The sequence below is a fragment of the Microcystis flos-aquae FACHB-1344 genome, assembly GCF_014698375.1.
Classification (GTDB): domain Bacteria; phylum Cyanobacteriota; class Cyanobacteriia; order Cyanobacteriales; family Microcystaceae; genus Microcystis; species Microcystis aeruginosa.
Window position 1 is genome coordinate 1 of the sequence record NZ_JACJSW010000150.1, and the last position, 45,169, is coordinate 45,169.

General features: G+C 41.8%; 52 protein-coding genes and 2 pseudogenes. 27 read left to right on the top strand and 27 right to left on the bottom strand.

Annotation, left to right across the window (positions count from 1 at the left end; all coding sequences use genetic code 11):
- Positions 1–82: 82 nt before the first annotated feature.
- The 7 genes from H6G48_RS13485 to H6G48_RS13515 all read right to left on the bottom strand — a co-directional run bounded on the left by H6G48_RS13485 (position 83) and on the right by H6G48_RS13515 (position 4,843).
- Positions 83–295, bottom strand: coding sequence for a DUF5615 family PIN-like protein (locus H6G48_RS13485; RefSeq protein ID WP_242034637.1), 213 nt, complete (start codon positions 293–295; stop codon positions 83–85).
- Between the two features lie 3 nt (positions 296–298).
- Positions 299–529 (bottom strand): DUF433 domain-containing protein, encoded by a 231-nt coding sequence (locus H6G48_RS13490; RefSeq protein ID WP_045356105.1) that lies wholly within the window; start codon positions 527–529, stop codon positions 299–301.
- Positions 530–1,058: 529 nt separating this feature from the next.
- A complete protein-coding gene (locus H6G48_RS13495) occupies positions 1,059–1,367 on the bottom strand; it encodes a DUF2442 domain-containing protein (protein ID WP_002752921.1) in 309 nt (102 codons plus the stop codon).
- The gene (locus H6G48_RS13500) at positions 1,348–1,584 is read right to left on the bottom strand and encodes a DUF4160 domain-containing protein (RefSeq protein ID WP_002763445.1); all 237 of its coding nucleotides are present in this window, start codon (positions 1,582–1,584) and stop codon (positions 1,348–1,350) included. The genes H6G48_RS13495 and H6G48_RS13500 overlap by 20 nt, the downstream gene beginning before the upstream one ends.
- A 142-nt stretch (positions 1,585–1,726) precedes the next feature.
- Positions 1,727–1,777, bottom strand: a complete 51-nt coding sequence (locus tag H6G48_RS26340; RefSeq protein ID WP_242034642.1) for a hypothetical protein — start codon at positions 1,775–1,777, stop codon at positions 1,727–1,729.
- A 185-nt stretch (positions 1,778–1,962) separates the two neighbouring features.
- Positions 1,963–2,427, bottom strand: coding sequence for a hypothetical protein (locus H6G48_RS13510; protein WP_190722176.1), 465 nt, complete (start codon positions 2,425–2,427; stop codon positions 1,963–1,965).
- A gap of 964 nt (positions 2,428–3,391) precedes the next feature.
- A complete protein-coding gene (locus tag H6G48_RS13515; protein WP_190722177.1) occupies positions 3,392–4,843 on the bottom strand; it encodes a RecQ family ATP-dependent DNA helicase in 1,452 nt (483 codons plus the stop codon).
- Positions 4,844–5,116: 273 nt separating this feature from the next.
- Between H6G48_RS13515 and H6G48_RS13520 the strand changes: the two genes are divergently transcribed.
- From H6G48_RS13520 to H6G48_RS13535, 4 genes are all read left to right on the top strand, one after another.
- A complete protein-coding gene (locus H6G48_RS13520; protein WP_002752941.1) occupies positions 5,117–5,302 on the top strand; it encodes a DUF3285 domain-containing protein in 186 nt (61 codons plus the stop codon).
- An 11-nt stretch (positions 5,303–5,313) separates the two neighbouring features.
- Entirely contained in the window at positions 5,314–5,826 is a 513-nt protein-coding gene (gene ybeY, locus H6G48_RS13525; RefSeq protein ID WP_190722178.1) for an rRNA maturation RNase YbeY, read from the top strand.
- A 28-nt stretch (positions 5,827–5,854) separates the two neighbouring features.
- Positions 5,855–6,343 carry a diacylglycerol kinase family protein gene (locus tag H6G48_RS13530; protein ID WP_190722179.1) on the top strand — a complete coding sequence of 163 codons (489 nt, stop codon included), beginning with the start codon at positions 5,855–5,857 and terminating at the stop codon, positions 6,341–6,343.
- Positions 6,344–6,943: 600 nt separating this feature from the next.
- Entirely contained in the window at positions 6,944–7,183 is a 240-nt protein-coding gene (locus tag H6G48_RS13535; RefSeq protein ID WP_002738935.1) for a DUF4327 family protein, read from the top strand.
- Positions 7,184–7,411: 228 nt separating this feature from the next.
- Here the strand turns inward: H6G48_RS13535 and H6G48_RS13540 are convergent, their stop codons facing one another.
- A complete protein-coding gene (locus H6G48_RS13540; protein ID WP_190722180.1) occupies positions 7,412–8,602 on the bottom strand; it encodes a class I SAM-dependent methyltransferase in 1,191 nt (396 codons plus the stop codon).
- 286 nt (positions 8,603–8,888) lie between these two features.
- On the opposite strand from H6G48_RS13540, the gene H6G48_RS13545 reads away from it, so the two are divergent.
- Together H6G48_RS13545 and H6G48_RS13550 are read left to right on the top strand one after the other, a co-directional pair.
- Positions 8,889–10,169: an AAA family ATPase gene (locus H6G48_RS13545; RefSeq protein WP_190722181.1), complete on the top strand. Its 1,281-nt coding sequence runs from the start codon at positions 8,889–8,891 to the stop codon at positions 10,167–10,169.
- Positions 10,166–10,507, top strand: coding sequence for a retron system putative HNH endonuclease (locus H6G48_RS13550; RefSeq protein WP_242034638.1), 342 nt, complete (start codon positions 10,166–10,168; stop codon positions 10,505–10,507). The genes H6G48_RS13545 and H6G48_RS13550 overlap by 4 nt, the downstream gene beginning before the upstream one ends.
- A gap of 725 nt (positions 10,508–11,232) precedes the next feature.
- On the opposite strand, the gene H6G48_RS13555 is transcribed toward H6G48_RS13550, so the two are convergent.
- Positions 11,233–12,933: a hypothetical protein gene (locus H6G48_RS13555; RefSeq protein ID WP_190722201.1), complete on the bottom strand. Its 1,701-nt coding sequence runs from the start codon at positions 12,931–12,933 to the stop codon at positions 11,233–11,235.
- Positions 12,934–12,961: 28 nt separating this feature from the next.
- Between H6G48_RS13555 and H6G48_RS13560 the strand changes: the two genes are divergently transcribed.
- On the top strand, positions 12,962–13,177 hold the full coding sequence (locus tag H6G48_RS13560; RefSeq protein WP_242034639.1) for a hypothetical protein: 216 nt from the start codon (positions 12,962–12,964) through the stop codon (positions 13,175–13,177).
- Positions 13,178–13,378: 201 nt separating this feature from the next.
- Positions 13,379–13,528 (top strand): hypothetical protein, encoded by a 150-nt coding sequence (locus tag H6G48_RS13565; RefSeq protein ID WP_002752187.1) that lies wholly within the window; start codon positions 13,379–13,381, stop codon positions 13,526–13,528.
- Positions 13,529–13,607: 79 nt separating this feature from the next.
- Here H6G48_RS13565 and H6G48_RS13570 read toward each other — a convergent pair whose 3' ends face one another.
- Entirely contained in the window at positions 13,608–13,988 is a 381-nt protein-coding gene (locus H6G48_RS13570) for a hypothetical protein (RefSeq protein WP_012266703.1), read from the bottom strand.
- A gap of 59 nt (positions 13,989–14,047) precedes the next feature.
- Positions 14,048–14,413 (bottom strand): phasin family protein, encoded by a 366-nt coding sequence (locus tag H6G48_RS13575; protein ID WP_190722183.1) that lies wholly within the window; start codon positions 14,411–14,413, stop codon positions 14,048–14,050.
- 438 nt (positions 14,414–14,851) lie between these two features.
- Between H6G48_RS13575 and hemB the strand changes: the two genes are divergently transcribed.
- Positions 14,852–15,838 carry a porphobilinogen synthase gene (hemB, locus tag H6G48_RS13580; protein ID WP_190722184.1) on the top strand — a complete coding sequence of 329 codons (987 nt, stop codon included), beginning with the start codon at positions 14,852–14,854 and terminating at the stop codon, positions 15,836–15,838.
- 117 nt (positions 15,839–15,955) lie between these two features.
- Here the strand turns inward: hemB and H6G48_RS13585 are convergent, their stop codons facing one another.
- The 8 genes from H6G48_RS13585 to lepA all read right to left on the bottom strand — a co-directional run bounded on the left by H6G48_RS13585 (position 15,956) and on the right by lepA (position 25,663).
- On the bottom strand, positions 15,956–18,601 hold the full coding sequence (locus H6G48_RS13585) for a cation-translocating P-type ATPase (protein ID WP_190722185.1): 2,646 nt from the start codon (positions 18,599–18,601) through the stop codon (positions 15,956–15,958).
- Positions 18,602–19,083: 482 nt separating this feature from the next.
- Positions 19,084–19,431 carry a DUF4164 family protein gene (locus H6G48_RS13590; protein WP_190722186.1) on the bottom strand — a complete coding sequence of 116 codons (348 nt, stop codon included), beginning with the start codon at positions 19,429–19,431 and terminating at the stop codon, positions 19,084–19,086.
- A 143-nt stretch (positions 19,432–19,574) separates the two neighbouring features.
- Complete coding sequence (locus H6G48_RS13595; RefSeq protein ID WP_052278447.1) at positions 19,575–19,862, bottom strand: DUF4164 family protein; 288 nt, start codon at positions 19,860–19,862, stop codon at positions 19,575–19,577.
- 141 nt (positions 19,863–20,003) lie between these two features.
- On the bottom strand, positions 20,004–20,357 hold the full coding sequence (locus tag H6G48_RS13600) for a DUF4164 family protein (RefSeq protein WP_012266708.1): 354 nt from the start codon (positions 20,355–20,357) through the stop codon (positions 20,004–20,006).
- Positions 20,358–20,414: 57 nt separating this feature from the next.
- Positions 20,415–22,229: an ABC transporter ATP-binding protein gene (locus H6G48_RS13605; RefSeq protein WP_190722187.1), complete on the bottom strand. Its 1,815-nt coding sequence runs from the start codon at positions 22,227–22,229 to the stop codon at positions 20,415–20,417.
- 386 nt (positions 22,230–22,615) lie between these two features.
- Positions 22,616–22,936 carry an AAA family ATPase gene (locus H6G48_RS27640; protein ID WP_479724317.1) on the bottom strand — a complete coding sequence of 107 codons (321 nt, stop codon included), beginning with the start codon at positions 22,934–22,936 and terminating at the stop codon, positions 22,616–22,618.
- A 239-nt stretch (positions 22,937–23,175) separates the two neighbouring features.
- A complete protein-coding gene (locus H6G48_RS26350) occupies positions 23,176–23,796 on the bottom strand; it encodes a hypothetical protein (protein WP_242034640.1) in 621 nt (206 codons plus the stop codon).
- Positions 23,797–23,851: 55 nt separating this feature from the next.
- Positions 23,852–25,663 (bottom strand): translation elongation factor 4, encoded by a 1,812-nt coding sequence (lepA, locus tag H6G48_RS13615; RefSeq protein ID WP_002762209.1) that lies wholly within the window; start codon positions 25,661–25,663, stop codon positions 23,852–23,854.
- Between the two features lie 333 nt (positions 25,664–25,996).
- Between lepA and H6G48_RS13620 the strand changes: the two genes are divergently transcribed.
- The 4 genes and pseudogenes from H6G48_RS13620 to H6G48_RS27190 all read left to right on the top strand — a co-directional run.
- Positions 25,997–26,227 (top strand): type II toxin-antitoxin system CcdA family antitoxin, encoded by a 231-nt coding sequence (locus H6G48_RS13620; RefSeq protein ID WP_002762207.1) that lies wholly within the window; start codon positions 25,997–25,999, stop codon positions 26,225–26,227.
- 212 nt (positions 26,228–26,439) lie between these two features.
- A complete protein-coding gene (locus H6G48_RS13625) occupies positions 26,440–28,206 on the top strand; it encodes an N-6 DNA methylase (RefSeq protein ID WP_002762205.1) in 1,767 nt (588 codons plus the stop codon).
- A complete protein-coding gene (locus tag H6G48_RS13630) occupies positions 28,203–28,925 on the top strand; it encodes a restriction endonuclease subunit S (protein WP_002762203.1) in 723 nt (240 codons plus the stop codon). Before H6G48_RS13625 ends, H6G48_RS13630 begins: the two co-directional genes overlap by 4 nt.
- A 228-nt stretch (positions 28,926–29,153) precedes the next feature.
- Positions 29,154–29,441: pseudogene (locus H6G48_RS27190) on the top strand (hypothetical protein); the annotation flags it as partial.
- Here the strand turns inward: H6G48_RS27190 and H6G48_RS13640 are convergent.
- The 7 genes from H6G48_RS13640 to H6G48_RS13670 all read right to left on the bottom strand — a co-directional run bounded on the left by H6G48_RS13640 (position 29,428) and on the right by H6G48_RS13670 (position 33,274).
- Positions 29,428–29,568: a type II toxin-antitoxin system RelE/ParE family toxin gene (locus H6G48_RS13640; RefSeq protein ID WP_190722188.1), complete on the bottom strand. Its 141-nt coding sequence runs from the start codon at positions 29,566–29,568 to the stop codon at positions 29,428–29,430. The pseudogene H6G48_RS27190 and the gene H6G48_RS13640 sit on opposite strands and share 14 nt — an antisense overlap.
- Positions 29,565–29,753: a hypothetical protein gene (locus H6G48_RS13645; RefSeq protein ID WP_190722189.1), complete on the bottom strand. Its 189-nt coding sequence runs from the start codon at positions 29,751–29,753 to the stop codon at positions 29,565–29,567. The genes H6G48_RS13640 and H6G48_RS13645 overlap by 4 nt, the downstream gene beginning before the upstream one ends.
- Positions 29,754–29,858: 105 nt before the next feature.
- A complete protein-coding gene (locus H6G48_RS13650) occupies positions 29,859–30,440 on the bottom strand; it encodes a DUF3782 domain-containing protein (protein ID WP_190722190.1) in 582 nt (193 codons plus the stop codon).
- Between the two features lie 180 nt (positions 30,441–30,620).
- Positions 30,621–31,202, bottom strand: a complete 582-nt coding sequence (locus H6G48_RS13655; protein WP_002794521.1) for a DUF3782 domain-containing protein — start codon at positions 31,200–31,202, stop codon at positions 30,621–30,623.
- Positions 31,203–31,729: 527 nt separating this feature from the next.
- A complete protein-coding gene (locus H6G48_RS13660) occupies positions 31,730–32,107 on the bottom strand; it encodes a hypothetical protein (RefSeq protein WP_242034641.1) in 378 nt (125 codons plus the stop codon).
- Between the two features lie 179 nt (positions 32,108–32,286).
- Complete coding sequence (locus H6G48_RS13665; protein ID WP_061433420.1) at positions 32,287–32,979, bottom strand: helix-turn-helix domain-containing protein; 693 nt, start codon at positions 32,977–32,979, stop codon at positions 32,287–32,289.
- 13 nt (positions 32,980–32,992) lie between these two features.
- Positions 32,993–33,274 carry a ParB N-terminal domain-containing protein gene (locus tag H6G48_RS13670; protein WP_190722191.1) on the bottom strand — a complete coding sequence of 94 codons (282 nt, stop codon included), beginning with the start codon at positions 33,272–33,274 and terminating at the stop codon, positions 32,993–32,995.
- 115 nt (positions 33,275–33,389) lie between these two features.
- Between H6G48_RS13670 and H6G48_RS13675 the strand changes: the two genes are divergently transcribed.
- The 14 genes and pseudogenes from H6G48_RS13675 (at position 33,390) to H6G48_RS13740 (ending at position 43,974) form a co-directional block, all read left to right on the top strand.
- Positions 33,390–35,153, top strand: a complete 1,764-nt coding sequence (locus H6G48_RS13675; RefSeq protein WP_190722192.1) for an SWIM zinc finger family protein — start codon at positions 33,390–33,392, stop codon at positions 35,151–35,153.
- Between the two features lie 172 nt (positions 35,154–35,325).
- Positions 35,326–37,437, top strand: coding sequence for a bifunctional arginine dihydrolase/ornithine cyclodeaminase (gene argZ / locus H6G48_RS13680; protein WP_190722193.1), 2,112 nt, complete (start codon positions 35,326–35,328; stop codon positions 37,435–37,437).
- Between the two features lie 400 nt (positions 37,438–37,837).
- Complete coding sequence (locus H6G48_RS13685) at positions 37,838–39,262, top strand: GUN4 domain-containing protein (protein WP_190722194.1); 1,425 nt, start codon at positions 37,838–37,840, stop codon at positions 39,260–39,262.
- Between the two features lie 51 nt (positions 39,263–39,313).
- Positions 39,314–39,526 (top strand): hypothetical protein, encoded by a 213-nt coding sequence (locus tag H6G48_RS13690; RefSeq protein ID WP_002743287.1) that lies wholly within the window; start codon positions 39,314–39,316, stop codon positions 39,524–39,526.
- A 34-nt stretch (positions 39,527–39,560) separates the two neighbouring features.
- On the top strand, positions 39,561–39,785 hold the full coding sequence (locus tag H6G48_RS13695) for a type II toxin-antitoxin system RelE family toxin (RefSeq protein ID WP_190722195.1): 225 nt from the start codon (positions 39,561–39,563) through the stop codon (positions 39,783–39,785).
- An 81-nt stretch (positions 39,786–39,866) separates the two neighbouring features.
- Positions 39,867–40,076: a DUF6887 family protein gene (locus H6G48_RS13700; protein ID WP_149988658.1), complete on the top strand. Its 210-nt coding sequence runs from the start codon at positions 39,867–39,869 to the stop codon at positions 40,074–40,076.
- Between the two features lie 5 nt (positions 40,077–40,081).
- Positions 40,082–40,288, top strand: coding sequence for a type II toxin-antitoxin system HicB family antitoxin (locus H6G48_RS13705; protein ID WP_012267433.1), 207 nt, complete (start codon positions 40,082–40,084; stop codon positions 40,286–40,288).
- Positions 40,289–40,695: 407 nt separating this feature from the next.
- Positions 40,696–41,112, top strand: a complete 417-nt coding sequence (locus H6G48_RS13710; RefSeq protein ID WP_190722196.1) for a retropepsin-like domain-containing protein — start codon at positions 40,696–40,698, stop codon at positions 41,110–41,112.
- Positions 41,113–41,275: 163 nt separating this feature from the next.
- Entirely contained in the window at positions 41,276–41,509 is a 234-nt protein-coding gene (locus H6G48_RS13715) for a DUF433 domain-containing protein (RefSeq protein ID WP_008198375.1), read from the top strand.
- 192 nt (positions 41,510–41,701) lie between these two features.
- Positions 41,702–41,953, top strand: a pseudogene (locus tag H6G48_RS27195) (hypothetical protein).
- A 53-nt stretch (positions 41,954–42,006) separates the two neighbouring features.
- Positions 42,007–42,201: a hypothetical protein gene (locus tag H6G48_RS13725; protein ID WP_190722198.1), complete on the top strand. Its 195-nt coding sequence runs from the start codon at positions 42,007–42,009 to the stop codon at positions 42,199–42,201.
- Between the two features lie 49 nt (positions 42,202–42,250).
- The gene (locus tag H6G48_RS13730; protein ID WP_002734685.1) at positions 42,251–42,571 is read left to right on the top strand and encodes a DUF6883 domain-containing protein; all 321 of its coding nucleotides are present in this window, start codon (positions 42,251–42,253) and stop codon (positions 42,569–42,571) included.
- 12 nt (positions 42,572–42,583) lie between these two features.
- A complete protein-coding gene (locus H6G48_RS13735; RefSeq protein WP_002731660.1) occupies positions 42,584–42,820 on the top strand; it encodes a DUF4926 domain-containing protein in 237 nt (78 codons plus the stop codon).
- Between the two features lie 158 nt (positions 42,821–42,978).
- Positions 42,979–43,974 (top strand): DNA cytosine methyltransferase, encoded by a 996-nt coding sequence (locus H6G48_RS13740; protein WP_190722199.1) that lies wholly within the window; start codon positions 42,979–42,981, stop codon positions 43,972–43,974.
- Positions 43,975–44,083: 109 nt separating this feature from the next.
- On the opposite strand, the gene H6G48_RS13745 is transcribed toward H6G48_RS13740, so the two are convergent.
- Positions 44,084–44,734, bottom strand: a complete 651-nt coding sequence (locus H6G48_RS13745; RefSeq protein ID WP_190722200.1) for a restriction endonuclease subunit R — start codon at positions 44,732–44,734, stop codon at positions 44,084–44,086.
- Between the last annotated feature and the right edge of the window lie 435 nt (positions 44,735–45,169).

Consider the following 45,169-nt stretch of genomic DNA (forward strand, 5'->3'; position numbering starts at 1 on the left):
TGTCAACATATCAGCTATGTACACTGGTTTAGGAAAATTGTCTATTCAATCTGAAAAATGGCGTTCTGGGGTTGTCATGTTCTTAAATGTAAAGTTTTGTTACGAGATTCAACATTTCTGCTCCAAAATCTTTATCAAATGTCAAGAGAATACGATTTTCTGCTTGGGCGCGACTTAAAACTTCACGGTCCGAGATTCCGGGGGATTCCACCCTAATCCACAGTACATCATGGCCATTTTGTCGTAGGGCTTCAACCGCATCAAGGGGGAAATTTTCGTTCGCTAGAAAACGCATCAGTTAAGCAGGAATAGCATAGACTTTCTCAGATTTGAGCATTACACTAGCATAGCTAAGACAAGCTTGAATATCTTCTACTGTAATACCTGGGTAGTTTCGCAGAATTTCATCAATACCCCAACCTTGGGCGAGAAGATCGATGATAAATTCAACCGCAATCCTTGTTCCTTTAATGATAGGTTTTCCCACCAAAATATCGGGATTTAGTGTAATTCGAGTTTCCCAGTCCATAGCTACATTATTGAAAGTGTTTTCAAAAAGGTAAAGGCTGCATGGGACGCACCCTATATCTCGTTTTATTATAACAGGATTTGGTATCACAACTTCAATCAATGTGCATGGTGCGTTCCCCAAAAATCGATCGGTGGAGCAGTAGGAGCCACATTAGGGAACGCACCCTACAAGATCGGCGATCGCACTAAGAATTATGAAGTGTCACACTCTAGTCAGCGATCGCCAGCTTAATAAGAGTTTATCTCAATAATTTGGTATCGGAGCTATCAGATTTTTAGGGCTAATTGTGCATCTGCTGGGCTAACAAATTAGCCTGTAATTCAGAGCCGGCAATCGTTTTGACGATTTAGATAAAATTTTCAATGTGACACTTTCGGGTGCGGAATGTGGGCCACAATGTAGGGGCGAACTGCGTTCGCCCAAAAGGTACATTATCAAAGCGCAAGTCCCTTTAAGTAAATTTTGATATAAATTACAGGGCAAGAATGGAGGAGTTTGGGTGGCACAACAGAAACATTGTCCCCATTTACTCGGTTACAGTTTGTCTGCGAGTTGTTAACCATCGATTCAGGGAGCGTGAACTCTCGCTACTGCGCCGACCAGCTAATAGTCCTTCGATACCAATATGCTCATCTAGATCGAGCCATTCGATAGCACATCCATCCGCTAAGAGTTGCCAATTTTGACGCTCGGCGGGGGAGGCGTGCAGTAAACGAGGGTACCATGTTAGCGGAACGGTGATGCTGCGACCGTCGGCTAGGTCGATTATTAATTTATCGTCGGTTAGGGTCACTTGATGGGCAATTGGCTCGGTTTCAAGGGTCAAAGTAATCATGCCATGCGGTTAGGATTGCGGGTTGATGTTCTGTTATTAGTTTAGCAATCTGGTTTAATTCATGTTCTTTGAATCCTCGGTTTTTCTCTAAGGTAATGGGATCAAGCCAATATTTAGCGAGTTTGCGATCGCGTTTGACATGGATATGGGCTGGCTCTCGTTGATCTGAACTGAAAAATATAAAACTGTAAGGCCCAACTTGAAGGACGGTAGGCATGAGAAAAGCTATTTTAAAGGTATATTTAGCTCTATGCTCTTATTATATGTCAATTTCTCTAATTCACAATTACCCACAAAAAAAGAGACCCTTGCAGATATCCTGTTGTAATACCTTCAATTAAAGCTGAGTTTTTGTCTGCCTAGGCGCGGCGGCGCTTGAAGCCAACTCCCAGAGCTACGACAGCCCCCAGTCCGACGAGGGCAGAGGGTTCTGGGGTGGTGGCGGGAGGAGCAGCATCGCACTTAAACCCACAGCTTCAATCAATGTGCATGGTGCGTTCCCCAAAAATCGATCGGTGGAGCAGTAGGAGTCACATTAGGGAACGCACCCTACAAGATCGGCGATCGCACTGCAAGATCGGCGATCGCACTTGTATTAGCGTAAAGTTGCATTTACAAAATGAACCGCCCCACTTGCAGCACAGTTTGCTCCTTGAAATGCAAGAAAAAAACTTCTCTTGCCAGCAATATTTAATCGGGTTGTTTTTAAAATTCCTGAGTTTAGCTCAAAGTTTCCTACATTTTTTCCATCTAAGTATAGTGAAACGAACTGGGAAAAACGACAACGCTCACCATCAGATATTCCAAAAGCCAGATCAAGCTGGGAGAATCTTTGGCCAGAAGAAGTTAAATCACATGTTATTGTTGCCGTATCATAAATCATGTACATAATAGACTTGAATAGCTGCCTTGCTATTGAGACATTACTCTCTTCAAAAAAGACCCTTCCTGATTTAACACAAGTCATCTTGAACAACTTGGTCTGTGCAATCGCAGGAGAACTCAACATATTAGTCAATATTAAAATAGAAGACGCTAGAATTAAATTTGTAACTTTCACCAATTTCCTCCTATGTTTTTGTACAATATCTAAATTAAGTTATGATAGCGCACATCACGGATAAATATCAACTCCTTCCTACTCCCCATCTGAATCTACTTTTCTTAATTAAGTCTTAATCAAATTTAGTTTAAAAAAGCGCTGTAGGGTGGGTTAGCGACAGCGTAACCCACCGAATTGATGATAAAAATGGTCTATTACACTTCGTTAATGCAGCCCACAAGAAGTGCGATCACACTTTCAGTTCCCACATCTTCACAGGAATTATAACTGGAGCATCCCACTTTTGCAATAAGCAATTATACTTAGGCGCAAAATACTTATATGGCAAGCCTTTTCGGGAGTTCATAGATTTTCAACGGTTCTCTAAATTGTGTGATTGGAACCAGAATCGTTACTACAAAAGCCTTCTTACCCTTCTGAGCATTTATACTCATTACATGACTGGGATGCTCCCAATTATAACCTAGTCACATCATGGGTTATTGGTTGGGTTTCGTTCCTCAACCAAACCTACAAGAGTATCGTCGTCATAACTGCACAATATACGGAAACTTTCCATATCTCGCGCCAAATACACATTTTTTTAAAAATCTTTCGGCATATAACCCCATTTAGGCGCAATCGCCAGAACTTTCCCCTATATCACGCCCAAAAGCGTGTTAGCCAGATTAGCTTACTGCAAACAATCTCCTTTAAGGAAACTTATCATAGAAGCCTTCTAGAAATCTAGCAAAGATTCTTATATCTGGCTGCACTTTGTCACAAAATTTCACTATTATTTCGGGTAAGGTATGGTAAATCCCTTGATAGATTCAATCGGGACTAACTTCTGTGAAAACCGCTATAGATCTCCTGCAAAAATCAAAAATCTGACCTTAAGTGAGGAGAATCCCAGACAGGAGGAGAAAAAAGACATAAAAAATTTAGTACAAATGCTCTGTTCTCCCGGCTCTGGCGCTCCCTAGCTTACCAGAGGTCGATTGCGACGACAATTATCGCAATGACCACAGCGAAAATTATCGGCATTTTCCTGAAACCCAAAGGCATTTAAGAGAAAGTGCCAACGACAGCGACGGGTATAGAGGTAGGGAAACATCTCATTTTTGGGTTTAAAAGTCATCTTGGCGGAATTATGGCGATAAATAAGCCGATAATGAAAAGGATCGAGCCATTCTAGGCGATCGAGACTGTGTAAAAGGGAGAGAATGAGCGCACCATCGGGAAATTCGGCACTAATCGCCTCTACTTTGCCCTCTAGGGGAATTTGGGCTAAAATTTGCCAAGCTTGTCGGTATTGGCGTTCCTGTTGGGAGTTAAAGAATTTTTGCTGGTTTTTATCGCTATTATCTAACCATCCCGTCGGTTCACTAATTAAGGTGAGAGCCTGCATTTTGCCGCCATCGCGACCACCGCGGCCGATTTCCTGTAGGTATTCCGATAGTAAAGCTGGGGGTTGGTAGTGGACAACCCAACGCACATCGGGTTTATTGATACCCATGCCAAAAGCTGAGGTACAGACAACAAAAGTTAAATCCCCCCGCAGCCAATTTTGTTCTATTTCCCGACGCTGAAAGGGCGATAAACCCGCATGGTAGGCACTGGTGCGATAATGGAGAGATTGCAACCATGTCGCTAAATTTTCACTATGGCGACGGGAACGAGTATAGATCAGGCCGGATTGTCGAGGTTGACCGGTGAGGAAGTTTAATAGTTGATGACGACGACAACCGGGGCTAATACATATTTTGGTGCTTAAGTCAAGGTTTTGACGGTAAGGATTTATTAAGAAAAGCTGTGGTTTTTCTAGTTGTAAGACGCGGGTGAGAGTCTCACGGGTGGCGGGGTTAGCGGTGGCGGTAAAAGCAGCGATCGCTATTTGGCTGCCGGCCGGTTTTGATTGCAGAAGAGCGGGACGGACAGCCCCAAGACGACGGTAGGCAGGACGAAAATTATCGCCCCACTGGGTTAAACAATGGGCTTCGTCGAGGATGAGAGCGTTAATTTTAACGTGGGGAAGGGTTAATTTTGACCAGAGGGGCGGACTTAAGAGGGTTTCTGGGGAAAGATAGAGAAGTCGCAGGGTTTGATCTGCGATCGATGCTAAGGTTTTCTTTCTCTGTTGTCGGGGGATTTCGTGATGAATCAGGGCGACGGGTAGTTTTTTGGCTAATAATTCCTCCACCTGATTTTCCATCAGGGCAACCAGGGGAGAAATCACTAGGGTTAAGCCGGTTTTTAATAAAGCGGGCAATTGAAAACAGATAGATTTACCGAATCCCGTGGGCATAACAATCAGGGCATCTTTTGCCGCTAGAATTGTCTCGATAATCTCCTGTTGGGGAAAGCGAAAGCTATCATAGCCCCAAATTTTTTGAAAAATAGTCTGGATGCTTTCGGTATCGTGGGAAGACATGGTTAGACTGCTGGGGAAGTGGGGTTTAGGGTGTGGGGTGTGGGGTGTGGGGTGTAGGGTGTGGGGTGTGGGGAAGTGGGGAAGTGGGGAAGTGGGGAAATTGAACTAAAACCCTAAAACCCTAACACCCCAAAACCCCCCGCAACGCGCACGCAGTGACCACTTTGACTATCCCGGACGGGGAACAGTTTTTCCTCAAACTTTAATTTTTTTTGCACTTTTTTAATAATCTGTTACACTTATAGCGATCAATCCTTGTCTGGGGAATTACTGATGACTGAACCTGTTAGCACCACTGACCCCGCAGTAGAAACCGCCACCGAAGCGCAACCCAGTTACGTCAAGCTGGCGATGCGGAATATGGTCAAGAAAAAAGGCGTCTCGTTAAAACACTTTTTTTTGACTACAGCAGCCCTATTAGGCTTTTTTGTCGGTATTTCCTATCTGACGCGTCCCTAGGATGAAATCTGGTGAGTGAGACTTTGCCCCTAGGGGTGGATTTATGCCTACAGGATAATTATTTTGATCCCGGAAATAGTCCTGTGGATGGGGAAACTTGGCACTATTGGTTGGAGACATGGTTAGGCTATCTATCGGATTATCTCCCTGTTGCCGCCGGTTATGAACTAAGTTTGCGCTTAACAGACGATCGAGAAATTCAGACCTATAATTGCCAATATCGCCACAAAGATCAACCGACGGATGTTCTCGCTTTTGCCACTCTGGAAGTGGATTTCCCAGTCGATGAGCGCATTTTAGAGACAGAACCTTTATATTTGGGGGATATTATCATCTCTGTGGAGACAGCACAACAACAGGCTTTAAGACAAAATCATCCTTTGGCGCGAGAATTGGCCTGGTTAACTGCCCACGCTTGTTTACATCTTTTGGGTTGGGACCATCCCGATGAAACAAGTCTGTTAGAAATGCTATCTTTACAGGAAACTTTGTTAAAAACCGTCGAAATGCCGATACATAGTTAGTTATTTTTGTCAAGCATTATTGAGGAATATGAAGACAAATTATCATCAAGCCAACCAATCTGCCAGCATACCTAATCCCTATCTCAACAATAATTTTATCCCTCGATCGGGACAGGTGAGTGAGGGCAACAATTCGACTCAAAGAGAATACGCTTGGCAAGTCGCCTCGAATCTATTAGTCAGTTTTCGCTACGCTTGGGCGGGAGTCTGTTATGCTTTTGTCAGTCAAAGAAATTTTCGCATTCACACCCTGATTACCCTAGTAGCGGTTAGTTGGGGCTTATTTTTGCGGGTTAATGCCCTGGAAATGGCGATTGTCTCCCTTACCTGCGCTCTGGTGATGGTCTTAGAATTAATTAACACTGCTCTAGAATCAGTGGTGGACCTGACGGTGGGGCAATCCTACCATGATTTAGCCAAAATAGCGAAAGATTGTGCCGCTGGTGCCGTTTTAATCGCCTCGATCGCCGCTTTACTCGTAGCGGCTTTTATTTTTATTCCCCATTTATTAGTTTAAGTGGGAAGCTTTTTTCAGTGATCAGCTGTACTGAATTTAAACTGCGTAGGAAAAAATTAAGTACAAGCGATCTCACTTATCCTCCCTGCTGCCAACTCCGGCACTCCGGTGCAGTCCTAACCAGTAATTTAGATAGGGTTTGCGGCAAAAAGTACGGGCGAAGCATTCGGATAGAAAATCTCCGGTTTCACCGATAGGTTATTGCCCGAATGCTTCGCCCCTACAGGACGCGGGCCGATGAAGATGCAAGGTTTTGAACCACGATTCTCTCAAAATCTTGCACCTGTTTCGCAAGAAAATCCCCAAAACCCTTACCTTGCATACATTTCACATTTATTCAGCCAACTCTAGATAGTCAACAGCTTAACTGATAACTGATCACCGATGACTGATCACTGATTCGGTATAAGGGGACTCGACAGCTTTTAGCCGATCAATTTAACTTTTCTTAACCTAAGCCTAAACTGGCGCGGGGAGAGGGTTTCGCTATATATAAAAAATTGTAATCGTCGATACAGCAAAAAATCTCTTTTGTCCCCCTATAGGTTAGACTATAGTTAGTGATAAGACTTCTTTTGTAGATCTTGCAGGAAATCTCCCATGAGTGCCATAACTTTCTCCACCGCTCCCACCGCTTACTCTATCAGGATGATTAAGGACGAAGTCCGTCAGATGGTAGAACAGGGGGTAGTGAGCAGACACCAACCGATCTACACTCTCTGTCAGTTCATTCCCCCCCGGGAGTGGGTTTGTGTTGAATGTGAACTAGAACGATGTGACTACCTTCTCAGAGATCAAATTGGTGACTTAATCGCCTCGGAATCTTGGGATAATGATTAAATTCTCCCGTTTGCCGATGGGCAAAAATCGGACTGATCAGAAATTTAGCAGCCTTGTCCACTTTCTTAAACTATTATAATTCAGCCCCGGTTAATTCTGGGGCTGAAACTATGGGGATAGGAGGGGGATAATTGTTGAGAAAAAAGAAGTTTTTGTAAGATTTAGCCAAGTTAGTTCACAAGTTACCCATTGCCAAGGGACGCTATCTCTAACATCCCCAAATTTTCCCTAACTTAAAATCAGTAGTTGGCGCTGTTGTAAAGAACGCACAGCAGTTAATCCTAAAGCAACTTGAGCGTCGATTTCTCCCACGGTTAAACGACCATCACAAGCTTGTAAAAAAGCAAATTCTGTCTCCGAGAGATTAACCGGCCGATAATCGTAATCTAGAACACTTGCACTAGGCCAACCGTAAAGACAGGGATGAACTTCGGCCACTGCATTCTCGAGGACTTGATCCCCGGACCAATCGGCAGTCAAAATCGGTGGTTTAGCGAGGAAAAATTCATAGTGGGTGATTTCCGGGTCTAATAATTCCGTCAAGCGATAACGTTCCCTTTCCCCTAAATTTTGCGCTCTAGCCATCAATTCGGGGGATTTACCCAATAAACGGTCTAATTGCCAGTAGGAAGGGTTAGAAAAGCCAATAAAGGCTAATCCTGACGCATCAATCAGTTGAAAGAGGGTATCGATATTGTAGTCCACTTCCCGGGGGTGAACGTACATATCAGCGAAGGACTCATCGCGATGATTTTCCATTGACCAACGCTCTTTTTCCCGTTTCAAAATGCGATTATTTTCTGGTAGAGAGGCAAAAATCTCTCGGCCGACAGCGACCCCATCTTTATAATCCCCGCGTCGGTCTCCCTGCAAAAGTGCGATCGCAGATTGCATTAACTGGATTTCCCAGCGTCCCAATTGTGCATAGACGAAAATGTGCAGCAGACCACCGGGGGCCAGTTTTTGCGCGAGGGATTGAATCCCTTTAATCGGGTCCGGGAGATGGTGCAGCACCCCGACGCAGTTAATTAAATCAAATTCTCCGGGGAGATTAGTGGCCGATTCAAGGGGTAAATGGTGAAAATCCAGAGAACCTCGGTGCTTTGTCGCAACTCCCGAACGATTACAGCGTTCTTTGGCAATTTCTAGGGCTTTTTCACTGATATCTATAGCGACTATATTAGCAAAAGGGTTGAGCGCAAGCAGATATTCAGTTCCCGCACCAGTACCACAACCTGCATCGAGAATGCGGATATCCTCTCGTTCGGGTTTACGATGACAACAAAAGTTATAGGCAGCAATCCAATTCCAGCGCCAATTGTAACCCGGAGGAGGTTCGTCTAGGAGCGGTTCGGGGGGGAAAGGATAGGTATTGTAGAGACGTTGTACAGCAGTGCGAATAGTAGCGTCGTCGGACATGAAAATTGCCAGAGTTTAGGATAACACTCGATCGATTGTCTCACAGACGGCAGCGATCGGGAAAGTCAGCCGGGGTTTTTTTGAGTTAGTCGAGGGTAAATGATAAATAATCATTATGACTATCCGGTTCTGTGCCAAAACTAGATATTATTTCTTTGGTCGATATTTTTTTCTATTCCTTGTCCTACTGTCTCTTAACCCTATCTAAGTTTTACTGGCAATTATTCGAGAGTCATTCTCTAACAATTATCTCAAATATAAGCAGCTCTTGCCGATACAAAAAACCATGAGAATTAAGTCTATAAAGCTTATTAATTATCGAGGTGCAGTCAGTTTAAACATCGACTTTCATCGGCAATTAAACGTATTTATAGGAGTTAATGGTGCTGGAAAATCCACCATTTTAGACAGTTTGGCTATTATGCTTTCATGGTTAGTTAATCGCCTAAAAAATACTAATGCCAGTGGACAACAGATTAGCAAAACCGAGATTAATAATGGTCAGGGGACGGCTATAATTGAAATCACTGGGGTGACGGAAGATAGTCAAGAGATTACTTGGAAAATAGTAAAAACTAGGACTGGATATATCCACGCTGGAGAACGGAGTAATTTTAGCCAATTAAATGAATACACTCAACAAATACAACGACAAATTACTGATCATCAAGGACAAATTAACTTACCTTTATTTGTTTATTATTCTGTTAATCGAGCAGTGCTGGATATACCCTTAAAAATTAAAACAAAACATCAATTTGATTCTCTAAGTGCCTACGAAAATGCTTTAACCAGTGGAGCAGATTTTCGCACTTTTTTTGAATGGTTTCGCGAGCGCGAAGATTTAGAAAATGAAAATAGAAAATATCAGGATTATCTAATTAAACCAGAAGGTTTTTGTTTTCCCGATCCCCAATTGGAAGCGGTTCGGGAAACGATCGAACGTTTTCTACCCGATTTTACTAATCTTAGCGTCCGTCGTAATCCCTTGAGAATGGAAGTAACAAAAAAGAATGAAATAGTTACTGTTAATCAACTTTCTGATGGAGAAAAATGTCTGATTGCTATGCTGGGAGATTTAGCTCGAAGAATGGCGATTGCTAATCCTCAAAATCCTGATCCCTTAACGGGTAATGGTGTTATTATCATTGACGAAATTGATTTACATTTACATCCTCAATGGCAAAGATTTGTAGTACCTAAATTACTAGAAGTTTTTTCTAACTGTCAATTTTTTATTTCCACCCATTCTCCTAATATTATCACTCATGTTCAACCAGAAAGTTTACACTTCATGGAACAAACAGAAATGGGAATAAAAGTTCATCCCGTGCAAGAGTCCTACGGCAAAAATGTTGATCGAATTTTGGAAGATTTGATGGGATTAGAGACAACCCGTCCCAAGGAAATCGCTGAAGCTTTGAAAGATATCTATGAACAAATTTCTCAAAATCAATTAGAGGCAGCTAAAAAGAAAATCAATGATCTCAGAGCTAAAATTCAAAATGATCCAGAATTAATTAAAGCTGAAGTTATTATTCGACGCAAGGAAATTATCGGAAAATGAAGTATATTAGAAAAAGACAAGAACCACCGGAGTTTAAGAATTGGAAAGAGCAAGCTAACTCAGATTGGCAGCCCGACTTTAGAAATTTAGCGGGAAAACCAAAAGAAATACTAATTAAAGCGTTGATGACAGAACAGGGGGAAATATGTTGTTATTGTGAAAATCGATTGATTGATGGTAAATGCCATATAGAACATTTTAAACCTCAAAGTGATCCCACTGTTGATCCCCTAGATTATGCCAATTTGCTATGTTCCTGTCAGGCAAATCTTAAGTCTGGTGAACCTCGGCACTGTGGTAATCTAAAAAATAAAAGCCATCGAACCTTTTTTGGATGAGGAGATAGATAATGCTCAATTAAAAGTTCTTGTCAATGGATATTTATGCTTAGATGATCAACAAAAATACTATCCTTTCTGGACAACAATCAAATATTTGTTCAGCGATTTAATTGAATAATTTTTCCTTGACAAAAATACAAGAATTATTATAAAAGTTTAGATAAACCAGAAAAAATATAAAGTCTTATGAAGATTATTCAAGAATTATCTCAAAAGTCAACAATTGATGAGATTCTGTCCAGATAATTGGGGTGGTAGATCAACCTTATCCGAAGTTGAACAGAGATTATTGTCGAGAGTCCGAGATAAAAGCAATGAATATCAAGGATACGTTACAGAATGTTGTCCAGTACCTAACAGACAGGGTAAGGGTATCTTAAAAATCCTTGACAAAATGAACTTTATGTGAGTTGCTTACCCAGATGACGATTCAGGCATATTTGAGGAGAATTTGCCATCTCAATTGTTAAACAAAAATCGACCAAATGGGTCGAGTTCGTAACTATTCTGATTGACTGGTATCACTTGAAATGCCCACACAATTAACCCATTGTCAATAGGGTATGATACTAAATCCGTTTTTAATAGTACGATTAACTCCCAAGAATGATAAGGAGTAGCAAAATAAAAATGGTTTTTCGGTCACTCGATTGATTTCACTTGCAGTTCTATTGATTGCTAATCCTGCTTGCAAAAAATTGATCGCCCGCCAAGGGAAATCGTTATTCCAGGGATTCTCGAAGATCACCGCCTCCCGATACGGTTTTCCAACCGATCACCAGAAAAATGATTAAAGCAACTATCGCCATAAATAAGCCGATCGGAGTACCGATCAGATCCCGGGCGAATTGTAAACTATAGTTAGTTTTTAGATCGGCATTTCCATCCCAAACTACCGTTTTTTCCGCACCGAGAAATAACAAGTGAATCCCCCGAGAAAGAACGAACTCTCCCACGATAGTGAAGAGAATTAACTGTTTCAGTCTCACGGGTAACATGGCCAGATATTCGGTAACGATCAAGAGCAACAGAACCACAATAGGAGTCATACTCTCGCCGATAATTCCCCCGCGATGAAATCCGGGTTGCAGGAAACAACCTCCCAAAAAACCGATCACAAGTACCGATACTAAAAATGATCTGGGAAACAAAGGTTTACCCTTAACTTTTCCCAAAACTCGTTTCCCGAAAACCGTCAGAAGGACGGCGCTCAGGGTTATCGTTATAGAGCCGGCTAAAACACTAAAATACAAGCGAAACCATGAATTCCACAGCCGATAGCGTAAGATGTAAAGCTCGCTCCCCTCTCCGGGGCCTTTCTGGATTCGATCTTGAACGGCGTCGGAAAGTTCTAGGGGATAAACGGTAGACCACGCATTGTTGAAAGCATCGGAAATTCTAACGCTCGCGGTCGCCCCCCCCGTCGTTCCCATTGCCGTCTGGAAGATAGAAGCGAGACCGAAGTGAGAGATTCCCCATAAATACCAGGGAAGACACACGGCGATCATTAGGATTAATGGAAAAAATAACTGACGGACTACAAGAGCTAAATTTTTACGATTTACCCAGAGATTATCGATGATCGGGGCGATAACATAGAGTATAGCGGAAGGATGACTGAGAAAAGCTAATCCCCAACTAACTCCACAACCAATCCCAGAAAGCGAATAGACTCTTGTGCGGGGACTGTTTCTCAAGTCGAGATAGAAATAGATGCCGGTTAAGATATAGACCGTGGCCAATACCTTCGGCCAAGGGTAGGTGATTATATTACTCAAATAGGGACTGAAAGCCACGAGGAAAAAGGCTAACGGAATTAACGACGGACGCAGAAAGAGAGGGATTAGGAGGGTCAGGAATACTCCTGGTAAAATTGCGGTAATTTGATAAACCGCAAATGAATTTTCTAAAAGTGCCAGATAATAACTAGAAAATAGATTAAATAAAGGAGTTCTAGAAGTAACATTATAAGTTCCAAAGTAAACCGTATCGGTTTTCTGAAGTCCCAAAAAAATTTGAGCGATATCGAAGTGCATCCACCAATCCCCGTAGTAAAATCCCCCACTGTAAAGCACGACGAAGAATTGCATCCCTAGCAGGACGAGCCAGAACAAGATCGCTAGGTATAGCCATCTACAGTTTTCTCTTTCTTCCGCTTGCCACAATTGTCGCGTCAGTAACCATAGAGAGATAATAAATAAACCAGCCGTCGCTAACAGGAAAAAAGTTCTTCCAGAAAAGCCACAAAGAAAATTAACGAAAGCGATCGCCGATTGTAAAGCCATTCCCCAAGCACCAGCAAGGGCTATACATTCCTTGACGGTAAAGCGCGAGATCGCTCTCAGGCTAACATAGCCGAGGGTGAAAGTTAGGGTTAGCGAGATCGCCCCGAAAAAAAACAACTGTAAAAAGCTTATATTCACGATTAACTATTTACCTGAATCTATTTTAGTGACCCCATCTTTTAATACTATCGAAAAGTTGGGATTAAACCTCAACAAAATTCAAGAACTTCGTAAGGCAGCCATCGAGCCTTTTTTGGATGAGGAGATAGATAACGCTCAATTAAAAGTTTTTGTCAATCGATATTTATGCTTAGATGATCAACAAAAATACTATCCTTTCTGGACAACAATCAAATATTTGTTCAGCGATTTAATTGAATAATCTTTCCTTTACAAAAATACAAGAATTATTATAAAAGTTTAGATCAACAAGAAAAAATATAAAGTCTTATGAAGATTATTCAAGAATTATTTCAAAAGTCAACAATTGATGAGATTCTGGCCAGATAATTGGGGTGGAGGGGTGAATCAACCTGATCCGAAGTTGAACAGAGATTATTGTCGAGAGTCGGAGAGAAAAGCCATGAATATCAAGGATACGTTACACAATTTTGTCCAGTACCTAACGGAGGCTTTTGCTCGCATTTTTAGCCCCAACAATGATGAGTATCCCGATGTGGGGATGCAGCCTTTTGATTCTGAACCTTACCATGCTCCCAAGGGTAATTCTTAACTAAAAATGACGGATGATTGCTTTGAGATAAAAGTTATGGGTAGGGATAATAACCCTACCTGATTTTATAGAAAAATAATTAATCTTCTGCTTGCCAATCGGGACAACTATCACTATCCCAACCGTAGGGATGGAAACCGCAGACGAGAAGATTACCTCCGTAGATATAACCGTGATAATTACGGCAACCGATACAAGCAGGATGGGTGTTAGGATCGGGGTTAACCTTAGGAGTGAGGGTAAAATCCGAGGGTTCATCTAATTCCGAAAATAGGGACTCATCGAGGTTAAAAAATTCTTCCAATTCTTGGGGTAAAACCTCTTGAATAAACTGTTCCAGATCGATGATAATTTCCTCATTGATTTCTTCGATAGTTTGGGTCACTTCTTGGAAAAAAGTTTCAATTCCCAGTGCGACAGTTTCGATCACTTCCCAAAAATCTTTCGGCCAATCGTTCATGTTTATACTTGCATCCCTTGTCTGGTAATAATTAATTATTTGTCGCTAAAATCTAGGTTTTAATCCCGTTGCAGTTTCCGTAATTCCTCCTGAAGACGTTCCACCTGTTGCCGCAATTCATCTACTTTGGGATCGGCTGCTTTGGTGTCTTCCTCATCTTCAATAATTTCTATCCGTCGGGGTTCATGGGGAATATTAGATTCGTTAGCTGCCACCGTTTGCTGTTGTGCCTGTTTCACCAACTCATCAACGTATTTGCGCGCTTCTTCTGTCGTCATTTCGCCGCGAGAAATCATTTCATCGGCTAATTTTTGGGCTTGATTTCTTAATTCTTGTAAATTTACTTCAGCTTTTTCGGCGGCATAAGTAGCAATGCCTACGCCCAAATAAACTGCTTTTTTGACTAAATCACCTAAGTTGGCCATAGCAAAAATCCTGAATCGATCGCTCTTACTTCCTAGAATAAACGATCCTTCTCGCAAATGGAGATGGATTTTGGGAGTCAGTGAACAGTGAACAGTAAACAGTAATCAGTGAACGCTTGCACCTCTATCCAAGAGAGCCATCAGTGAACTGAAAACTGATGAGGTAAAGTTTTGTAAAGAGATGCGGTGGTGGCGACAGCAAAATTGATCGCTATAAAGATTAAATTTTAGTCAAATTGCTGGTTTTTCGCCCTCAAAACGACGATAGAGCCTCATCATGTCATTTTTGACCTAAATAGTTTGATTAAGCTCAAAATAACTAAATATTGCGGATAGCTGCCGGCAGCCAGCTGCCGGCTGAATCGATTTGTGTTCATCCTCAGCAAAGATTTAAACTAAAGAATCGAGACAAGATTCCCGATTTAATCACAAAAAACTATGTTTCCTATTCATCGCCCCCGTCGTCTGCGTCAAACCCCTCAAATGCGCCGTCTGGTGAGTGAAACCGTCTTGACAGCCAATGACTTTATCTATCCCCTTTTCGCCACGGCGGGGGAAGGTATTGCCCGAGAAGTCAAATCGATGCCGGGGGTGTACCAATTATCAATCGATAAAATTGTTGACGAAGCCAAGGAAGTGCGGGATTTAGGAATCCCAGCGATTATTTTATTCGGGCTGCCGGAAAGTAAAGACACAGAGGCGACGGGAGCATGGCACGATCATGGTATTGTCCAAAAAGCGGCCACAGCAATTAAAGAGGCAGTTCCCGATCTACTCATTGTCGCTGATACTTGTTTGTGTGAATACACCAACCACGGTCATTGTGGTTATCTGCAAACGGGAGATTTAACCGGCAGGGTGTTAAACGATCCCACTCTGGGATTATTGCAAAAAACCGCCGTTTCCCAGGTAAAAGCGGGAGTGGATATCATTGCACCGTCGGGAATGATGGATGGTTTTGTGCAGGCAATTCGTCAAGGATTGGATGAGGCGGGTTATAGTGATACACCGATTCTTTCCTATACGGCTAAATACGCTTCTGCCTATTATGGGCCGTTTCGGGATGCGGCTGATTCTACCCCCCAATTCGGCGATCGCAGAACCTACCAAATGGATCCAGGTAATGCCAGGGAAGCCTTAAAAGAGGTGGAATTAGACGTATTAGAGGGAGCAGATATGTTAATGGTGAAACCTGCCCTGTCTTACATGGATATTATCTGGAGAATCAAGGAAATGACTAATTTACCCGTGGCTGCCTACAATGTGTCGGGGGAATATTCGATGATTAAAGCGGCGGCGTTAAATGGCTGGATTGACGAAAAACGGGTGACTTTAGAGACTTTAACCAGCTTTAAACGGGCGGGTGCCGATATTATCTTAACCTACCACGCTAAGGATGCCGTGCGCTGGTTAGCAGAGGGTTAAACTTGATGATTTAACCCACCATGCTGATTATTAAGTAGGTAGGCACAATTCATTCAAGCAACTACATAGCGCACTGCTGCAACAATTTGTAACCGATCGTGGAATCTATGATGCTTTTTATTTTTGGATGTTCAAGTGCCGACGGTTCCACAGTTTTAGTCCTTCAAACCAGAAAATACTGACAACTCCAGAAACTAAGCTGACCAGCAAATCATCAGTATGTAGAAATGAAAAGCTGAACAGGTGTCGTAGCAGGGGAACATAGAGAACTAATCCCAAAAACAGGAGTCCACCGCCGATCACCCACCACAAAGCCTGATTAGGAGCTTGGAGCATTTCTGGAATCGTTCGGGACCAGGAACGATTGGTTAAGATCATAGCGAGGTTGGAGATAATCAATGTCGTAAATGCTAAGGCACGAGCATCAAATTCACTATTGCCGTTGCTATAGGCGATCGCGAATACAATAAGCAGTACCACTAAAACGCTGATCCCCTGAAGCAAAGCCAATCGCAACGTCCGACGACTGAACAAGGGTTCTTTGGGATTACGGGGGGGGCGACGCATAATATCGCTCTCTGCCGGTTCAGCTTCAAACACAACCGTGCAGGCTGGATCGATAATTAAGTGCAGAAAGGCAATGTGGATGGGGAGCAGCACTAAGGGCCAGCCAAACATGACTGGAATCAAGGACATACCGGCGATCGGAACGTGAACGGCCAAGGTATAGGCCATCCCCTTTTTCAGGTTGTCAAAGATACGTCTTCCCAGTTTGACCGATTCGACGATGGACGAAAAATCATCTTTCAACAGGACCAGATCGGCAGACTCTCGCGCTACATCGGTACCCCGTTCACCCATGGCAATGCCGATATGGGCAGACTTGAGGGCCGGGGCATCGTTGACACCATCACCGGTCATGGCCACAATTTCCCCGGAGCGTTTCAGTGCATTGACAATCAATAGTTTTTGTTCGGGGACGACACGGGCAAAGATGTTGGTGCTTTGAATGCGATCGCGCAGTTCCGACTCACCCATTTGCTCCAGTTCCCTGCCAGTGATCACCTTGTCTAAAGGCCTGAGTCCAATCTGACGGGCAATGTTCTGGGCTGTTACCGGATAATCACCCGTAATCATCACAACGCGAATTCCCGCACCATAGCATTCGGAGATCGCAGGTGCAACAGTAGGGCGCACCGGGTCTTCCAGTCCGATCAGTCCCACAAATTCAAACTCAAAGTCGTGTTGTTGCACAGGTAAGCGATCGTCAGATTCTAAGTAGGCTGGAGGCCCGGATGACTCAAGAGAGTGGGTTTTGGGTAATGTTCCCATTTTGCGTCCTTGGGCGACTCCCAGAACTCGCAAACCTTCTCTGGCCATGGACTGGATCTGTTCGGCAAGCTCCTGTTGTTGAATCGGGCTGAAATGGCAGAGATCGGCGATCGCTTCTGGGGCCCCTTTTGCCGCAACGGTAAGCTCCCCCGTCAGGGATTCCCAGACACAGGACATGGCCAAGAGATCGGTGGACAGGGGATATTCGCGCAGTAGTTGCCAATCGCTATGCAGGTGTTCAGTCTTGGCCAGGTAATCCCAACCAATTTGCTGCAACGCTTTCTCCATCGGGTCAAAGGGATCTTTGCGACTCGCTAGAATGCCAAACTCGATCAGGGGATGAAGGACTTCGGGCAAGGGTTCGCGCTCGTGGAGCGTCACATCGTACAGATAAGCATTGGAGCCGCTGTAAACCAACAATTGTTTGACGGCCATTTGGTTCAATGTCAGGGTTCCAGTCTTATCGACACAAAGAACGGTGACAGAACCCAGGGTTTCAACCACTGGAATGCGACGAGTTAGTACCTGTTTTTGCGAGAATCGCCACGCTCCCAGAGCTAGAAAGATGGCCAGCACCACCGGAATTTCATTGGGCAAAATTGCCATCGCCAGGGCTAATCCTGCCAAAAAGCCATGCAACCAATCGTCCCGGGTTAGTCCATAAATCACGACCACCGCCGCGCAAATGGCAAGCGCAATCATCGTCAATTTACCGACAATGCGACGGGTTTCTTTCTGTAAGACAGTGTCTTCCGGTTCAACCGTTTGCAGAGCTTTGCCAATTTTTCCCATTTCAGTATGTATGCCCGTTGCTTGCACCTGGGCAATGCCCTGCCCTTGTACCGCAAGAGTACCAGAATAGACAGTGGGTAAGTCGTCTCCACCCGGTCTCAAGGTTGCTGAAAGGTGCTTCGGGTCTTCTTCCAGCTGGATGGTGCGTTTCCTGACCGGAACAGACTCTCCGGTTAACAGCGATTCATCAATCGTCAAGTGAGTCGACCACAGCAAAATCGCATCCGCAGGAACGCGATCGCCCTCCTCCACCACGATCAAATCGCCCTGTACCACTTCTCGCCCCGCAATCCGCTGCCGCTCCCCATCTCGAATCACCAAGGCCCGAGGACTGGATAAGTCCCGCAGTGCTTCTAGAGAACGTTCCGTTTTTTGCTCCTGGTAAAGATTGATGCCAATAATAAAAAAGACAAACCCCAACAAAATCAGAGCTTCCTGAGCATCACCCAAAAAGAGGTAGATGACACCACAGGCAATCAGGAGCAAGAAAATCGGCTCTTGGATAATGTCTAGGGCGATCCTTAAAAAAGTACGATGCTGGGTTGAGGGCAGTTCGTTGTAGCCATGCTGTTTCAAGCGATCGCCAGCTTCTTGGCTAGACAACCCGTTAAACTGCCTATTTTGTATATGTGCAACCATAACACTTACCTAGGTTTTTCACACAGGCTATTCTCGCATATAAAGAGTTGGTAATTGCCTCCGGCTTACCGAAAAATTGGGTTGAAAGCCTCGCCCTTTGAGGGCGACTTTATAGGATATATAATATTAAAAATAGGGGGCCGGGTAAGCCACCGCTGAAAAAACCCAGTCATCAACCGATGAACGCACCTTGAAAACTAGAGTTATGGGGTTCTCTAGGGGAATGCTCCTATAGGTAAAAGCTCTCAGCACCAAGTACCAAAGAAACCAATTATTTTAGAGGTTTGGAACTGTATCGTCGGGCCCCCGAAAACAGGCTTCTGTAAGGTCGCGAAAGTCTGAGGAGAGAACCACCTCAGGGTGGGATTTCGCCAGGAATCTAATTAAAGTGGACTCGTTGAGCCATAAATTCACAGCAGTGATGCTAGAAAAATCCACGTCCGTTTACGGCGTGGGGTGTGTCAATTCTGTCTGAGATTAGATCAAATCTTTGAGAAGGTTGTCAGGAAAGCAACGGCGATCGCACTTGCCAAAAGAATAATTAATGTCCAAACCTGATTTTTTTGGGTTCCTTCCACTGATTTTAGGCGATTATCGATGCCCTCAACCTTTTCGGTTAACTTTGCCTGTCCTACCTCTAGCTTATTTAACCTTTCATCGATTTTATCAAATTTCTGGTTAACATCTTTTTGGAAAGTGTCAAATTTTTGATTAACATCTTTTTGGAGGGTGTCAAATTTTTGGTCAACATCTTTTTGGAAACTGTCAATTTTCCCCTCAATCCTCGTCAAAACAGCTTCTAGGGAATAGGTAACGGTTTCGTTAGACATGGTGATCAACTCCCATTAGATCATATTTTCTCGGTCCGCTATCGGGGACTATTTTAAGACTAAACCAGTTCGAGGTTGTTCGAGAAGATCGTTTTTCTGGGATGACAAAACTTGAAACTGTGACTAATAGCCACAGGTTAATTCTAGGGATTACCTGAAAAAAATACTTTCCAACCGGCTGTAGCGATCGCACTTGCCAAAAGAATAATTAATGTCCAAACCTGATTTTTTTGGGTTCCTTCCACTGATTTTAGGCGATTATCGATGCCCTCAACCTTTTCGGTTAACTTTGCCTGTCCTACCTCTAGCTTATTTAACCGTTCGTCGATTTTGTCAAATTTTTGATTAACATCTTTTTGGAGATTGTCAATTTTCCCCTCAATCCTCGTCAAAACAGCTTCTAGGGAATAGGTAACGGTTTCGTTAGACATGGTATCAACTTCCATTAGATATATTTTCTCGGTCCGCTATTGGGGACTATTTTAAGACTAAACCGGTTCGAGGTTGTTCGAGAAGATCGTTTTTCTGGGATGACAAAACTTGAAACTGTGACTAATAGCCACGGGTTAATTCTAGGGATTACCTGAAAAAAATACTTTCCAACCGGCTGTAGCGATCGCACTTGCCAAAAGAATAATCAATGTCCAAACCTGATTTTTTTGGGTTCCTTCCACTGATTTTAGGCGATTATCGATGCCCTCAACCTTTTCGGTTAACTTTGCCTGTCCTACCTCTAGCTTATTTAACCGTTCGTCAATTTTGTCAAATTTTTGGTTAACATCTTTTTGGAAAGTGTCAAATTTTTGGTCAACATCTTTTTGGAGACTTTCAAATTTTTGGTTAACATCTTTTTGGAGATTGTCAATTTTCCCCTCAATCCTAGTCAAAACAGCTTCTAGGGAATAGGTAACGGTTTCGTTAGACATAGTATCAACTTCCATTAGATATATTTTCTCAGTCTGCTATCGGGGACTATCTTAAAACTAAACCAGTTCACCGCTTTCTTGTAAAGAGTGGAGACGTTGATAGATTCCCTGCTGATTTAATAATTGGTCATGGCTACCGATCTCGACAATCCGACCATTATCCAAGACGACAATTTGATCAGCTTCTCGAACAGTACTGAGACGGTGGGCGATAATAATCGTGGTGCGAGTGCCTAAGATGGATTTCATGGCTAGTTGAATGGCTCTTTCTGACTCATAATCTAAGCTAGAAGTGGCTTCATCAAAAACTAACACATCTGGATCAACAATTAACGCCCTAGCAATTCCTAAACGCTGTCTTTGTCCCCCCGAAAGACGCACGCCCCTTTCCCCTACAATAGTGGAATAACCATTAGGTAATTCCTGAATAAATTCATCGACACGGGCAATTTTACAGGCTTCTTCTACCTTCTCAAAGCTAATATTAGGATTACCGTAGGTGAGATTTTCTAACACCGTACCATTAAACACATCTACTTCTTGATGGACAATCGCTAACCGTCGCCGATACCAAGTCACATCCAAGCGACTAATATCCTCGCCATCTATCAGAATTTGCCCTTGACTCGGTTCAAAATAGCGGAAAAGTAACTTAACTAAAGTGGATTTTCCTGAACCAGATTTTCCCACTAATGCCACGGTTTGATAGGGTTCAATCAGAAGATTAATATCCTTTATAATCCTTCTTTCAGGACTATAGCCAAAGCTAAGATTACTTAATTCTACTTTCCCCGTAAAATGATAGGGATTGTGTTGGGCATGATCGGCTAAAAGACTACCAGCATCAGTGCCACTGGGCAAGTTGATAAATTCCTGTAAACGGGCCATAGAAGCATAGCGACGAGCGAAAGTTTCTGCCATTTGGGATAGGGGATCTAATTCCGCATAGGCCATACTAGCGAGGGTATAGGTGGTGATAAAATGCCCGATCGAGATTTTCTGTTGGACGGTGGCTAGGAGAGTAAAGAAAAATACTCCAAATAAACTAGCTTGGACGAGGGTTTTTTCCCAAGTAATTAAGTCCACATAACCCTTATGAATGCGATAGACAACGTAGGTAAATTCTCTCTCTAAACGCTGTTTCTGACGATATAATTCCTGTCCTTCTGTGGCAAAAGCTTTGACGGTTTTGATATTAGTAATAATCTCAGAATTGCGACTTTGGGTATTTTCGATGTGCTGATCAAGAATTCTTTCTTTTTGCATTAAATCTTTTAAATCTCTCAAAATAAAAGCTACAATTAATACAAAAGAAACAACAAAAGCGAGGGCGATCTGCCATTGAATTACCCAAATAACAAGAAAAATACCGAAAACTCTAAACAATTTTGGGATCATCATTCCCGCCACTTCGGGATAAGTCCAAGTATGATTTTCTATCCCTTTGGCGATCCGGTTAGCGATGCGTCCTGGATTATTTTCATCATAAAAAGATAGGGGTAAGGTGAGAATTTTGGCAATAATTTTTTTGAGATGATCTCGTCTCGCTCTTAAGGATATTTCCCAGTGAAACCATACACCCAGCCAAGGCTGAATTGGTGCTTTAATTACCGTGGTTAGGAAAATTAAGCCTAATAATACTGCCAAACTAACCCACTTTTCTGAGGCAAAGGGAGTTAAAACCATGGTGCGATCGACTAAAGATTGCACGAATCCATCTAAAGGCTGATGAGAAAGAACATTAAGAATCTGTCCGACGGCGTAGGGAACCATCAGATCGATAATTTCAAAGACACTCGATGCAGCAATGCTCAAAAAGGCGGCTTTTTGATAATTGCGATAGTAACTGATAATATCGCGTAAGGAAGCCATAACATCAAGTAAATTGCCAATTTTTAACTTCTATCTGGTAACTGCTAACTGAAGAGACTAAAGGCACTTTTGGGATTGTTTTTCTGGAGTTACCATTATACTACAATACTACAAAAATCTGCCGACCTAGAAATTTCTAGGACAAAAGCCTTGTCATAGTCTTGTATTCTCAATCAGCTATTAGTCAGGAGACGATGCCAGATCAGCTTATATTTCATCCTTGGCAAAAGCACCACATATCAATTTATCGGAAATTTTGGCGAATATTATCACAAAAATTAATAAATTTCTGAAAGGTTTTTAAGTGTTCAGTTTTATCGATACGCTGTATTATAAAGCTTTTTTTCGGTACTTCTTCCTTCAACTAAAAAATAAATATTCATCGATTAACTAATTCCTTGGGGAAATTCTTCTAAGACATTGATAAGATCAATAAAGGCTTTTTGTCGAGTTTTAGAAATATGAAAATCAGCCGCATTGTGTACCTGAATTACTCCTCCTTTACGAGTGACTATTTTCCAATAGGCAGGACTGATATTATTAATTATATAGGGATGATGACTGGTAATAATAAACTGTAAATCTCGATAATTAACTAATAAATCTTCTGTTAAAGTGTCCAAACAGTTAACCCCCAAACTATTTTCAAATTCATCGATTAATATAACGCTCCCATCAGGAGATAATTTGATCGTTGCTAAGAACATCAGGCTTTTTATCATTCCAGAGGAGATATTTGTTTCTACAATCCAGACATGAGAGTTTTTTTCTTTTATTTGTATGCGAGGTGGCTCTTCAAGTAAACCAATTCTAGTTAATGAAACAAGCAGATCACCTAGTTCGGATGGCTCTAAAGATTCTATTTTTAAATCTTCAACTTGAGGGAAAATATCTAAAAACTTTCTCTTTATTATCTCGAACGTATCAGGATATTTTTTATAAGTGATCAGTAGTTTGTCGGAAATAGGAAGTTGACTCGATTGTAATTCAGAGAGAGAGAGTTATATTCGGCATATTCGTTGTTTATAAAGATTTTAGCCAATGTTGAAGATGAGATATTAAACTCAAGTGGATTGAAAATCATTTTGTTAAATTCCTGTCGAACAGGGAAAACATCTTCTTCTTGATTGAAAAGCTCTATACAGCTTAAATAAGATGGTAGTTTTGGTGTCTTTGAATGTTTAAACTCAATTACCTCTTGATTTCTTGCGATCAAAACCTCTTGATCTTTTAAAAGAGTTTCCCTAATTATACTAACCTTATTTTCGCCGTCATTACTATTGACTTCATCTTCTTCAATCTTGATGAGAGAACGAGCTTTTCTAACCTCAAATTCACCCAACCAATGATAACGAACATGATCATTGGTTAAAAGTTCTACATCCCATTTTACTCCATTTATAGACTCACCGTTAGCGATTCTTTTTAAATTACTAATGGCCTTTAAAATCGAGGTTTTTCCTGCACATGAGATACCAACTAATAAATTCAAATCTGGAAAAAATTTGCAAGAATCTATACTTACTCCAGAGGATAAATCTTGATAGGATAACCTCAAAAGTTTCATAATAATTCCCCACTGCTAAAACTAAAAAGGGTGAGTTAATTCTCACCCCAAGATTTTACTGAGGATCGAGTTTTAGGACTGCCATAAATGCCTCCTGGGGTACATCAACAGTTCCGATCGCTTTCATCCGTTTTTTCCCTTTTGCTTGTTTGTCTAACAGCTTTTTCTTGCGGCTAATATCACCACCATAACACTTAGCTAAGACATCCTTTCTTAAAGCGGGAATATGTTCACTAGCGATAATTTTAGAACCAATAGCTGCTTGAATGGGAACCTTAAATTGATGCCGGGGAATCAATTCTTTTAACTTTTCGGTTAAAGCGCGACCAACATAATAAGCTTTATCCCGGTGAACGATCATCGCTAAAGCATCAACGGGATCACCATTGACCATAATATCTAATTTAACTAGCTCATTTTCCCGATAGCCAATTAATTGATATTCCATACTAGCATAACCGCGCGATCGAGATTTTAATTGATCAAAAAAGTCCGTCACCACTTCCGCTAAAGGTAACTCATAAATCAAAGCGGTGCGAGTTTTAGTAAAATAACGCATATCCTTGAAAACTCCCCGACGACTTTGACATAATTCCATCAAAGCACCTACATAGGTTTCCGGAGTAATCATTTCCACTTGGATATAAGGTTCCTCAATTTTTTCCCGTTTTTGTGGGGAAGGTAACAAACTGGGATTATCCACTTCGACAATTTCCCCATCGGTGGTAGTGACCTGATAAACTACCGAGGGGGCAGTGGTAATTAAATCTAAGTTATATTCCCTTTCTAGTCTTTCCTGCACGATTTCCATGTGTAGCAGTCCCAAGAAACCGCAACGGAAACCAAAACCCATGGCGCTAGAAGTTTCCGGTTCGTAGGATAGAGCTGCATCGTTTAATTTTAACTTTTCCAGGGCATCTTTGAGATCGGCATACTGATCAGCATCGGTGGGGAATAATCCGCAGAAAACCATCGGTTTTGCTTCTGTATAACCGGGTAAAGGCTCTTGTGCTGGTTTAGCGGTTAGAGTAATCGTATCACCCACCCGGGCATCAGCAACAGTTTTAATCGCGGCTGCCAGATAACCCACTTCTCCCGCGTGCAGTTCATTTACCTGTACCTGTTGCGGTGATAAAATTCCCAATTCATCAATCACAAATTCTTTACCAGAAGCCATAAAACGAATTTTATCGCCCTTTTTCACCCGACCATCCATGACGCGGAAATAGACAATTACCCCTCGATAAGCGTCGTAATAACTATCAAAAATTAAAGCTCGGAAGGGTTCTTCGAGGGTATCTTGGGGAGGGGGAACCAATTGGACGATCGACTCTAGAATATCATTAATACCGATCCCAGCCTTAGCCGAGGCCCGAATCGCCTCACTACAGTCTAAACCCACCACTTCCTCGATTTCCGCCGCGACCCGTTCCGGTTCGGCACTGGGTAGGTCGATTTTATTTAAAACTGGGATAATTTCGAGGTTATTTTCCAGTGCTAGGTAAACATTGGCTAAAGTTTGCGCTTCTACGCCTTGGGACGCATCCACAACTAATAAAGCTCCCTCGCACGCCGCTAGAGACCGAGAAACCTCGTAGGAAAAATCCACATGGCCGGGGGTATCAATCAGATTGAGAACGTATTTTTGACCATCCTTAGCGGTATAATCCATGCGTGCCGCTTGTAACTTGATGGTGATACCTCGTTCCCGTTCCAAGTCCATATTATCGAGAAATTGTTCTTTCATCTCCCGTTGGGCTACGGTTCCCGTAATTTGCAGGAGGCGATCGGCGAGAGTTGATTTACCATGATCGATATGAGCGATGATGGAAAAATTGCGAATGCGAGAAACGGGAACGTCAGTCATCGTGGTTCACTGCTGGCAAAAGTCAGGGGTTTATAAAATTTTAGATTCCTTAATTCATTGTAGAGGTAAAGTCTCTAAGGCTGGAGCAAAAGCGAAAAGTAAAAGGTAAAAAAAGCTAAACTGCAAGTATAGTCAGGGTTTTGTCCTTGGCTTCCCCTCTCGGCATCCACAGGAAACGATGGTCAGTTTGAGTATGGGGACAAAATCAGGGAAAGGGCAATGGCTAGGGTAAAGATGTAAGATTTGTCCAAATCGGATTACTATAGATAAACTCTTGGATAAGAATCCTCGACTGACGGGTAGAATGATAGATAGCAATCATTAATAGAGCTTATGAACGACAATGCTACACCGACTCAGCGCACGGCGGAGAAAGTTGAAATCGCTATTCACCTTGACTCGGAAGTTTTAGAACAGATTAAACACCTGACTAACGATCCTAGTCGCATTATCGAAACAGCGATTAAACAGTGGCTAAGAGGAGAGAAACAACCGGATGAGGACTTAACCCGTCATCTTCGACGCAATCCCCCCGTACCCCCCAAAGGGGAATGGAATGACTAAGATTTTTCAGTCTCTAATAGGTTATTTCCCGACGGAGAGACTGAAATATTTTCTTAGGTCAAGCATTGATGGTAATTGAGATTTTTTCCCCAACTAAGCTGGTTAATAGTAGTATTGCCTGTAACAGCAACGCAACGGTTTAAGCTATTTACCTACTGCTCTGGTTTGCAGTAGGCTTAGTTGTCGTGTAACCCATAGGTGTATAGATTATTATGCCGTTGAATAAACAGGCTATCTTAGATGACATTTTTCGCAAAGCACCACCGTTGAACTCTGAGGACGACTGTGCTGAGAATGTTGTTATTCCTTTCATAATGAGGCTTGGTTACGACAGGAACCAGATACGTCGAAAAGTCTCAATCACTGGAACTTCAGGACATAGATTTAGAAAGCAAGCTGATATCGTTGTTTATATTGGGGAACGTCCGGCTCTTGTGGTTGAAACCAAGCGTATTCAGCATCGATTGAGCGAGGAGGATGTTAACCAAGCGCTTTCCTATGCTCAACTTCTTGAACCATCTACACCAATTGCAGTTCTGACTAATGGACGTGATTGGGAGATTTATTATTTGGATAGAGACGATATTGGCGGATTAGAATCCGTTCCTGAACCGCAAGAGCTTGAAAGCACAATACTTACTGTCTCTAGCAATGTAGTTCAATTGGAAAAGCGACAAGCTGCTGAGCGACTTTTAGTAACTATTGAAAATAAAGGTGACTTAGAAATAGCATTTAGGGAATGTCGAAAAGAGTTAGCTAAAGAAGGACTCATTGCCGAGTCTGCATTTGATGAGCTAACTAAAATTCTCACTTGTAAGTTTAACGAAGAGAAAAGAGATGCTGAAGGCCTTGCACCCAATCGCTTTACATCTTCCTGGCTTCTTGGCAGTGGACCTCTAGCTGCTTTACAGCAAATGTTTACTGACGCAAAACAGACTTTTAATGTATTCCCTACGGGAACTCAAATTCAAATTAGAAGCAACGAAACTGTTGAAAAAATTGTTCGTGAATTAGAGCCTTTTGGTCTTTATGGTTTTAAGACACCACTTGGCTTGGCTGGAGCAGGAGGAGATGTAGTTGGTTCTGTTTATGAGGCCTTTCTTACTGGAACACTCCGAGGGGACTTAGGACAGTATTTAACCCCAAGACAATTAGTTGAGTTCATGGTTGAGATAGCTGATATAAAAATTGGAGAAAAAGTCCTTGATTTATCATGCGGAAGTGGTGGCTTTCTTATTAGAGCGTTTATTAATGTCCGCAAAAAAATTCGATTTCTTGATTCTAGCCAAGATGAAAAAGATCATTTAGTTAGTAATCTTGTCACGAATAATCTATGGGGAATTGAGATAAATCCTCGGTTAGCCACTTTATGTCGAATAAATATGATTTTACATGGTGATGGCTATGAACATATTTATACAGGAGATTCAATTAGAGAAGATGTTTTTGGGAATACAGATGGACGCAGAACTGATTTTTTAAATATTGAGCAAAATAACGCAGCAATGTTTGATGTAATTCTCATTAATCCCCCGTTCAATATACCCTATGAAGATTCTGCTACTTTAAACCGGTATTATCTAGGACGAGGTAAAGCTGCTCAAGGTTCAGACTATTTGGTTCTTGAGAGAGCAATTCGACTATTAAAGCCTGAAACTGGACGTTTGCTAGTTATTTTGCCCCATGGTGTTGCCAGCGGAGTTTCCGAGACTGAAGTTCGCAACTTTGTGAAATCTCGTACACATATTCATGGTTGTATAAGCTTACCTGTCGGATCATTTAAGCCGTTTGGGGGGTCTAATGCTAGAACCTGTGTTTTGTATCTCAAGAAGACTACTGGAGACAATAAAAAGCGTTTTTTAGCACAAGCAGAACACGTTGGCTATGACATTACCTCAAAATATTATAGAGAAACTGATCTCAATGATTTACCTGTTATCGCGGAAGCCTATCATAGAGTAAAACTAGAATTGCAATGACTATCGAGTTAATTAAACCAGACCCTTTAATATTAACAATCACTGAAGAATCAGCCCGTAGTATCGATACAGTTGATGCTGGTGCAGCTTATACACAATATTTGCATGAGCAAATAGGTGAGTTTGAACAGCAGCCTTTAGGAAACTTTGTAGATGTTGTATCAAGAAGCGTTAATCCACGCTCTAGTAGATATGCTGGTCAAATATTTGAATATATAGATTTACGAGAAGTAGATGATATTTATGGCTATATATTAACTCTTAAACTTAATCAAGGAAATGAGATTGGAAGTACAAAACATCGCTTTCAAAAGAATGACATTCTTTTCGCCAAGATCATGCCCAGCTTGGCCAACAAAAAGATTGCGCTAGTAACTCAAGATGTAACTAACGCAGTAGCTTCAACTGAATTTATTGTTTTGCGAAAAAAATCACAAGCCGAGATTAATCTTTATTACCTTTTTCGGGCTTTACGTTCTGATCATTTTACCCGACAAGCGACAGCAAACGTTACTGGTGCAACGGGGCGACAGAGAATTAGCCCGTCTAGATTACTAGAATTACAAATAATTGTTCCCCCAGAAGAGATTCAAACACAAATTGGAGATGCTGTCGAACAAGAGTTTACGCTAAGGACATTGGCGGCAGAACAATCAAAGAAAGCTGATGACTTAGCTCAGCTTGTACTTGGTAATCTAACTCTTAGAACCGACAGCTAGAAAGCGCGGAAGGTAGGTTGGGTTGACGACTGTTACCCAACACCCCATCCAATAACCAGGCAAAATCATTTATAATTATTTGATAATAGGACATTGGTTGGGTTTCGTGCTAAATTCGTTGAGTATAGGCTACATATCAGGACAAGCAAAAGGGGGAATAGATAATCAGTTTTTAATAAACGGATTTAGGATCATTTTGCTTGGGTACTTACGGGAGGAACAAAACTGATGCAGATAGAAATTGAAGGCTGCGATGCTATCAAGGTTGCTGAGGACATCCTAGAGATGGAAGGGGTGCAAGGCAGCTACGAAGTTATCTCCAAAGTGGAGAAAGAGGGAACCCTTGCCACCATCGCCACCATCATCGGCATTATTAGCGGAACAATCACCATCGCTGAGAAATTTTACCAATTAAAGCAAAAAATTGACTCTCCTGAAACCCCGAAGATCGAACGGGTGTTAATTGTCAGCAAAAACGGCGATCGCCTGATGCTCAAAGATGCTACCCTAGAGCAGCGATCTGTTCTGAGCGTCTGGTCAATCTTTCAACCAGTCTTTGAGCATATTGAGGGGAGTTTTGTGATATGTAGTTGTAGATGGCTGATAAATGATTAACGGCGGTTTCTGTCCAGAAAACTTTCATGGCTCTAGCTTGAACTTAGTGCGTACCTCTGCAACAGAAATAACCTTTCCCGCCTCACTATCGGCTAATCCTGCTTCAATTGCCTGTCTCACATAAATCTTATACATCAGATCGTCCCATGTAGAATTATCTGGCAATTTATCGATTAAATTTCTGGCTTTTTGTTTAATGTTTTTTATTTCCATGATGGTTTCCAAAATGACTCCTGACAGTTTACATTATCAACTATTCATTATTAATTAAAAGGGCGATCGCAAAATTACATCTTCTTAAAAAAGAAATTAAACACCTTAAGCAAAACCCACAGGTTGAAACTGAACATCATTAATAATTTTAACCGTTTCCCCCGACTGCTTAATCACAAACAAACCGCGCCGATAGGCATAGACATCTATCCCCTGATCAATTTCAATTGCTGCCACTGCCCCATAAACCCGAAACTCTCGAAATTGGGGGAAAGCAACCTTAAATCGCTGTAATCGGCTGACAAAATCATCTACATCATCCCTCGACAGTCGAGATTTACATTCTACCGCCACCAACTCGCTCCCATTCACCGCCACAATATCAATCTCCATTGCCGCCCCAGAACGCTTACTTTTCAAGCGACTCATCGTTTGAGTGACATCAATGCCCCGTTCCTGAAATAAACGCACAACCGCAGGCTCTACCATTTCTTCAACGAATCTGCCCCAGCGCGTTGTGAGGTTATTAACGGCTTTGGTCGTTTCTTGTACCTGTTTTTTTAATTCTTCCATCGTGCGATTAGCTTCCTCTCTGCGGCGATCAGCTTCCTTTTGAAACTCGGCAAATTGGGCCTCAGTTCTTTCAAATAACTTGTAAATATCGGCGATCGTTACAGCGTCTGACATAGGAAGATTCTTCAAGCTTGAGAAGTCTAGTCCCATTCTAGCGACTTGGCCCAGAAAAAATCCCTAGCTTCTCATCCGTGTTTTTTTAATCAATTATTGACTATCAACTAATCAGCTATTCATTATTAATTAAAAGGGCGATCGCAAAATTACGCCTTCTTAAAAAAGAGATTAAACACCTTAAGCAAAACCCAAAGGTTGAAACTGAGTATCATTGATAATTTTAACCGTTTCCCCCGACTGCTTAATCACAAACAAACCGCGCCGATAGGCATAGACATCTATTCCCTGATCAATTTCAATGCCTGCCACTGCCCCATAAACCCGAAACTCTCGAAATTGGGGGAAAGCAACCTTAAATCGCTGTAATCGGCTGACAAAATCATCTACATCATCCCTCGACAGTCGAGATTTACATTCCACCGCCACCAACTCGCTCCCATTCACCGCCACAATATCAATCTCCATTGCCGCCCCAGGACGCTTACTTTTCAAGCGACTCATCGTTTGGGTGACATCAATGCCCCGTTCCTGAAATAAACGCACAACCGCAGGCTCTACCATTTCTTCAACGAATCTGCCCCAGCGTGTTGTTAGGTTATTAACGGCTTTGGTCGTTTCTTGTACCTGTTTTTTTAATTCTTCCATCGTGCGATTAGCTTCCTCTCTGCGGCGATCAGCTTCCTTTTGAAACTCGGCAAATTGGGCCTCAGTTCTTTCAAATAACTTGTAAATATCGGCGATCGTTACAGCGTCTGACATAGGAAGATTCTTCAAGCTTGAGAAGTCTAGTCCCATTCTAGCGACTTGGCCCAGAAAAAATGCCCCTAGCTTCTCATCCGTGTTTTTTCAATCAATTATTGACTAATGGGACTTAGACAAAAAACAAATCGATAAAAGCCTCAACTCCAATCCCCGCTTGGGATTTACTTCGAGAAGCCCAAAATCGCTGAAACCCAGATAGATCAAGGAAAATCATAAATCGAGGTTAACCCTTTGTCCCGTAATGGTTTGAGCCTTTTTTGCTGACCGAAAACGCCTAAGTCCCATATTTTGACAGACAAGAGTTATTATTGCTCAACCCAACCTATGGCTGTAAAGTTTGGGCTTTTCAAGGAATTTAGAGCCAATATTTGTTCATTTGTTCCTGTGCTTTCCTCTCCATTTCTTGAGACTCTTCCATCCATTTTTGGTATGCATAGTCATATTCCCTCATTGCTATTTGGTGTTGTATTTCTCGTTGTTCTTCCAGCCATTTTCTAGTCTCTTCGAGACTTTTTATGTACTGTTCAGCTAGTTTTTTTAAACTGAGGAAATATTGTGGCAAGTTTCTCAATTTCCTTTTCTGGATCCTCCTTCTCAAGTTTAGAAACATACTTATCAAATACATCTTTAAACTCAGGCAAAGTAGCAACAAAATCTTTTAACCTGTCCATTGTACCATAATGAAAACCGAGACTTATAGGTTTTTCGGAAATCCACCGACTAATTGCAAACCGAAAATCTGGGTACTTATCTAGGAGCATCCTAACATCGGCAACAGATAAACCTCCGTCAAGCATCTGTAACCATTGCTGGCGAACAGAATTCCGTTGGACAGGATCAGTAATGTGGTCAAAACAGTCATCGTAGTATGACATATTTTTTTCTCCGAATAAATCACCCATGATATCGTTTTAACCGTTCAGGGGGCGGTTATCAAGTAGCCATTAGTTTTGTAATGGGGATTTATGCCCCGCTCCAAAAACTTTTCGCCTTAAGGCGAGGTTTTAGACCCGATTTTTTCGATAAAAGCAGACCACGGGGGAATTTTTCACAGCACCAAAGCTCTGCAAGAATTACCACTTTAAGCGGTGACATTTTCTGTTTCTGCTGGTTGAATTTCCGGCATTTCTACTTTAATTAAACTCACTCTAGCACGATAAAGTAGTTTTTCCCCATGACGATAGCCCCGATAACGCACTAGAACGGGTGTACCGATTGCTGCTTGACCATCGATCAATTGATGGATTTGCGGATCATAACTCACATGATCACCGACACTGTCAATTGGTTGCACTCCCCAGCGCTCCAGTAACTGCATAATCGGTTTAACTAGGGAGAGGATTTTGACGGCTGCTAGGTCGGGATTTTTGCGGGCAACGGCCTCGGCCGTAGGCCATTGAACTAACCAAGATTCGATCGCTTCGATGCTTTGACGTTGAAATTCTGCGGCTAATTCTTCTTTTTGCTTGTCTAATTTTTGCTGTAAATTTTGATACTCTTGTTCGAGAATTTTTGATTCCCCTGAACGATCCTCTGTCCCCATCGTCGGGATTTGAAAATGAGCGAGAAGATCGCTAACTGGCAGCTGCAGCGCATTAGCTAATTTCACCAAAGATTCAGAGGATAATTTGGCGATTAAGCCATGGCGAACTCTCTGCAATTGCCAAGAAGATAGACCCGATAACCGACTCAATTCTTCCAGATTTTTACAGCCAATTTCTGCCATTAACTGCTCTAATTTTTGCCGATGATATTTATATAAGGACTCATTCATGGGACTTCTCAGCTTAAGCGATGTGTTTAGCTAAAACGGATTTAGGAGCGCGACGAACTCGACAGAGAATTGTTTCTTTACCGAGACGCTGATGAGCGGCAAAGCGATGGCAACCGGAAAAACCGTAGTAGTTACCATCCACCTCCAAAACATCGATCGGCTCTCGTAATCCCTCCTCAGCGATCGATTGCATCAACTGATTAACTTTTTCGGGATCGGTTTGTCGCAGTAAAGGACGACGAATTTGGGACAGAGGAATGTTTTTAATTTCCATAGTGTCTTCACTATAGCACATTTAGGCTAAACTGAAGATAAGTGGACTCGGTTGCTGATGCAGTGGTCTGTCTCGGTGCTGGCAGTTTTCTTGACACAGACAAGATTTTATCACCCAATCCTCTCCTTTTTTGACTATGACTATTCCTCCTATCAATGAAAAAATTATCCAGAAAAATACCACCAATGCTTCCTATCAGCGCGGTCAATATTATTACGATAACGGTGCAGTTATTTCTCTTTGGCAACGGGGGCAAAATCTGCAAGCTTTAGTGAATGGTAGTGAGGTTAAACCCTATCGAGTTGCCATGGATTTTAACCAAGATAATCTTGAGAATGTCTCCTGTTCCTGTCCCTACGATTACGAGGGTTGGTGTAAGCATATTGTGGCGGTTTTATTAACCTGTTATCGTCAACCAGAATTAATTATTAAAAAAGCCTCCCTAGAGGAGTTATTGACACCAATCGATGAAAGTAAATTAAGAAAATTACTTAATCATTTAGTGGCTAAACACCCAGAAATTATCGAGACAATTGATAAGTTTTTATTGCCAGCTACCCCAGTTAATAAAGCGGGAGGGAAGATAACTATTAATGTCAAAGCTTATCGTAATACTGTCCGTAATGAACTGCGGCAATCCCTGCGAGCGATCGAAGAAGATTACTACGAAGAAGATCCAATTTCTAATGAAATTTATGCCCTAGTGGATGAGTCCCAAGATTATTATCAAAAGGGAGAACCGGATAATGCGATCGCTATTTTAGAAGCAATTATTAGCGCCTGTATCGAGGAATGGGATAATTTAGAAGATTACGGTGCTGTCAATGATGATTTAAGTGCCAGAATCGATCGAGTTTTAACTGGGGCAATTTTAAGTAAAGAATTTAATCCCCAAGAAAAGCAAGATTTAAGGAAAAAAATGGAGCAATGGCAGCATGAATGGAGTGCCGATTTTGAGATGAGTTTAGCAGCCTTACAACAGGGATGGGACGATCCAGTTTTAGAGAAGATTTTACGGGGAGAATCGGCTAATTTTTCAGAAATGTGGTCAGGGAATATCCCTTATTATGCCCAAACATTAACTTCTATTCGCTTAGAAATTTTCGAGAAACAGGAAAAAGATCAGGAGTATTTGAATCTAGCTTTAGCTTCAGGACAAGTGGTAGAATACCTAACTAAGTTAGTCTATCTTGATCGCATTGATGAAGCGATGGCAGCGGCAAAAAACATGATAACTAAAAACGATGAAGCCTTCTTTTTTGCCAAAGCTTTACGGGATGAATCCGCACCAGAATCCGCCCTAATAATTGCCCGAAGTGGTCTAAATTTCCCAGGGAATTATTATTATCAATTAGCTCTCTGGACAAGTGAACTAGCGCAATCTTTAGGGGATATAGATACAGCTTTGGCTGCTAGAATTAAGGCATTTCAAGACCAACCTTCCTTTTCCCATTACCAAAAAATTGAGTCTTTAGCGGGGGAAGATTGGTCTGATTTAAAATTAGACTTGTTAGATTACTTGCGCGAGTTTAGCGGTGGACGTTCCACAGAGGCTAAAATCGATATATTTCTCCACGAAAATTTAGTTAGAGATGCAATTAAAGTCGTTTCTGATAATTCCTATGTGCAGTCTCACCTAATTTGGCGGATAATGGATGCGGCTGCTACCGTCGATCCTAACTGGGTGATCGATCGCGCGCGTCCTCCTGCGGAAAAGATACTCGACGAAAAAAAGGCTGATCGCTACGAAGAAGCGATTAAATGGCTAAAAAAAGCTCGTAATGCCTTTTATATGTCGGGAAGACGGGAAGAATGGCAAACTTATCGAGAAAATTTAATTAAGGAACACGGACGCAAATCGAAATTTATGGGGTTATTCAAATATCAGGATTTACAATAATTTAAGCTTCTAGCCGTCAGTTATCGGCTAAAACCGGGCTGTTTTTAGCTTGTAGAGCGGTAATTGTCCTAATCTTAAGTCTGTGATGTTTCGACGCAAAGTAGAGTATAATGGAAGATTGGTCTAAACTTATCTCCAGACTACTTATACTGAATATTCATTGTCAAAAAATATGACTGAAACTATTCGCTTTTTGATGTGTTCTCCCGATCATTACGATGTGGATTATGTGATTAATCCCTGGATGGAGGGCAACATTCACAAATCTTCCCAGGAAAAAGCTAGGCAACAATGGCAGCAGCTTTATCATGTTCTCAAAGATCGGGCGCTCGTGGATTTAGTCACACCAGAAAAAGGCTGGCCCGACATGGTTTTTACCGCTAATGCAGGTTTAGTTCTGGAAAAAATAGTCGTTCTCAGTCGCTTTTTACACAAAGAAAGACAGGGAGAAGAACCCTATTTTAAGCAGTGGTTTGAAGATAACGGTTTTACGGTTCACGAACTGCCAAAAGATTTACCCTTTGAAGGTGCAGGAGACGCACTATTAGATCGGGAAGGACGTTGGTTATGGGCAGGATATGGCTTCAGAACTGAGTTAGATTCCCACCCTTTAATCGCTAAATGGCTCGATATCGAGGTTTTATCCCTACGTTTAATCGATGAACGTTTTTATCACCTTGATACCTGTTTTTGTCCCCTTAGTGGCGGTTATCTCCTCTACTATCCCGATGCTTTTGATGCCTATTCTAATCGGTTAATTGAGTTAAAAATTCCCGAAGAAAAACGCATTATCGTTGAAGAAGCCGATGCGGTTAACTTTGCTTGTAATGCAGTGAATATCGGTCAAGTAATCGTCATGAATAAAATTAGTGACGACTTACAACATAAGTTAGCGTCAAAAAGCTTTGAAGTGGTACAAACTCCCCTGACGGAGTTCTTAAAAGCAGGGGGAGCCGCTAAATGTTTAACCCTGCGTACCACCGAACCCCTAATTCCAGACCATCACGCTAATGTCACCATTGAAAGTCGCATTCTCCAGCTAGAAGGTCATCTGCTCGACGCGGGAATTATGAATAAAGCTCTCGATGTTGTGGTGGGAAATGGGGGCAGCTTCAAGGTATTAAACTTCACCTTAGGGATTGAGCGCCAAAGTACCTCCTCGGCCGAAGTGCGGGTTTCTGCACCCTCTCACGAGGTAATGGAGGAGATCATGGTACAATTGATCGACCTCGGTGCGGCCGCTCGTCCCCAAGAAATCTGTGATGTCAATACCGCAGTGGTGGCACAAGATGGGGTCGCTCCCGATGATTTTTATGTCAGCACCATCTATCCCACGGAAGTGCGGGTTAACTGTGAATGGGTGCGGGTGGAAAATCAACGCATGGATGCAGCCATCGTCGTCACTGAAAGTCCAGAAGGCAAAACCGCGAAATGTACTCTGCTGCGGGATTTAAAAGCTGGCGATCGCGTTATGGTGGGAGTTGAGGGCATCCGTACTATCCGACAGGCGGAATCCAGGGAACAACGCAACAGCACTCAGGAATTTACCTTTATGGGTGCGGGGGTTTCCAGCGAGCGCCGAGTCGAGTTAACCGTCGAGCAGATTGCCTGGGAAATGCGTAAAATTCGCGACCAGGGCGGTAAAGTGGTAGTAACGGCAGGTCCCGTGGTCATTCACACTGGAGGAGCGCAACATCTCTCCCGTTTAATCCGCGATGGTTACGTTCACGCTTTACTGGGGGGAAATGCGATCGCAGTTCACGACATGGAACAGGCGATCATGGGTACTTCTTTAGGGGTAGATATGCAGAAAGGCATCCCGGTGCGCGGTGGCCATCGTCACCACCTCAAGATTATCAACCTCATCCGTCGCCACGGCAGCATCGCCAAAGCTGTATCGGCCGGGGTATTGACAAAAGGCGTAATGTATGAATGCGTCAAGAATAATGTCCCCTTCAGTTTGGCCGGTTCAATTCGCGATGATGGTCCGCTTCCGGATACGGAGATGGATTTAATTAAAGCACAGGAAGAATATTCGCGCTTGATTCAAGGTGCAGACATGATTCTCATGCTCTCTAGTATGCTCCATTCCATCGGTGTGGGCAATATGACACCGGCGGGGGTAAAAATGGTCTGTGTTGATATTAACCCGGCCGTGGTGACAAAATTAAGCGATCGAGGTTCCGTAGAATCCGTGGGTATCGTCACCGATGTGGGTTTATTCCTGAGTCTGTTAACCCAACAGTTGGATAAGTTAACCCGTCCCTTGGTAGAAACGGTTTAAAACCGCAAATAGATATCGGGTGGGTTACGCTTTGCTAACTCACCTATTTTTATCGATATTTTCAACCAATTATCGGAGAAAATTTGCCCACTAGAGTCGCTCTAGCTTGCTTTCTTTTTGTATAATAGTAAATCTGGTTATTAAGTTCGATCGCCCCTTAGTCCTAGGTTTGATTCATAGTAGGGTTGATTCATGAATCAACCCTACCCTTAGTCCCCCCTTGATAAGGGTGGTGTCTGATAATTTTTAACGCCTACCTACTTAAAGACTGATTATTTATTCCCCCTTTTGCATGAGTGCATGAGCAGAAAACGGGTTTCTCGGAGAAACCCGTTTTCTGTGCGTTACTCAACGGATTTAGTATAATAGGGGTTAATCTTCCCATACTTGTCAAACGGCCATGAGTCTCTGTCTCAATCCCGATTGTTCGCACAAAAACACCCCCACGGATAAATTCTGTCATAAGTGCGGTTCTCAATTACTGCTCAGAGAACGTTATCGAGCGCTAAAATTAATCGGTCAAGGGGGTTTTGGCAAGACATTTCAAGCGATAGATGAGGATAAACCCTCAAAACCCTATTGTGTAATTAAACAATTTTTCCCGTCAGCGCAGGGAACAGGAACTTTACAAAAAGCAGCAGAATTATTTAAAGAAGAAGCGATTCGTTTAGATAGTTTGGGAAGATACCCACAAATCCCCGAACTTTACGCCTATTTTACCGGTAATGATGGGCGACAATATCTCGTGCAGGAATATATCGAAGGACAAAATCTCGAACAAGAATTAAAACAGGAAGGAGTATTTAACGAAGCAAAAATTAAACATCTTTTGTCAGAGATTTTACCGATTCTAGAATTTATTCATAGTAAACAAGTAATTCATCGCGACATTAAACCAGAAAATATTATTCGCAGAAAAAGCGATAATAAATTGATTTTAGTGGACTTTGGCGCAGCAAAATTTGTCAGTCCTTTAAATCGTTCCATGACAGGAACAATTATCGGTTCTGCCGAATATATTGCCCCAGAACAGGGAAATGGTAAGGCAGTTAATGCCAGTGATTTGTATAGTTTGGGTGTAACTTGCCTTTATTTATTAACTGGAATATCTCCCTTTGATTTATTCGATGGGGGGGAACATGAATGGGTATGGCGACAGTGGTTGGTTAATAATCCTGTTAGTAATGATTCAGGGAATATTCTTGATAAATTAATCGAGTTTGGCACGAAAAAACGCTATCAATCCGCTTCGGAAGTGTTGCAAGCTTTGCAGATAAAAACATCAGTCTCTATACCCCAGACAACTATTCAAAAACCCGTTAATCCCGTTATTTCCGTTCCCCAAACTCCCCCATCTATTCAGCTTAAAAGTGCCAAAGGAATCGATTATCGGAACTTAGAAGATTTATTAAAACGGCAGCAATGGAAAGAAGCGGACGAGGAAACCGCAAGAGTGATGCTACAGGCTGCCAATCGCACAAAAGAAGGATGGCTACAGGTAGAGGATATCGATAATTTTCCCTGCGAGGATTTGCGAACCATTGACCAATTATGGGTTAAATATAGTGGCGGTCGCTTTGGTTTTTCCGTGCAGGCGAAAATCTACCGCGAACTCGGTGGGACGCGGCAGTATAATAGAAGAGTTTGGTACGCTTTCGGAGATAGAGTAGGCTGGCGAGTGAATAATAGCTGGATATGGTACAAAGATGTTCCTTTTGACCTAAAAGCACCCCGAGGACACCTCCCTGGAATAGGTAGGGGGGTGGGCGTTGGGGGAGCGTGGGGTGGATCTCTCTTCTCTCGCGTCGAGACTTGTAAAATGTAACATATAAAGGTAACAGCCAATTTTTAAGAATTGTATCGGAGGGAAAACCAAATGCTAGAAATTAACAAAAGCTATGTATTAGACAAAGATCAAAAGCCGATTGCTGTTCAGATTCCCATTGCTGAATTTGAAAAAATCGAAGAAATCCTAGAGGATTACGGACTAGGAAAACTCATCGAAGAAGTTGAAAATGATCAAATCCTAGACAAAGAAAAAGCCTTACAATATTTAGAATTGCTTAAAAATAAAAATGTAGAAGGTTGAATATAACAAGAGATTTTTAAAAGAATTAACCTCTTTGCCAAAAGACATACAATCTCGTATTGAGTTGATCGTATTTTCCGAATTAGAAACCGACAATCCTTTTGAATTAGGCTATCTCGATAAAATGAAAGGACATAAAGATAAATATAAAATTAGAGTTGCAGATTATAGGATTGGCCTGACTATTGATAAACCCAATCAAACCATCATCTGTCAACGGGTCGCACATCGTAGAGAAATTTACAAAACTTTTCCTTGATAGAAAAATACCGCTATCTTTATCTGTCAATTACTTTCTAATCATTTTAATCGATGAACAGGGAAATTGGAACTTTGAATTATGAAAAAATCACCTTCGGAAATGACTAACGCAGAACTCCGTCAGTATCTTTCGGAACATCGAAATGAAGAAGCTATTTTTAGTGAAGCACTAGAAGTATTATTAAGCCGAAAAAAAGACGGGTTTAAATATCCCGCACCTGAAACGATGTCCTATAAAGAAATAGAAACGATTTTCAAGGAAAAATTAAATCAAATAATTGAGGAATAGAAATCGTGCGTTATGCGATTATTATCGAAAAAGCTGAAAATAACTATTCCGCTTATGTTCCCGATTTACCCGGTTGTGTTACTACCGGTAAAACCCTAGAGGAAATCACAGAAAATATGAAAGAAGCGATTCAATTTCATCTGGATGGTTTACAAGAGCAAGGGCTGCCAATTCCCCAACCAGCCACCTATTGCCAGTATATCGAAGCGTAACCGATCACCTGCATCCTGTCCGCGACTTTTATCTGTTAACATGGAACTGTAAACATATTGCCAATGCTCAAATGCAGATCTTGTAGGTGGGGTTGAGCGAAACAATACTGGATCGAAAATGGCTCAGTTATGAGAAATTTGCACGGTGAATAGATAGCTTTATGAGAAAATGGAAAGGTAATGCAATCCTCTAAGCCAGATGACTATAGCAGAGCTATTTCCTACTTTGAGAAGTCTGCCTCGTGCAGACAAGTTGAAGGTGATGCAATTTCTGATCGCAGAACTAAGTAAGGACGAGGAGCCAAGCCTACAGCCAGGAGCAACATATTTACTCTCGTCGCCGCTTAATTCACACGCAGCGGCGCAGAAACTTGCTCAACTCCTAGATTCGGAACAAGCAACGCACAATGCGTAACGCCCAACGATTTAACTTTACCGAAGGATTCGATGGGTTTGGTGTCCCCGATGCCTTGCCTCAACTACCTATATCTCTGACATACCAAGATAGATCCGTAGAGTTTTCAGCACTGTTAGACACGGGTGCAAGTGTTAATGTCTTACCGTACAGCGCTGGAGCTCAACTTGGTGCGATTTGGGAAGAGCAGACAACCTCTGTCATCTTAGCTGGTAATTTGGCTTCGATCGAGGCGCGAGGTTTACTGGTTTCGGCACAGATTGGTAATTTCAACCCAGTCTGGCTGGTTTTTGCTTGGAGCTTGTCTGATGATACACCTTTACTACTGGGTCGGATGAATTTTTTTCTAGAATTTGATGTCTGCTTCTATCGTTCACAACTTGTTTTTGAAATCTGCCCTAAATCCTAAAATGCACGGCGATCGCCGATTTTGTAGGGTGCGCCCGATGGCGTAACGCACCTGAGATTAATTCTGATTAATTGCCAATTCATTGCCAACACAAGAGTTAGGGCGATAATGATTCATGGCTGTATGTAACAATACAGAATAAGTTTATCTCAGGAGTTCCACAGTGATTAAAGAGCTAGACCGTATTACTGTTAATCCACAAATATGTCTTGGACAGCCAACGATTCGAGGAATGCGTATCACTGTAGGATTTGTTCTGAAACTGTTGGCTAGTCAGTTATCTATTCAGGAAGTTTTAGAGGCTTATCCAGAGTTAGAAGAGGAAGATATTCGTCAGGCTATTAATTATGCAGCTTGGGCTGTATCCGATTATATCGTTAGCTTCACTTCGGCATGATTTCTTATTCCGAGGCTCTGCCTTGGAACACCATATCTAAGGCTCTACCTTAAACCAGTATTCAGGTAGAAACTGAAGGGAGCGTTCCCCGGTAGAATATGGGAACGGGATAAAATTGTCAAATCCATATCTTCTCGTGCATCGATTAAAATATAGTTATTAATTAATATCCATCTCACAACAATTTAAATCATGAAAGGTATTCAGTATATTGTCGATGAAACAGGAGAAAAAACAGCAGTTTTTATCGATCTAAAAGAATGGGGTCAACTGTGGAATGAGTTTTATCAAAATTTACTCGATCGCTCTCCCGGCAACGAAGACTGGATAAATTGATCGCCTTTTCGAGAAAAATTAGATCAAGCTCTGGCATGGAATGCTAATCATCCACCGCAGTTATCAGATCTAGAATCCCTAGAGAGCAAACTCGAAAATTATGAGTGAGGTTTTACTTGATTTATCAATAATAATCTAGAGAACTTTTAGAGGAACTACAAATGCTAGAAATTAGCAAAAACTATGTATTAGACAAAGATCAAAAGCCGATTGCCGTTCAGATTCCCATTGCTGAATTTGAAAAAATCGAAGAAATCCTTGAGGATTACGGACTGGGAAAACTCATCGAAGAAGTTGAAAATGATCAAATCCTAGACCAAGAAAAAGACTGGCAATACTGCCCGCATATACTGTAAAATCTATTTTATAGAAGTCTATAAAGAAGTTGGCTAAATTACAATATAAATGCCTTATTTAAATCCCAATGCGACAATCCCACCAGCTAAATTAACCCGGTATTTGCTAGTTTTACAACCCAAAGATGATAAATCAGGCTTTCTGGCACAAGCAGGATATAATTTAGACAACTGGCAGGTATTGGAACAAGATTTAAGACGTATTCTTCTCAACGAAGCCACCTTAAATAAACCAACAAAGTTCGGTGATATTTATGAAATTAAAGGACTTTTACAAGGGGTCAACGGGATAAACTTACGAGTCTCTACCTATTGGATTATCGACTCACTTACGAAAGAAACAAGATTTGTGACTTTATTACCAGATTAAAAGAGTTAGACTATGAAATTTGATATGTTTTCCGAAGTTCAATTAACCGAAGATTTGCCAGAATCTAATTTGTCTCGTGGCACTCACGCGATTATCGTGGATTATTGTCCTCGACCCGAAGGCCAAGAGGATGGCTATGTTTTAGAAGTGTTAAATAATCAGGGAAAAGCCTATACAGTTATCGCTGTAGAAGTTTCCAAGATTGAATCGATTCAAAATCTTAAACAGGATGAATTTCAAATTATATAATTCTGTTATTCTTTTTTTATGTATGTCCCCAGGGATGACGACTGTTTTCAGTTTGTTACTCTCAAGCGCCAATGAAATATTTACCGTCCGCTCTTTGGTGAAAGTTGAATAAGTTAAAATCAAAGAGAATATCCCTATCGCTACAATCTCAACTATCAATGAATCTCCTGAAAGATAGTAAAAAAATTCGTTTTGTTGACCTTTTTTGTGGTTTGGGAGGGTTTCGAGTGGCGATTGAACAAGTTTGTCGCCAACAAAACTTAGAATCTGATTGTGTCTTTTCCTGTGATATAGATAAAGACGCTCGGGCAATTTATCACGCTAATTTTGGCGACAAACCCCAGGGAGATATTACCGAAATCGCCGCCCTAGATATTCCCAATCACGATATTTTAATGGCAGGATTTCCCTGTCAACCTTTTAGTATTTGTGGTGATTTAAAGGGATTTGAAGATACCAGAGGCACGCTATTTTTTGAGATTGCCCGCATTTTAAAAGCCAAACAACCCGCAGCATTTATTCTGGAAAATGTCAAGCAATTGCAGGGACATCAACAGGGAAAAACCTTAGAAGTTATTCTCGATACTTTGCAAGATTTAGATTACTATACCGATTATCGGGTTTTGAATGCGCTTAATTTTGGTTTACCGCAAAAACGGGAACGGATTTTTATCGTTGGTTTCCGAGAAGCGCGGGGTTTTATCTGGCCAAAACCAGCTTTATCTAGAACAACTTTAACGGAAATATTAGAGGAAAATGTCTCGGATTTTTATTATGCTTCCGCAAGAATTCAAAAAAGTCGCCTGCTAAAAAGAGAGGGAAAAAAACCTTATAGTGAACCGACTATCTGGCACGAAAATAAAGGAGGAAATGTCAGCGCTTATCCCTATTCCTGTGCCTTGCGAGCAGGAGCATCCTATAATTATTTGTTAGTGGATGGGAAAAGACGCTTAACAGCAAGAGAAATGCTCCGTTTACAAGGTTTTTCCGATGATTATCAAATTGTCGGCAGTTATCAAACTATGCGAAAATTAACGGGTAATAGTGTAGCGATTTCCTGCGTAGCTGCTGTGGTTAATTCTGTAATCGAGTCTTTGTTAGATGTTGCTCAAGCATCAACTAATTCATTCTCGTTCAATCGACAACTTAATTAAGTTTATTTTCGACTCAGGAGTTTTAGATAGTGGTAATTATTCAAGACGCTTTTAATTGCCTATATAGACAGTAAAAGCCTAGGAGATTATAGCTTGTTTGAGTCCTAATTTATGTCTCTAAAATTAGCTGACCCATTGCCTTGAGAATTTGGAGCAGATTAATTGCTGATTCAGGATACATTAAATTAAGTTCTGGCATTATCTGATAAGTGGGGTTAGTTTCTTGTCTGAGATGGACGAACATATATTGTAAGCCATTAGTCGCTAATCCCCAAACTGAGGGTTGTCTTTCTAAGCTATTGTAGGCATAAGTCAATAATTGAGGTAATCCCTGACGGACTTCGATTCCACTCTCTTTAGCTTCAATGACTAAAATCCAAAAATGGATATCATTGACAGTTGCTATCGAATTATTCATCGTGACAATATCAAACCGTCCGCTAATAGTTTTATCTTCATCCACAAGGATAATATTATCAATCCCTTCTTCAACCCTAATCTTAATCGGATAACGATAAAAACCCGCTAACCGCAATAGGGGAAATAGGGTTAAAACTTTAACTTGTCCTTCTGATGCTTTATCTTCCATCAAATAGGGTCGAAAATCGTTGCGGATTTGAACAAGTTCTAATTTTTCTGCATCGCTGACGGTTTCCAAAGCTAAAAGCTCTGTAAATGAAACATCCTCAAGCTTTTCTTGAAAATGGAGATGACGTTGAACATCAGCAAGGGTTAGTTTACTCGTTTTGAGGGTAAGCATTGATTTAGCAAGCAGTACAGCACTGTTTCCATTGTAGCGGAAAATAGGTGTCTCGGCTGTTCTTGCTAACAAAATAAGCCAAAACAGAAACACCAATTTAAGAATAAAGTTGCTGCCTGGGGTGCGGATTGTTGATTTGGTTTTTTTAACAGAATTGGTAGCCTTCTAACGCACTTTACACTCGTCGGCGATCTACGATCAAGTTATTTTTGAACGAAAAGCACCCCAAGGTCATATTTCTTGTAGCTAGAGGTTTGATTGGGTTGGGGATGGTGGCATGGGATTGGAATGGGGAGAAGTGGGGTGGACTTAGGCTGAAACTCTGACAGGGGGACAAGCCAGCTGAAAAGCTTATGTAGCATGGAATACAGACACAGACTCCCAAAAAAGATAAGTCATATTTACCATATATGACCTAAATAACGAAAATGATAA

Coding starts and splice junctions, on each gene's coding strand:
- H6G48_RS13485 (WP_242034637.1), bottom strand. CDS start 295: ATGCGTTTTCTAGCGAACGAAAATTTCCCCCTTGATGCGGTTGAAGCC.
- H6G48_RS13490 (WP_045356105.1), bottom strand. CDS start 529: ATGGACTGGGAAACTCGAATTACACTAAATCCCGATATTTTGGTGGGA.
- H6G48_RS13495 (WP_002752921.1), bottom strand. CDS start 1,367: ATGATTACTTTGACCCTTGAAACCGAGCCAATTGCCCATCAAGTGACC.
- H6G48_RS13500 (WP_002763445.1), bottom strand. CDS start 1,584: ATGCCTACCGTCCTTCAAGTTGGGCCTTACAGTTTTATATTTTTCAGT.
- H6G48_RS13515 (WP_190722177.1), bottom strand. CDS start 4,843: ATGTCTTCCCACGATACCGAAAGCATCCAGACTATTTTTCAAAAAATT.
- H6G48_RS13520 (WP_002752941.1), top strand. CDS start 5,117: ATGACTGAACCTGTTAGCACCACTGACCCCGCAGTAGAAACCGCCACC.
- H6G48_RS13530 (WP_190722179.1), top strand. CDS start 5,855: ATGAAGACAAATTATCATCAAGCCAACCAATCTGCCAGCATACCTAAT.
- H6G48_RS13535 (WP_002738935.1), top strand. CDS start 6,944: ATGAGTGCCATAACTTTCTCCACCGCTCCCACCGCTTACTCTATCAGG.
- H6G48_RS13540 (WP_190722180.1), bottom strand. CDS start 8,602: ATGTCCGACGACGCTACTATTCGCACTGCTGTACAACGTCTCTACAAT.
- H6G48_RS13545 (WP_190722181.1), top strand. CDS start 8,889: ATGAGAATTAAGTCTATAAAGCTTATTAATTATCGAGGTGCAGTCAGT.
- H6G48_RS13550 (WP_242034638.1), top strand. CDS start 10,166: ATGAAGTATATTAGAAAAAGACAAGAACCACCGGAGTTTAAGAATTGG.
- H6G48_RS13565 (WP_002752187.1), top strand. CDS start 13,379: ATGAATATCAAGGATACGTTACACAATTTTGTCCAGTACCTAACGGAG.
- H6G48_RS13570 (WP_012266703.1), bottom strand. CDS start 13,988: ATGAACGATTGGCCGAAAGATTTTTGGGAAGTGATCGAAACTGTCGCA.
- H6G48_RS13575 (WP_190722183.1), bottom strand. CDS start 14,413: ATGGCCAACTTAGGTGATTTAGTCAAAAAAGCAGTTTATTTGGGCGTA.
- hemB (WP_190722184.1), top strand. CDS start 14,852: ATGTTTCCTATTCATCGCCCCCGTCGTCTGCGTCAAACCCCTCAAATG.
- H6G48_RS13585 (WP_190722185.1), bottom strand. CDS start 18,601: ATGGTTGCACATATACAAAATAGGCAGTTTAACGGGTTGTCTAGCCAA.
- H6G48_RS13590 (WP_190722186.1), bottom strand. CDS start 19,431: ATGTCTAACGAAACCGTTACCTATTCCCTAGAAGCTGTTTTGACGAGG.
- H6G48_RS13595 (WP_052278447.1), bottom strand. CDS start 19,862: ATGTCTAACGAAACCGTTACCTATTCCCTAGAAGCTGTTTTGACGAGG.
- H6G48_RS13600 (WP_012266708.1), bottom strand. CDS start 20,357: ATGTCTAACGAAACCGTTACCTATTCCCTAGAAGCTGTTTTGACTAGG.
- H6G48_RS13605 (WP_190722187.1), bottom strand. CDS start 22,229: ATGGCTTCCTTACGCGATATTATCAGTTACTATCGCAATTATCAAAAA.
- H6G48_RS27640 (WP_479724317.1), bottom strand. CDS start 22,936: ATGTTCTTAGCAACGATCAAATTATCTCCTGATGGGAGCGTTATATTA.
- H6G48_RS26350 (WP_242034640.1), bottom strand. CDS start 23,796: ATGAAACTTTTGAGGTTATCCTATCAAGATTTATCCTCTGGAGTAAGT.
- lepA (WP_002762209.1), bottom strand. CDS start 25,663: ATGACTGACGTTCCCGTTTCTCGCATTCGCAATTTTTCCATCATCGCT.
- H6G48_RS13620 (WP_002762207.1), top strand. CDS start 25,997: ATGAACGACAATGCTACACCGACTCAGCGCACGGCGGAGAAAGTTGAA.
- H6G48_RS13625 (WP_002762205.1), top strand. CDS start 26,440: ATGCCGTTGAATAAACAGGCTATCTTAGATGACATTTTTCGCAAAGCA.
- H6G48_RS13630 (WP_002762203.1), top strand. CDS start 28,203: ATGACTATCGAGTTAATTAAACCAGACCCTTTAATATTAACAATCACT.
- H6G48_RS13640 (WP_190722188.1), bottom strand. CDS start 29,568: ATGAAAGTTTTCTGGACAGAAACCGCCGTTAATCATTTATCAGCCATC.
- H6G48_RS13645 (WP_190722189.1), bottom strand. CDS start 29,753: ATGGAAATAAAAAACATTAAACAAAAAGCCAGAAATTTAATCGATAAA.
- H6G48_RS13650 (WP_190722190.1), bottom strand. CDS start 30,440: ATGTCAGACGCTGTAACGATCGCCGATATTTACAAGTTATTTGAAAGA.
- H6G48_RS13655 (WP_002794521.1), bottom strand. CDS start 31,202: ATGTCAGACGCTGTAACGATCGCCGATATTTACAAGTTATTTGAAAGA.
- H6G48_RS13660 (WP_242034641.1), bottom strand. CDS start 32,107: ATGGGTGATTTATTCGGAGAAAAAAATATGTCATACTACGATGACTGT.
- H6G48_RS13665 (WP_061433420.1), bottom strand. CDS start 32,979: ATGAATGAGTCCTTATATAAATATCATCGGCAAAAATTAGAGCAGTTA.
- H6G48_RS13670 (WP_190722191.1), bottom strand. CDS start 33,274: ATGTGCTATAGTGAAGACACTATGGAAATTAAAAACATTCCTCTGTCC.
- H6G48_RS13675 (WP_190722192.1), top strand. CDS start 33,390: ATGACTATTCCTCCTATCAATGAAAAAATTATCCAGAAAAATACCACC.
- argZ (WP_190722193.1), top strand. CDS start 35,326: ATGACTGAAACTATTCGCTTTTTGATGTGTTCTCCCGATCATTACGAT.
- H6G48_RS13685 (WP_190722194.1), top strand. CDS start 37,838: ATGAGTCTCTGTCTCAATCCCGATTGTTCGCACAAAAACACCCCCACG.
- H6G48_RS13690 (WP_002743287.1), top strand. CDS start 39,314: ATGCTAGAAATTAACAAAAGCTATGTATTAGACAAAGATCAAAAGCCG.
- H6G48_RS13700 (WP_149988658.1), top strand. CDS start 39,867: ATGAAAAAATCACCTTCGGAAATGACTAACGCAGAACTCCGTCAGTAT.
- H6G48_RS13710 (WP_190722196.1), top strand. CDS start 40,696: ATGCGTAACGCCCAACGATTTAACTTTACCGAAGGATTCGATGGGTTT.
- H6G48_RS13725 (WP_190722198.1), top strand. CDS start 42,007: ATGCTAGAAATTAGCAAAAACTATGTATTAGACAAAGATCAAAAGCCG.
- H6G48_RS13730 (WP_002734685.1), top strand. CDS start 42,251: ATGCCTTATTTAAATCCCAATGCGACAATCCCACCAGCTAAATTAACC.
- H6G48_RS13735 (WP_002731660.1), top strand. CDS start 42,584: ATGAAATTTGATATGTTTTCCGAAGTTCAATTAACCGAAGATTTGCCA.
- H6G48_RS13740 (WP_190722199.1), top strand. CDS start 42,979: ATGAATCTCCTGAAAGATAGTAAAAAAATTCGTTTTGTTGACCTTTTT.
- H6G48_RS13745 (WP_190722200.1), bottom strand. CDS start 44,734: ATGCTTACCCTCAAAACGAGTAAACTAACCCTTGCTGATGTTCAACGT.